At 56.3% G+C, this 57,671-nt stretch carries 41 protein-coding genes, 6 tRNA genes, 6 rRNA genes, 1 other RNA gene and 1 riboswitch (1 of these 55 only partly in view); of the genes, 16 read left to right on the top strand and 38 right to left on the bottom strand.

What is annotated here, in order from left to right:
- Positions 1-98: 98 nt before the first annotated feature.
- From acs to actP, 3 genes are all read left to right on the top strand, one after another.
- Complete coding sequence (gene acs, locus V8N38_RS01315) at positions 99-2,057, top strand: acetate--CoA ligase (RefSeq protein ID WP_084826977.1); 1,959 nt, start codon at positions 99-101, stop codon at positions 2,055-2,057.
- 91 nt (positions 2,058-2,148) lie between these two features.
- Positions 2,149-2,460, top strand: coding sequence for a DUF485 domain-containing protein (locus tag V8N38_RS01310; RefSeq protein ID WP_004930047.1), 312 nt, complete (start codon positions 2,149-2,151; stop codon positions 2,458-2,460).
- Entirely contained in the window at positions 2,457-4,109 is a 1,653-nt protein-coding gene (gene actP, locus V8N38_RS01305) for a cation/acetate symporter ActP (RefSeq protein ID WP_087762880.1), read from the top strand. The genes V8N38_RS01310 and actP overlap by 4 nt, the downstream gene beginning before the upstream one ends.
- A gap of 177 nt (positions 4,110-4,286) precedes the next feature.
- On the opposite strand, the gene rrf (V8N38_RS01300) is transcribed toward actP, so the two are convergent.
- The 4 genes from rrf (V8N38_RS01300) to V8N38_RS01285 form a co-directional block, all read right to left on the bottom strand.
- Positions 4,287-4,402, bottom strand: a 5S ribosomal RNA gene (rrf, locus tag V8N38_RS01300).
- Positions 4,403-4,507: 105 nt separating this feature from the next.
- A 23S ribosomal RNA gene (locus tag V8N38_RS01295) occupies positions 4,508-7,414 on the bottom strand.
- A 234-nt stretch (positions 7,415-7,648) separates the two neighbouring features.
- A tRNA-Glu gene (locus V8N38_RS01290) sits at positions 7,649-7,724 on the bottom strand.
- Positions 7,725-7,864: 140 nt separating this feature from the next.
- Positions 7,865-9,406: ribosomal RNA gene (locus V8N38_RS01285) — 16S ribosomal RNA — on the bottom strand.
- Together the 16S, 23S and 5S rRNA genes with 1 tRNA gene alongside form the textbook arrangement of a ribosomal RNA operon.
- Before the next feature lie 635 nt (positions 9,407-10,041).
- Here V8N38_RS01285 and purH point away from each other — a divergent pair.
- The gene (purH, locus tag V8N38_RS01280; RefSeq protein WP_087762900.1) at positions 10,042-11,631 is read left to right on the top strand and encodes a bifunctional phosphoribosylaminoimidazolecarboxamide formyltransferase/IMP cyclohydrolase; all 1,590 of its coding nucleotides are present in this window, start codon (positions 10,042-10,044) and stop codon (positions 11,629-11,631) included.
- A gap of 48 nt (positions 11,632-11,679) precedes the next feature.
- Positions 11,680-12,963, top strand: coding sequence for a phosphoribosylamine--glycine ligase (purD, locus tag V8N38_RS01275; RefSeq protein ID WP_147840458.1), 1,284 nt, complete (start codon positions 11,680-11,682; stop codon positions 12,961-12,963).
- Between the two features lie 49 nt (positions 12,964-13,012).
- Here the strand turns inward: purD and V8N38_RS01270 are convergent, their stop codons facing one another.
- The 6 genes from V8N38_RS01270 to nudC form a co-directional block, all read right to left on the bottom strand.
- On the bottom strand, positions 13,013-13,684 hold the full coding sequence (locus tag V8N38_RS01270) for a DUF1481 domain-containing protein (RefSeq protein WP_084826978.1): 672 nt from the start codon (positions 13,682-13,684) through the stop codon (positions 13,013-13,015).
- Between the two features lie 36 nt (positions 13,685-13,720).
- Positions 13,721-13,993 carry a nucleoid-associated protein HU-alpha gene (hupA, locus tag V8N38_RS01265; protein ID WP_004929874.1) on the bottom strand — a complete coding sequence of 91 codons (273 nt, stop codon included), beginning with the start codon at positions 13,991-13,993 and terminating at the stop codon, positions 13,721-13,723.
- Between the two features lie 189 nt (positions 13,994-14,182).
- Entirely contained in the window at positions 14,183-14,773 is a 591-nt protein-coding gene (locus V8N38_RS01260; RefSeq protein ID WP_147840459.1) for a YjaG family protein, read from the bottom strand.
- Between the two features lie 48 nt (positions 14,774-14,821).
- Complete coding sequence (gene nfi / locus V8N38_RS01255) at positions 14,822-15,508, bottom strand: deoxyribonuclease V (RefSeq protein ID WP_038872943.1); 687 nt, start codon at positions 15,506-15,508, stop codon at positions 14,822-14,824.
- A 9-nt stretch (positions 15,509-15,517) separates the two neighbouring features.
- A complete protein-coding gene (gene hemE, locus V8N38_RS01250; RefSeq protein WP_033636735.1) occupies positions 15,518-16,582 on the bottom strand; it encodes a uroporphyrinogen decarboxylase in 1,065 nt (354 codons plus the stop codon).
- Positions 16,583-16,620: 38 nt separating this feature from the next.
- Positions 16,621-17,388, bottom strand: coding sequence for an NAD(+) diphosphatase (gene nudC, locus V8N38_RS01245; RefSeq protein ID WP_060425367.1), 768 nt, complete (start codon positions 17,386-17,388; stop codon positions 16,621-16,623).
- A 101-nt stretch (positions 17,389-17,489) separates the two neighbouring features.
- Here nudC and V8N38_RS01240 point away from each other — a divergent pair, with 101 nt between their 5' ends.
- The 8 genes from V8N38_RS01240 (at position 17,490) to V8N38_RS01205 (ending at position 25,222) form a co-directional block, all read left to right on the top strand.
- Complete coding sequence (locus V8N38_RS01240; protein WP_048232444.1) at positions 17,490-17,993, top strand: Rsd/AlgQ family anti-sigma factor; 504 nt, start codon at positions 17,490-17,492, stop codon at positions 17,991-17,993.
- Between the two features lie 39 nt (positions 17,994-18,032).
- A riboswitch (TPP riboswitch) is annotated at positions 18,033-18,157 on the top strand.
- Between the two features lie 114 nt (positions 18,158-18,271).
- The gene (gene thiC, locus V8N38_RS01235; protein WP_147840460.1) at positions 18,272-20,215 is read left to right on the top strand and encodes a phosphomethylpyrimidine synthase ThiC; all 1,944 of its coding nucleotides are present in this window, start codon (positions 18,272-18,274) and stop codon (positions 20,213-20,215) included.
- On the top strand, positions 20,208-20,858 hold the full coding sequence (gene thiE, locus V8N38_RS01230) for a thiamine phosphate synthase (RefSeq protein ID WP_049273209.1): 651 nt from the start codon (positions 20,208-20,210) through the stop codon (positions 20,856-20,858). Before thiC ends, thiE begins: the two co-directional genes overlap by 8 nt.
- Positions 20,851-21,600: a HesA/MoeB/ThiF family protein gene (locus tag V8N38_RS01225; RefSeq protein WP_049202137.1), complete on the top strand. Its 750-nt coding sequence runs from the start codon at positions 20,851-20,853 to the stop codon at positions 21,598-21,600. The genes thiE and V8N38_RS01225 overlap by 8 nt, the downstream gene beginning before the upstream one ends.
- Positions 21,597-21,797, top strand: coding sequence for a sulfur carrier protein ThiS (gene thiS, locus V8N38_RS01220; protein ID WP_016929423.1), 201 nt, complete (start codon positions 21,597-21,599; stop codon positions 21,795-21,797). Before V8N38_RS01225 ends, thiS begins: the two co-directional genes overlap by 4 nt.
- A gap of 1 nt (position 21,798) precedes the next feature.
- A complete protein-coding gene (locus V8N38_RS01215; RefSeq protein ID WP_060442885.1) occupies positions 21,799-22,578 on the top strand; it encodes a thiazole synthase in 780 nt (259 codons plus the stop codon).
- Positions 22,578-23,711, top strand: a complete 1,134-nt coding sequence (gene thiH / locus V8N38_RS01210; protein ID WP_147840461.1) for a 2-iminoacetate synthase ThiH — start codon at positions 22,578-22,580, stop codon at positions 23,709-23,711. The genes V8N38_RS01215 and thiH overlap by 1 nt, the downstream gene beginning before the upstream one ends.
- 815 nt (positions 23,712-24,526) lie before the next feature.
- Complete coding sequence (locus V8N38_RS01205) at positions 24,527-25,222, top strand: response regulator (protein WP_060441480.1); 696 nt, start codon at positions 24,527-24,529, stop codon at positions 25,220-25,222.
- Here V8N38_RS01205 and V8N38_RS01200 read toward each other — a convergent pair.
- The 17 genes from V8N38_RS01200 to V8N38_RS01120 all read right to left on the bottom strand — a co-directional run bounded on the left by V8N38_RS01200 (position 25,208) and on the right by V8N38_RS01120 (position 41,857).
- A complete protein-coding gene (locus tag V8N38_RS01200; protein WP_089186687.1) occupies positions 25,208-26,482 on the bottom strand; it encodes a sensor histidine kinase in 1,275 nt (424 codons plus the stop codon). The genes V8N38_RS01205 and V8N38_RS01200 overlap by 15 nt on opposite strands.
- A gap of 1 nt (position 26,483) precedes the next feature.
- A complete protein-coding gene (locus V8N38_RS01195; protein WP_147840462.1) occupies positions 26,484-26,948 on the bottom strand; it encodes an oxidoreductase in 465 nt (154 codons plus the stop codon).
- Positions 26,948-27,394: a GNAT family N-acetyltransferase gene (locus V8N38_RS01190; protein ID WP_049195592.1), complete on the bottom strand. Its 447-nt coding sequence runs from the start codon at positions 27,392-27,394 to the stop codon at positions 26,948-26,950. Before V8N38_RS01190 ends, V8N38_RS01195 begins: the two co-directional genes overlap by 1 nt.
- Positions 27,395-27,561: 167 nt before the next feature.
- The gene (gene rpoC, locus V8N38_RS01185) at positions 27,562-31,785 is read right to left on the bottom strand and encodes a DNA-directed RNA polymerase subunit beta' (protein ID WP_047729347.1); all 4,224 of its coding nucleotides are present in this window, start codon (positions 31,783-31,785) and stop codon (positions 27,562-27,564) included.
- Between the two features lie 118 nt (positions 31,786-31,903).
- Entirely contained in the window at positions 31,904-35,932 is a 4,029-nt protein-coding gene (rpoB, locus tag V8N38_RS01180; RefSeq protein WP_004929900.1) for a DNA-directed RNA polymerase subunit beta, read from the bottom strand.
- Positions 35,933-36,264: 332 nt separating this feature from the next.
- Positions 36,265-36,630 carry a 50S ribosomal protein L7/L12 gene (gene rplL / locus V8N38_RS01175; protein ID WP_004929903.1) on the bottom strand — a complete coding sequence of 122 codons (366 nt, stop codon included), beginning with the start codon at positions 36,628-36,630 and terminating at the stop codon, positions 36,265-36,267.
- Between the two features lie 63 nt (positions 36,631-36,693).
- Positions 36,694-37,191, bottom strand: a complete 498-nt coding sequence (gene rplJ, locus V8N38_RS01170; RefSeq protein WP_004929905.1) for a 50S ribosomal protein L10 — start codon at positions 37,189-37,191, stop codon at positions 36,694-36,696.
- Positions 37,192-37,529: 338 nt separating this feature from the next.
- Positions 37,530-38,234, bottom strand: coding sequence for a 50S ribosomal protein L1 (gene rplA, locus V8N38_RS01165; protein ID WP_019456443.1), 705 nt, complete (start codon positions 38,232-38,234; stop codon positions 37,530-37,532).
- A gap of 3 nt (positions 38,235-38,237) precedes the next feature.
- Complete coding sequence (rplK, locus tag V8N38_RS01160) at positions 38,238-38,666, bottom strand: 50S ribosomal protein L11 (protein WP_015376316.1); 429 nt, start codon at positions 38,664-38,666, stop codon at positions 38,238-38,240.
- Between the two features lie 165 nt (positions 38,667-38,831).
- Positions 38,832-39,377 (bottom strand): transcription termination/antitermination protein NusG, encoded by a 546-nt coding sequence (nusG, locus tag V8N38_RS01155; RefSeq protein ID WP_004929914.1) that lies wholly within the window; start codon positions 39,375-39,377, stop codon positions 38,832-38,834.
- A 1-nt stretch (position 39,378) separates the two neighbouring features.
- On the bottom strand, positions 39,379-39,762 hold the full coding sequence (gene secE, locus V8N38_RS01150) for a preprotein translocase subunit SecE (RefSeq protein WP_004929916.1): 384 nt from the start codon (positions 39,760-39,762) through the stop codon (positions 39,379-39,381).
- A 260-nt stretch (positions 39,763-40,022) separates the two neighbouring features.
- The gene (gene tuf, locus V8N38_RS01145; RefSeq protein WP_015376315.1) at positions 40,023-41,207 is read right to left on the bottom strand and encodes an elongation factor Tu; all 1,185 of its coding nucleotides are present in this window, start codon (positions 41,205-41,207) and stop codon (positions 40,023-40,025) included.
- A 109-nt stretch (positions 41,208-41,316) separates the two neighbouring features.
- Positions 41,317-41,392 (bottom strand) — tRNA-Thr (locus V8N38_RS01140).
- 6 nt (positions 41,393-41,398) lie between these two features.
- Positions 41,399-41,473: transfer RNA gene (locus tag V8N38_RS01135), tRNA-Gly, on the bottom strand.
- A gap of 36 nt (positions 41,474-41,509) precedes the next feature.
- Positions 41,510-41,625: non-coding RNA, RtT sRNA (locus V8N38_RS01130), on the bottom strand.
- Positions 41,626-41,671: 46 nt separating this feature from the next.
- Positions 41,672-41,756: transfer RNA gene (locus V8N38_RS01125), tRNA-Tyr, on the bottom strand.
- Positions 41,757-41,781: 25 nt separating this feature from the next.
- A tRNA-Thr gene (locus V8N38_RS01120) sits at positions 41,782-41,857 on the bottom strand.
- A 396-nt stretch (positions 41,858-42,253) separates the two neighbouring features.
- Between V8N38_RS01120 and V8N38_RS01115 the strand changes: the two genes are divergently transcribed.
- Entirely contained in the window at positions 42,254-42,802 is a 549-nt protein-coding gene (locus V8N38_RS01115; RefSeq protein ID WP_060441478.1) for a GNAT family N-acetyltransferase, read from the top strand.
- Between the two features lie 219 nt (positions 42,803-43,021).
- Positions 43,022-43,972, top strand: a complete 951-nt coding sequence (coaA, locus tag V8N38_RS01110; protein WP_033636718.1) for a type I pantothenate kinase — start codon at positions 43,022-43,024, stop codon at positions 43,970-43,972.
- Between the two features lie 45 nt (positions 43,973-44,017).
- Here coaA and birA read toward each other — a convergent pair whose 3' ends face one another.
- From birA to V8N38_RS01055, 11 genes are all read right to left on the bottom strand, one after another.
- Entirely contained in the window at positions 44,018-44,980 is a 963-nt protein-coding gene (birA, locus tag V8N38_RS01105) for a bifunctional biotin--[acetyl-CoA-carboxylase] ligase/biotin operon repressor BirA (RefSeq protein ID WP_033636716.1), read from the bottom strand.
- Positions 44,977-46,014: a UDP-N-acetylmuramate dehydrogenase gene (gene murB, locus V8N38_RS01100; protein WP_084826986.1), complete on the bottom strand. Its 1,038-nt coding sequence runs from the start codon at positions 46,012-46,014 to the stop codon at positions 44,977-44,979. The genes birA and murB overlap by 4 nt, the downstream gene beginning before the upstream one ends.
- A gap of 376 nt (positions 46,015-46,390) precedes the next feature.
- Positions 46,391-46,506 (bottom strand): 5S ribosomal RNA (gene rrf / locus V8N38_RS01095).
- A 106-nt stretch (positions 46,507-46,612) separates the two neighbouring features.
- Positions 46,613-49,519, bottom strand: a 23S ribosomal RNA gene (locus tag V8N38_RS01090).
- 234 nt (positions 49,520-49,753) lie between these two features.
- Positions 49,754-49,829, bottom strand: a tRNA-Glu gene (locus V8N38_RS01085).
- Between the two features lie 140 nt (positions 49,830-49,969).
- Positions 49,970-51,511, bottom strand: a 16S ribosomal RNA gene (locus V8N38_RS01080).
- A 391-nt stretch (positions 51,512-51,902) separates the two neighbouring features.
- The gene (gene hemG, locus V8N38_RS01075) at positions 51,903-52,436 is read right to left on the bottom strand and encodes a menaquinone-dependent protoporphyrinogen IX dehydrogenase (RefSeq protein WP_147840565.1); all 534 of its coding nucleotides are present in this window, start codon (positions 52,434-52,436) and stop codon (positions 51,903-51,905) included.
- 21 nt (positions 52,437-52,457) lie between these two features.
- A complete protein-coding gene (gene trkH, locus V8N38_RS01070) occupies positions 52,458-53,909 on the bottom strand; it encodes a Trk system potassium transporter TrkH (protein ID WP_004934492.1) in 1,452 nt (483 codons plus the stop codon).
- A 35-nt stretch (positions 53,910-53,944) separates the two neighbouring features.
- A complete protein-coding gene (locus tag V8N38_RS01065; protein ID WP_084826254.1) occupies positions 53,945-54,559 on the bottom strand; it encodes an IMPACT family protein in 615 nt (204 codons plus the stop codon).
- Complete coding sequence (gene pepQ, locus V8N38_RS01060; protein ID WP_070915666.1) at positions 54,559-55,890, bottom strand: Xaa-Pro dipeptidase; 1,332 nt, start codon at positions 55,888-55,890, stop codon at positions 54,559-54,561. The genes V8N38_RS01065 and pepQ overlap by 1 nt, the downstream gene beginning before the upstream one ends.
- Positions 55,891-56,002: 112 nt before the next feature.
- Positions 56,003-57,199, bottom strand: coding sequence for an MFS transporter (locus tag V8N38_RS01055; RefSeq protein ID WP_180548014.1), 1,197 nt, complete (start codon positions 57,197-57,199; stop codon positions 56,003-56,005).
- A gap of 233 nt (positions 57,200-57,432) precedes the next feature.
- On the opposite strand from V8N38_RS01055, the gene fadB reads away from it, so the two are divergent.
- A protein-coding gene (fadB, locus tag V8N38_RS01050) for a fatty acid oxidation complex subunit alpha FadB (RefSeq protein ID WP_147840564.1) crosses the window boundary here: on the top strand, positions 57,433-57,671 show its 5' portion. The gene runs 1,951 nt beyond the window's last position; the window shows 239 of its 2,190 coding nt (coding positions 1-239); its start codon is at positions 57,433-57,435; its stop codon lies off the right edge, out of view.

The following is a 57,671-nucleotide window of genomic DNA, read 5'->3' as shown; positions in this document are numbered from 1 at the left end:
GTTGCGTGATCTGCCGCGCAAAAAAGAAACAAAGAATCGTAGCAAACTATACTTAACCTTCAGTTGACATATCATTAACAACTTCAAGGAGAAAAGCTATGAGCCAACTGCATAAACACGCTATTCCTTCTGCAATTGCAGAGCGCGCCCTGATTAATCCGGCACAATACCAACAGTATTATCAACAGTCGGTTCAAGACCCAGAGGCTTTCTGGGGTGAGCATGGCAAAATCCTGGACTGGATCAAACCCTATACCAAAGTTAAAAACACGTCGTTCGATCCCGGCCACGTCAGCATTCGTTGGTTTGAAGACGGCACGCTGAACCTGTCTGCCAACTGTCTGGACCGCCATCTGGCTGAGCGCGGCGACCAGACCGCCATTATCTGGGAAGGCGATGACCCAACCCAATCCAAGAACGTGACTTACAAACAGCTGCACCATGACGTCTGCCAGTTCGCCAACGTGCTGAAAAAGCTCGGCGTGAAAAAAGGCGACGTGGTGGCTATCTATATGCCGATGGTGCCGGAAGCGGCGGTCGCGATGCTGGCCTGTGCGCGCATCGGCGCCGTACATTCGGTGATCTTCGGCGGCTTCTCGCCGGAAGCGGTCGCCGGACGCATTATCGACTCCAACGCCAAACTGGTCATTACCGCCGATGAAGGCCTGCGCGCCGGCCGCGCCGTGCCGCTGAAAAAGAACGTCGACGATGCGCTGAAAAATCCCGGCGTGGTCAGCGTGGCCAACGTGGTGGTATTCCAACGCACCGGCAAACCGGGTTACTGGCAGGAAGGGCGCGATCTGTGGTGGCATGAACTGACTCAGGGCGTCTCCGCCGACTGCCCGCCGGAAGAAGTGAACGCCGAGGACCCGCTGTTTATCCTGTATACCTCCGGCTCGACCGGCAAGCCGAAAGGCGTGCTGCACACCACCGGCGGCTACCTGGTGTACGCTGCGATGACCTTTAAGTATGTGTTCGACTACCACGACGGCGACATTTATTGGTGCACCGCCGACGTGGGCTGGGTCACCGGCCACAGCTATCTGCTGTACGGCCCGCTGGCCTGCGGCGCCACCACGCTGATGTTCGAAGGCGTGCCTAACTATCCGGGCGTCAATCGCCTGTCGCAGGTGATCGACAAACACCAGGTCAACATTCTGTATACCGCGCCGACCGCCATTCGCGCCCTGATGGCCGAAGGCGACAAGGCAATCGAGGGCACCCGACGCGATTCGCTGCGCATCATGGGCTCGGTCGGCGAGCCGATCAACCCGGAAGCCTGGGAGTGGTATTACAACAAGATAGGCAACGCAAAGTGCCCGATCGTCGATACCTGGTGGCAAACCGAAACCGGCGGCTTCATGATTACCCCGCTGCCGGGCGCCACCGAGCTGAAGGCCGGTTCCGCCACGCGGCCTTTCTTCGGCGTACAGCCGGCGCTGGTCGATAACGTCGGCACACCGCAGGAAGGCGCCTGCGAAGGCAACCTGGTGATCGTCGACTCCTGGCCGGGCCAGGCGCGTACCCTGTTTGGCGATCATGACCGCTTCGAGCAAACCTACTTCTCGACCTTCAAAGGCATGTACTTCAGCGGTGACGGCGCCCGCCGCGACGAGGACGGTTACTACTGGATCACCGGCCGCGTCGACGACGTGCTGAACGTCTCCGGCCACCGTCTGGGCACCGCCGAGATCGAGTCTGCGCTGGTATCGCACCCGAAAATCGCCGAAGCGGCGGTGGTCGGCATTCCTCACAACATCAAAGGCCAGGCGATCTACGCCTACATCACGCTGAATCACGGCGAAGAACCGACGCCGGAGCTCTATACCGAAGTGCGCAACTGGGTGCGTAAAGAGATAGGGCCGATCGCCACGCCGGACGTGCTGCACTGGACAGATTCGCTGCCCAAAACGCGTTCCGGCAAGATCATGCGGCGTATCCTGCGCAAAATTGCCGCCGGCGACACCAGCAACCTGGGGGATACCTCCACGCTGGCGGATCCGGCCGTAGTCGACAAGCTGTTGGAAGAAAAACAATCAATGAAAGTGCCGTCATAATTTACGCCGCTTCAGGCCGCTCATTCGGATAACGCGCCGTTGAGCGGCCCTGGCGCGGCGTACTCTATCAATACCTACTGGAGACACTCTGATGAATGACACCATTTATCAAGGGATTGAAGAAAACCCGCGCTTTAAAGAGCTGGTGAGAAAACGCGGCCGGTTCGCCTGGCTGCTTTCGCTGATTACGCTGGCGCTGTACGTCGGCTTTATTCTGTTGATCGCCTTCGATCCGCAATGGCTCGGCACGCCGATCGCCGCCGGATCGACCATCACCCGCGGGATCCCGGTCGGCGTCGGGCTGATCGTGATCTCTTTCGTCTTGACCGGGATCTACGTGTTTCGCGCCAACGGCGAGTTCGATCGCCTCACCGCAGAAATCCTGCGTGAGGTGAAACAATGAAGCGTTTATTGTCCGCCGCTGCACTGCTGTTGCTGCCCGGTCTGGCCTGCGCCGACGCCATTGGCGGCGAGGTGCATCGTCAGCCGCTGAACATCCAGGCTATCGTGATGTTTATCCTGTTTGTCGGCGCCACCCTGTACATCACCTACTGGGCGTCCAAACGCACCCGTTCCCGCCAGGACTACTACACCGCGGGTGGACGCATCACCGGCCTGCAAAACGGCCTGGCGATCGCCGGCGACTTCATGTCCGCCGCCTCGTTCCTCGGCATCTCCGCCCTGGTTTACACCTCGGGTTATGATGGCCTGATCTATTCCATCGGCTTCCTCATCGGCTGGCCGATCATTCTGTTCCTGATCGCGGAGCGCCTGCGCAACCTCGGCCGTTATACCTTTGCCGATGTCGCCTCTTACCGTCTGCAGCAGAAACCGATCCGCACCCTGTCGGCCTGCGGCTCATTGGTGGTAGTCGCGCTGTATCTGATCGCGCAGATGGTCGGCGCCGGCAAGCTGATCCAGCTACTGTTCGGGCTCAACTACCACGTGGCGGTGATCCTGGTCGGTATCCTGATGGTGTTGTACGTGCTGTTCGGCGGCATGCTGGCCACCACCTGGGTGCAAATCATCAAGGCGGTGCTGCTGCTGGCCGGCGCCAGCTTTATGGCGCTGATGGTGATGAAGTCGGTCAATTTCGACTTCAATACCCTGTTCGCCGAAGCGGTGAAGGTGCATCCGAAAGGCATCGCCATCATGAGCCCCGGCGGCCTGGTCTCCGATCCGATTTCCGCGCTGTCGCTCGGCCTGGCGCTGATGTTCGGCACCGCCGGTCTGCCGCACATCCTGATGCGCTTCTTCACCGTGAGTGACGCCAAAGAAGCGCGCAAGAGCGTGTTCTACGCCACCGGTTTTATCGGTTACTTCTATATCCTGACCTTTATCATCGGCTTCGGCGCCATCTTGCTGGTCAGCGCCAATCCGGCGTTCAAAGACGCCACCGGCGCGCTGCTGGGCGGCACCAACATGGCGGCGGTGCACCTGGCCAATGCCGTTGGCGGCAACTTCTTCCTCGGCTTTATCTCGGCGGTGGCCTTCGCCACCATTCTGGCGGTCGTTGCAGGCCTGACGCTGGCCGGCGCATCGGCCGTTTCCCACGATCTGTACGCCAGCGTGATGAAAAACGGCAAGGCGACCGAACGCGATGAGCTGAAGGTCTCCAAAATCACCGTCGTGGTGCTCGGCCTGGTCGCTATCGCGCTGGGGATTTTGTTCGAGAAGCAGAACATTGCCTTTATGGTCGGGTTGGCGTTCTCGATCGCCGCCAGCTGTAACTTCCCTATCATCATCCTGTCGATGTACTGGTCGCGTTTGACCACTCGCGGCGCGATGATTGGCGGCTGGCTGGGCCTGCTGACGGCGGTGATTCTGATGATCCTCGGCCCGACGATCTGGGTGCAGATCCTCGGCCATGAAAAGCCGATTTACCCGTATGAATATCCGGCGCTGTTCTCGATGATCGTCGCCTTTGTCGGTACCTGGCTGTTCTCGATCACCGACGGCTCGCTGGCCGGGCAGCAGGAGCGGGAACGCTTCCGGGCTCAGTTTGTCCGTTCGCAAACCGGGCTGGGCATCTCTCAAGGCAGCTCGCATTAACCGAATAATAAGTGAAAAAAGCAAACACACCCTAATCAAAGGCCCTTCGGGGCCTTTTCTCTGGCTGTTTATCGGAGAGAAGCAGGGAAAAGCAGCGCAGCGTAGCTGCGCTTTTTTGCATTTTACGCATAGCAAAAAGCCCTGAACTGATGTTCAGGGCTTTCGGCTTTGTTTGATGCCTGGCAGTGTCCTACTCTCGCATGGGGAGACCCCACACTACCATCGGCGCTACGGCGTTTCACTTCTGAGTTCGGCATGGGGTCAGGTGGGACCACCGCGCTATTGCCGCCAGGCAAATTCGTTTTATTCCAACCGCGCCACTCTCGTGTCGCCATCAGAACCAATCTGTAAACAAGCTGAATATTGTCTCGGTCTCACCAAAACACCTTCGGTGTTGTAAGGTTAAGCCTCACGGATCATTAGTACTGGTTAGCTCAATGCATCGCTGCACTTACACACCCAGCCTATCAACGTCTTAGTCTTAAACGTTCCTTCAGGGGCCTTAAAGGCCCAGGGAAGACTCATCTTGAGGCAAGTTTCGCGCTTAGATGCTTTCAGCGCTTATCTTTTCCGCACTTAGCTACCGGGCAATGCCATTGGCATGACAACCCGAACACCAGTGGTGCGTTCACTCCGGTCCTCTCGTACTAGGAGCAACCCCTCTCAATCTTCCAACGCCCACGGCAGATAGGGACCGAACTGTCTCACGACGTTCTAAACCCAGCTCGCGTACCACTTTAAATGGCGAACAGCCATACCCTTGGGACCTACTTCAGCCCCAGGATGTGATGAGCCGACATCGAGGTGCCAAACACCGCCGTCGATATGAACTCTTGGGCGGTATCAGCCTGTTATCCCCGGAGTACCTTTTATCCGTTGAGCGATGGCCCTTCCATTCAGAACCACCGGATCACTAAGACCTACTTTCGTACCTGCTCGAGCCGTCACTCTCGCAGTCAAGCTAGCTTATGCCTTTGCACTAACCTCACGATGTCCGACCGTGATTAGCTAACCTTCGTGCTCCTCCGTTACTCTTTGGGAGGAGACCGCCCCAGTCAAACTACCCACCAGACACTGTCCTCACCCCAGATTATGGGGCCGAGTTAGAACATCAAACATTAAAGGGTGGTATTTCAAGGATGGCTCCACGCAGACTGGCGTCCACGCTTCAAAGCCTCCCACCTATCCTACACATCAAGGCTCAATGTTCAGTGTCAAGCTATAGTAAAGGTTCACGGGGTCTTTCCGTCTTGCCGCGGGTACACTGCATCTTCACAGCGAGTTCAATTTCACTGAGTCTCGGGTGGAGACAGCCTGGCCATCATTACGCCATTCGTGCAGGTCGGAACTTACCCGACAAGGAATTTCGCTACCTTAGGACCGTTATAGTTACGGCCGCCGTTTACTGGGGCTTCGATCAAGAGCTTCGCCTTGCGGCTGACCCCATCAATTAACCTTCCAGCACCGGGCAGGCGTCACACCGTATACGTCCACTTTCGTGTTTGCACAGTGCTGTGTTTTTATTAAACAGTTGCAGCCAGCTGGTATCTTCGACTGGCTTCAGCTCCATCCGCGAAGGACTTCACCTACATGCCAGCGTGCCTTCTCCCGAAGTTACGGCACCATTTTGCCTAGTTCCTTCACCCGAGTTCTCTCAAGCGCCTTGGTATTCTCTACCTGACCACCTGTGTCGGTTTGGGGTACGATTTAATGTTACCTAGAGCTTAGAGGCTTTTCCTGGAAGCAGGGCATCAACTACTTCTGCACCGTAGTGCATCGTCATCACGCCTCAGGGTTAGTATGCAACCGGATTTACCAGGTCACACCCCCTACACGCTTAAACCGGGACAACCGTCGCCCGGCTAGCCTAGCCTTCTCCGTCCCCCCTTCGCAGTAACACCAAGTACAGGAATATTAACCTGTTTCCCATCGACTACGCTTTTCAGCCTCGCCTTAGGGGTCGACTCACCCTGCCCCGATTAACGTTGGACAGGAACCCTTGGTCTTCCGGCGAGCGGGCTTTTCACCCGCTTTATCGTTACTTATGTCAGCATTCGCACTTCTGATACCTCCAGCAACCCTCACAGGCCACCTTCAACGGCTTACAGAACGCTCCCCTACCCAACAACGCTAAGCGTCGCTGCCGCAGCTTCGGTGCATGGTTTAGCCCCGTTACATCTTCCGCGCAGGCCGACTCGACCAGTGAGCTATTACGCTTTCTTTAAATGATGGCTGCTTCTAAGCCAACATCCTGGCTGTCTATGCCTTCCCACATCGTTTCCCACTTAACCATGACTTTGGGACCTTAGCTGGCGGTCTGGGTTGTTTCCCTCTTCACGACGGACGTTAGCACCCGCCGTGTGTCTCCCGTGATAACATTCTTCGGTATTCGGAGTTTGCATCGGTTTGGTAAGCCGGGATGGCCCCCTAGCCGAAACAGTGCTCTACCCCCGAAGATGAGTTCACGAGGCGCTACCTAAATAGCTTTCGGGGAGAACCAGCTATCTCCCGGTTTGATTGGCCTTTCACCCCCAGCCACAAGTCATCCGCTAATTTTTCAACATTAGTCGGTTCGGTCCTCCAGTTAGTGTTACCCAACCTTCAACCTGCCCATGGCTAGATCACCGGGTTTCGGGTCTATACCTTGCAACTAATCGCCCAGTTAAGACTCGGTTTCCCTACGGCTCCCCTATACGGTTAACCTTGCTACAAAATATAAGTCGCTGACCCATTATACAAAAGGTACGCAGTCACACCACGAAGGTGCTCCCACTGCTTGTACGTACACGGTTTCAGGTTCTATTTCACTCCCCTCGCCGGGGTTCTTTTCGCCTTTCCCTCACGGTACTGGTTCACTATCGGTCAGTCAGGAGTATTTAGCCTTGGAGGATGGTCCCCCCATATTCAGACAGGATGTCACGTGTCCCGCCCTACTCATCGAACTCACGACCTGTGCATTTTAGTGTACGGGGCTATCACCCTTTGCTGCGCGACTTTCCAGACGCTTCCACTAACACACAAGCCGATTCAGGTTCTGGGCTCCTCCCCGTTCGCTCGCCGCTACTGGGGGAATCTCGGTTGATTTCTTTTCCTCGGGGTACTTAGATGTTTCAGTTCCCCCGGTTCGCCTCATGCCACTATGTATTCATGACATGATAGTGTGTCGAAACACACTGGGTTTCCCCATTCGGGTATCGCCGGTTATAACGGTTCATATCACCTTACCGACGCTTTTCGCAGATTAGCACGCCCTTCATCGCCTCTGACTGCCTAGGCATCCACCGTGTACGCTTAGTCACTTAACCTCACAACCCGAAGATGTTTCCATCGTTCTTGCTGCAAACATTTGAGAGACTCTATGACAGGTTACTCTTTATCCCAGTACATCTACGGAGGGATAAATTTCAGCCGTCATGTTTCAATTTTCAGCTTGTTCCAGATTGTTAAAGAGCAATATCTTAAACATGACTCGCAAGTCATCTTTAAGATTTTTTCGGTTATCGCTAACCGGTGATAATGTCTTTCACTCATTATCGGAATGGCGTCCCCAAGGGGATTCGAACCCCTGTTACAGCCGTGAAAGGGCAGTGTCCTAGGCCTCTAGACGATGGGGACACGAAAATCCGATTAAACTGAATAACTTAATCGGTTCGTATCAGCATGAATAACTCATGGCATCAACAGGTAGCGCTTTGCTCGTTACTTTTTCATCAGACAATCTGTGTGAGCACGCCACTCGAACTAATATCTTTAGGTAAGGAGGTGATCCAACCGCAGGTTCCCCTACGGTTACCTTGTTACGACTTCACCCCAGTCATGAATCACAAAGTGGTAAGCGCCCTCCCGAAGGTTAAGCTACCTACTTCTTTTGCAACCCACTCCCATGGTGTGACGGGCGGTGTGTACAAGGCCCGGGAACGTATTCACCGTAGCATTCTGATCTACGATTACTAGCGATTCCGACTTCATGGAGTCGAGTTGCAGACTCCAATCCGGACTACGACATACTTTATGAGGTCCGCTTGCTCTCGCGAGGTCGCTTCTCTTTGTATATGCCATTGTAGCACGTGTGTAGCCCTACTCGTAAGGGCCATGATGACTTGACGTCATCCCCACCTTCCTCCAGTTTATCACTGGCAGTCTCCTTTGAGTTCCCGGCCGAACCGCTGGCAACAAAGGATAAGGGTTGCGCTCGTTGCGGGACTTAACCCAACATTTCACAACACGAGCTGACGACAGCCATGCAGCACCTGTCTCAGAGTTCCCGAAGGCACCAATCCATCTCTGGAAAGTTCTCTGGATGTCAAGAGTAGGTAAGGTTCTTCGCGTTGCATCGAATTAAACCACATGCTCCACCGCTTGTGCGGGCCCCCGTCAATTCATTTGAGTTTTAACCTTGCGGCCGTACTCCCCAGGCGGTCGATTTAACGCGTTAGCTCCGGAAGCCACGCCTCAAGGGCACAACCTCCAAATCGACATCGTTTACAGCGTGGACTACCAGGGTATCTAATCCTGTTTGCTCCCCACGCTTTCGCACCTGAGCGTCAGTCTTCGTCCAGGGGGCCGCCTTCGCCACCGGTATTCCTCCAGATCTCTACGCATTTCACCGCTACACCTGGAATTCTACCCCCCTCTACGAGACTCTAGCTTGCCAGTTTCAAATGCAGTTCCCAGGTTGAGCCCGGGGATTTCACATCTGACTTAACAAACCGCCTGCGTGCGCTTTACGCCCAGTAATTCCGATTAACGCTTGCACCCTCCGTATTACCGCGGCTGCTGGCACGGAGTTAGCCGGTGCTTCTTCTGCGAGTAACGTCAATTGATGAGCGTATTAAGCTCACCACCTTCCTCCTCGCTGAAAGTGCTTTACAACCCGAAGGCCTTCTTCACACACGCGGCATGGCTGCATCAGGCTTGCGCCCATTGTGCAATATTCCCCACTGCTGCCTCCCGTAGGAGTCTGGACCGTGTCTCAGTTCCAGTGTGGCTGGTCATCCTCTCAGACCAGCTAGGGATCGTCGCCTAGGTGAGCCATTACCCCACCTACTAGCTAATCCCATCTGGGCACATCTGATGGCAAGAGGCCCGAAGGTCCCCCTCTTTGGTCTTGCGACGTTATGCGGTATTAGCTACCGTTTCCAGTAGTTATCCCCCTCCATCAGGCAGTTTCCCAGACATTACTCACCCGTCCGCCGCTCGTCACCCAGGGAGCAAGCTCCCTTGTGCTACCGCTCGACTTGCATGTGTTAAGCCTGCCGCCAGCGTTCAATCTGAGCCATGATCAAACTCTTCAATTAAAAGCTTGATTTGCTTCCACTCGAGAAGCGATGCTCAAAGATTTACTGCATGAATTTTACTTCAGTTAGTCACTCTTCAAGACTTGATATTTTTTTGCATCCGAAGATGCTGGATATCGTCTTGTGGAGTGCCCACACAGATTGTCTGATAAATTGTTAAAGAGCAGTGAGTTAGGCGCTTTCGCTTGCTAACTCGAGGTGGCGTATATTACGCCTTCCTCTTTCAGAGTCAACCCTAATTTTCAGGATTTTTTCTCTTTCTTCCCGGCCGCTGTGTGAAGTGAATCACTTGCGCCGTGTCGATGGAGGCGCATTATAGGGAGTTCTTCGCAGGCCGCAACAGGTATTTTCAGCAAAAACGATCGTTCGCTGCATTCCACAGCAAAACCCCGCCTTATACCCACTTGCACACAGTGTTATCCACAGATGCGATTTGCACGGAAAATTTACGAGCGCCACGCAAACGTTTTCGCTACAATTCCCCGCGACGAAACGATCCCCCTTTTTATGGGGGCGTTACCTGAATATGTGCCTGACCCTCCCTTTATAAGGCAAAAAACCTTCTTTATAGAGAGAACGAGGTGGACATTCACGTAACGCTCTTTAATTGCGACTCAAAGCCAAGGGATAAAACCATGCAACAACCTCGTCCAATCCGCCGGGCCCTGCTCAGCGTGTCTGACAAAGCCGGTATCGTTGAATTCGCCGAAGCGCTTTCCCAGCGCGGCGTTGAACTGCTCTCCACCGGCGGTACCGCCCGCCTGCTGGCAGACGCCGGTCTGCCCGTTACCGAAGTATCCGACTACACCGGCTTCCCGGAAATGATGGACGGACGAGTTAAGACCCTGCACCCGAAAGTTCACGGCGGTATCCTCGGCCGCCGCGGCCAGGACGACGCCGTCATGAATCAGCATGACATCAAGCCTATCGACATGGTGGTCGTCAATCTGTATCCGTTCGCCCAAACCGTGGCGCGCCCGGATTGCTCGCTGGAAGACGCGGTCGAGAATATCGATATCGGTGGCCCGACCATGGTGCGCTCCGCCGCCAAGAACCATAAAGACGTTGCCATCGTAGTGAAGAGCAGCGACTACGCCGCCATCATTACCGAGATGGACAACAATGACGGCTCGCTGCGCTATGCCACCCGCTTCGATCTCGCCATCAAGGCCTTCGAGCACACCGCCGCCTACGACAGCATGATCGCCAACTACTTCGGCACGCTGGTGCCGGCGTACCACGGCGAGACCGAACAGCCGTCCGGCCGCTTCCCGCGTACCCTGAATCTCAACTACATCAAGAAGCAGGATATGCGCTACGGTGAGAACAGCCACCAGCAGGCCGCCTTCTATATAGAAGAAGAGGTAAAGGAAGCGTCCGTCGCGACCGCCGAGCAGCTGCAGGGCAAGGCGCTGTCTTATAACAACATCGCCGATACCGACGCCGCGCTGGAATGCGTGAAAGAGTTCGCCGAGCCGGCCTGCGTGATCGTCAAACACGCTAACCCTTGCGGCGTAGCGATCGGCGACGACATTCTGGCCGCCTACGAGCGCGCTTACCAAACCGACCCGACCTCCGCCTTTGGCGGCATCATCGCCTTTAACCGCGAGCTGGATGCCGCCACCGCGCAGGCGATCATCAGCCGCCAGTTCGTGGAAGTGATCATCGCGCCAAACGTCACCCAGGAAGCGCGCTCCCTGCTGGCCGCCAAGCAGAACGTGCGCGTGCTGGCCTGCGGCCAGTGGCAGCAACGCGTGGCGGGGCTGGACTTCAAGCGCGTCAACGGCGGCCTGCTGGTGCAGGATCGCGATCTGGGCATGGTGACCGCCGCCGATCTGCGTGTGGTATCCGAGCGCCAGCCGACCGAACAGGAACTGCGTGACGCGCTGTTCTGCTGGAAAGTGGCCAAGTTCGTAAAATCCAACGCCATCGTTTATGCACGTGACAACATGACCATCGGCATAGGCGCCGGCCAGATGAGCCGCGTTTACTCCGCCAAGATCGCCGGCATCAAAGCGGGCGATGAAGGGCTGGAAGTGAAAGGGTCCGCCATGGCCTCCGACGCCTTCTTCCCGTTCCGCGACGGCATCGACGCCGCGGCGGCGGTCGGCATTACCTGCGTGATCCAGCCGGGCGGCTCTATCCGCGACGATGAAGTGATCGCCGCCGCCAACGAACACGGCATCGCCATGATCTTTACCGACATGCGTCACTTCCGCCATTAATTCCTTTTGCCGCGTGCGCTCCGGCGCACGCCATTCGTGGAGCCCCTGATGAACATTTTGATTATCGGCAATGGCGGGCGCGAGCACGCGCTGGCCTGGAAAGCCGCCCAGTCTCCGCTGGCGGACAAAGTCTACGTTGCGCCTGGCAATGCCGGCACCGCGCTGGAAGCCAATCTGGAAAACGTGGCGATCGCCGCCACCGACATCTCTGCTCTGGTCGCTTTCGCCCAGAGCCATGACATCGGTCTGACCATCGTCGGGCCGGAGGCGCCGCTGGTGATCGGCGTGGTCGACGCCTTCCAGGCCGCCGGCCTGAAAATCTTCGGCCCGTCGCAGGCCGCCGCGCAGCTCGAAGGCTCCAAAGCCTTCACCAAGGATTTCCTGGCGCGCCACCGCATCCCGACCGCCGAATATGAAAACTTCACCGAGGTGGAGCCGGCACTGGCCTATGTGCGCCGCAAAGGCGCACCGATCGTCATCAAAGCCGATGGCCTGGCGGCCGGTAAAGGCGTAATCGTCGCGATGACGCTGCAGGAAGCGGAAGAAGCCGTGCGTGACATGCTGGCCGGCAACGCCTTCGGCGACGCCGGTCATCGCATCGTGGTGGAAGAGTTCCTCGACGGCGAAGAAGCCAGCTTCATCGTGATGGTCGACGGCGAGAACGTGGTGCCGATGGCCACCAGCCAGGACCACAAACGCGTCGGCGACGGCGATACCGGCCCGAACACCGGCGGCATGGGGGCCTACTCCCCGGCGCCGGTCGTGACCGACGAAATCCACCGGCGCGCCATGGACCAGGTGATCTGGCCGACGGTGCGCGGCATGGCGGCGGAAGGCAACACCTACGTCGGCTTCCTGTACGCCGGCCTGATGATCGCCGCCGATGGCCAACCGAAAGTGATCGAGTTCAACTGTCGTTTTGGCGATCCCGAAACCCAGCCCATCATGCTGCGCCTGCGTTCCGATCTGGTGGAACTGTGCCTGGCGGGCGCGGAAGGCCGCCTGAACGAGAAAAGCTCCGACTGGGACGAACGCCCTGCGCTCGGCGTAGTGCTGGCGGCCGGCGGTTATCCGGGCGACTATCGCAACGGCGAAGTTATCCAGGGATTGCCGCAGCAGGAAAGCGCCGACGGTAAGGTCTTCCATGCCGGCACACGCCTGCAGGGCAATGACGTCGTCACCAGCGGCGGCCGCGTGCTGTGCGTAACCGCGCTGGGCGACACCGTGGCGCAGGCGCAGCAACGTGCCTACCAGCTGGCCGAAGGCATTGAGTGGCCGGGCAGCTTCTGCCGCAAAGACATCGGTTATCGCGCGATTGCGCGCGGCAAGTGATTTGACCGTATAAGGTCATGACGAGAGGCTCCGCAGCGCGGGGCCTTTTTTATAGCTGGTCTTCTTTCGGTTCCCAGCTGCAGAAGTCGTCGTTCGCCACCAGCAGCAGTTCGCTGCCTTCGGGCGCTTCCAGCCAGGCAACGCTCACCGGCCGGCTGCTGCTGCGGGCACGCTTCTCGATCCAGACGATGGAGGCGGCATCCAGCCCCGGTTTCATGCGTTGGCCGTCGCAGGTTTGCACCTCGCCCTGCATCCAATGCCCCTGCAGCAATTTCACCTTGCCGGCGCGCAGCGCATTGCTCACTTCGAGGATCCGCCGCGCCTGATATTGGTACAGGGCGATTTCATCGCGGGTCAGCGGTTCGCGGCGTGTCGCCAGCTGGCGCTGCATAAAGCTCACCGTGCCGTCGTCGGCAAAGCGCAGTTGAATAGAGTCGCGATCGCCATCGGCGTCGTTACGTTTGATTTGGCGCAGCACGTCGCCCTGATAGGTGTATAGCGTGGTGATGGTACCCGGACCGCGGTAAGGGCTGTAGACACTGACCAACACCTGCGGACGATGTTGCTCATCGTCTTTACGCCACAGGCGTATCACGCCCTGATCGGCCACAAAGCCGCTGGCGGTAAAGCTGGGAATATCGGAATGGGAACTGCAAGCGCTCAGGCCGACGGCGATGCCAACGGCCATGAGCGCCCGACGAGTAAACAAAAGGGGCGCCATCGCCCCTCTGTTTAATCTTTTCACCGAGGCGCGGTCTTATTTAACAGCGTCTTTCAGTGCTTTGCCAGAAACGAACGCAGGCACGTTGGCTGCTGCGATTTTGATTTCTTTGCCAGTCTGCGGGTTGCGGCCAGTGCGCTCGCTACGATGGTTTACTTTGAAAGTACCGAAGCCAACCAATTGTACTGCATCACCTTCTTTCAGAGACTCAGTAATAGCAGCCAGGGTGGATTCCAGAGCCAGTTTAGCTTGTGCTTTGGAAAGGTCAGCCTTGTCCGCGATTACATCAATCAGTTGAGTCTTGTTCATAAGTTATCCTTACAGTGTGTTTATCGTTTGCAAAGCATCGAGTGCGACGGATATGCCGATTGACAGCACTCTCCTGCATACACGCACCGATAGCCACTTTTTTTACGCCCCCCAAATGTAGACCAGACAGGGTGCGGATGTGAAGCCTTAAGGCATGACAAATCAGGCGTTAAATCACGTTTTGTTGCCTTATTGCGCTAAATTTATCCCGATGTTGCTGACACCCGCCTCTCGCAGGTCGGATCGCAGCCCCTTGATCAGGTCTATATTGCGCTCTTCACAGGCGTCCAACAGGCGGAAAATTTCCCATTGAATGTCCCATTCTTCCTCTACCGCAGGCAAACTTTCCAACTCTTCGTCGGTCATTTCCTTACCGGCTTGGGTCATTTCCAACATCGCCACGGTGCGAATCGATGTTTCGCTGATGGCGATGGCGTGCTCCAGCGTCTCCCCGCCGAGCCGCGAATGGATCAGTTCCCCTAATGCGATACAGGCATCAATTGCCGGGTAAACGCCGTAAAGATCGTAATCTTCCGCCGACGGAATCGCCTCTTCCAACTTCTCGAGCTGGCTGTCGAAGTTGACCTTGGCATCCTTCACTACCAGCGTTTCCCACACCAAATCCAGAATGCGGCGATAAACCGCCGGATCGCCGAACTCGGTCTGTTTGCAGAACATCTGGTAATTCGGGTACATACGCTCGCACAAACTGGCCATAAAGGTCAAATGTTGCCAGGCCTCGAGCCGTTCCAGGCGTAAATGAATCGGGTTACGTAGCATGCTTTACTCTCTTACGCGTTATCTGCGGCGCAGTGTACCCGAAATCGCTCATGGCGACACCTCCGGATGCTGCTGCAACCACCGCTGAAACGCCGGACGACGCGATGCGATGGCGTCGGCCCAACGGGTCGGCTCCGGTAAACGGTAGCCCGCCATACAGCGTTGCACCCACGCCAGCGCGCTGTCGGCGCCCACGCGATGCCCGGTAGAGATGAACAGCGGGTTGCAACGCGCCTTGCTGCGCCACACCCAGCCCAGCTGTTCACCCTTATCTTCCAACGGCGCCAGCGCGCCGACGGCGGCGTCCAGCGGCGCAAATTTGCCGCACAGGCGCTTCTTGGCCACGCCGATGGTCGGCACATCGACCAGCAGACCGAAATGGCTGGCGACGCCGAGACGCCGCGGATGCGAAATGCCATGCCCATCGACGAAGATCAGCCCCGGTTTCTGCTGCAGCTGCCCCCAGGCGGCCAACAGCGCCGGATATTCGCGAAACGACAGGAAGCCCGGGATGTAGGGCATGACGGTGGCGATGCGCGCCACCTGATACTCCACCAGCTCCAGCGACGGATAGCGCAGGATGGCGATGGCAGCGCGTGTCACCGCCCCCTCTTGTTCGAAGCCCACGTCGGCACCGGCGATGAAGGCCGGCGGTTCGGCCGGCAGATCGTCGTAGCGAATGACTTCAGCCGCGCGCCGCAGCTGTTCGGCGCGCAGGGCCGCCATATCGGTCACATCGGATCCTTAACGGTGGTATTTCGCCGAGTGCGCGTGTACCGCCTCGACGAAGGCGCCGGCGTGCTCCGGCGGCACATCCTGATGGATGCCGTGGCCCAGGTTGAACACATGGCCGTTGCCGTGGCCGAAACCGGCCAGAATGGTCTCCACTTCTTCCGCGATGCGCGCCGGGGAGGCATACAGCATCGACGGATCCATATTGCCCTGCAGCGCCACTTTGTCGCCCACGCGCCGACGCGCGTCGGCGATGTCGGTGGTCCAATCCAGCCCCAGCGCATCGCAGCCGGTGGCGGCCATCGCCTCCAGCCACTGCCCGCCGCCTTTGGTGAACAGCGTCACCGGCACGCGGCGACCGTCGTTTTCACGCAGCAGCCCGTCGACGATCTTGTGCATGTAGTGCAAAGAGAACTCGCGATAATCGCGCCCGGTCAGTACGCCGCCCCAGGTGTCGAACACCATCACCGACTGCGCGCCGGCTTTAATCTGGGCATTGAGGTACAGGATCACGCTGTCCGCCAGCTTGTCCAGCAACAGGTGCAGCGTAGCCGGTTCGGCATACATCATCTTCTTCAGCTTGGTGAAGGCTTTGCTGCTGCCGCCTTCGACCATATAAGTCGCCAGCGTCCACGGGCTGCCGGAGAAGCCGATCAGCGGCACTTCGCCCTTCAGCTCGCGGCGAATGGTGCGCACCGCGTTCATCACATAGCCCAACTCCACTTCCGGATCGAACACCGGCAGCTTGTCGACGTCGGCGCGGCAGGTCACGGGGGAGCTGAAACGCGGGCCTTCGCCGGCTTCAAAGTACAGGCCGAGCCCCATGGCGTCGGGAATGGTGAGAATGTCGGAGAACAGGATGGCGGCGTCCAGCGCATAGCGGCGCAGCGGCTGCAGCGTGACCTCGCAGGCCAGCTCCGCGTTCTTGCACAGCGACATGAAATCACCGGCCTGGGCGCGGGTCGCCTTGTACTCCGGTAAATAACGACCGGCCTGGCGCATCATCCATACGGGGGTCACATCCACCGGCTGGCGCAACAGCGCTCGCAGGTAGCGATCGTTCTTCAACTCAGTCATTTATGGGGCTCCCTTAATAATCTGCCGGCCATTGTACATTATTCTGCCCGGCACAGCGCCACGGTGTCCTCAATCAACCGGCGCGCCACGGTGCCGGGTGGCGGCAACAGCGGCAGCTGGTCGTAGCGATACCAGCCGGCGTTGAGCAGCTCCTTGGGATCGTGGCGAATGTCACCCTGATGGTAATCGGCCATAAAGGCCATCATCAGCGAGTGTGGGAACGGCCAGGGTTGTGAAGTGACGTAGCGCAGGTTCTTGATTTCAATATTGCTCTCTTCCATCACTTCGCGCGCCACCGCCTGCTCCAGCGTTTCGCCCACTTCGACGAAGCCGGCCAGCACCGTGTGGATACCACCGCGATGGCGCACGTGTTGCGCCAGCAGGATCTGATCGTCGCGCCGAATGGCGACGATCACGCAGGGTGCAATCTGCGGGTAGTATCGCTCTTTGCAATGGCCGCACAGACAGGCGCTTTCGGTGCGGCTGAGGTGCATTTCATGGCCGCAATAGCCGCAGTAGCGATGAGAGCGGTAGAAATCCGCCAGCTGCACGCCGCGCCCGGCAAGCTGGAACAGACCGCGATCCTGATCCAACAGCTGACGCACCGATCCCATCTCCCGCGGCATCGCCTGGCGCACCAGCCAGACCGGCGCGCCCTCCCATTCACCGATGGTGCGCGCCATGTGGCCCCGCAGCCCAAGAGCGGCGGCCGTCCCCGACGGCAATTCACCGTTCGGTAACCAAAGTTTGCTTTCATGGCTGACAATCCACCAGCCGTTTTCATTGCCCGTTAATGCAAGTTCCATATCGTTGTTGCACAACCTCAGCTTCACTGGCACTCTACAAATCGGCTTTGTTACATTTTAATAACTTACCGGTTACTTTTATTACTTACACGGAGTCAAACATGCTCAACCGTTTGGAAAGGCTGACTCAGCGCGTTGGCGGTAGTAATGAATTAGTTGATCAATGGCTTCAGGCCCGCAAACAGTTGCTGGTCGCCTACTGCACGCTGGTAGGCCTCAAACCGAATAAAGAAAAGCATACGCCGCTGAATGAAAAAGCGCTGGAGAACTTTTGCCACAACCTGGTGGATTACCTCTCCGCAGGGCATTTTCATATCTATGACAGAATTATCAAACAAGTGGAAGGCGCAGCCAGTCCGAAAATGTCGCTGGCGGTGAACATCTACCCCAAGCTGTGGGCCAATACCGAACAGATCATGGCGTTCCACGATCGCTATACCGAAGTGGATATCGATCAGGAGGTTTGTCTGGAATTCCACCAGGCCTTGTCGGATATCGGCGAAACGCTGGCGGCGCGCTTTGCGCTGGAAGATAAGCTGATCCAGCTGGAAGCGGAGGCCGCGCAGCAACCGCTGCCGGACCAGGCGCTGGATCCCGCACGTTAAAATTTTATAGTTTTTTTTCTTATCCCTCCTATACTGGGGGGCATCTTGTCGGAGTGCCTAGCGCCTGATTTGTTCATCGAATCAGCCAGGCTGAGACCGTTAATTCGGGATCCGCGGAACCTGATCGGGTTAATACCCGCGAAGGGAACAAGAGTAATCTATCGCCACAGGCACGGCCTTCCCCTTGCGGGCGCCCTGCCTTATCGGCCACCATCATTACTCCCTCCGAGCTCCAGACAAGCAACTTTCCCAACCCAACACACTGGTAGGAACTTGCTATGTCTAACGTTAATCCACCGCGCGCCCGTAAAGCGCAACGCGAAGCCGCCCAGCAGTTTATCGACACCCTGCAAGGCATGGCTTTCCCGAACTCACGCCGCATCTATCTCCAGGGCTCGCGCAGCGATATCCAGGTGCCGATGCGCGAAATTCAGCTCAGCCCGACCCTGCTCGGCGGCAGCAAAGACAACCCACAGTATGAACCCAACGAGGCGATCCCGGTGTATGACACCGCCGGCCCCTACGGCGATCCGCAGGCCGAGCTCGACGTGCACGCCGGCCTGGCCAAGCTGCGCGCCGGCTGGATCGACGCGCGCGGCGATACCGCCACCCTAAGCGGCGCCAGTTCCGGCTTTACCCAACAGCGGCTGGCGGACGAGGGGCTGGATCACCTGCGCTTCGAACATCTGCCGCTGCCGCGCAGGGCGCTGCCGGGCAAATGCGTGACCCAGCTGCACTATGCCCGCGCCGGTATCGTCACCCCAGAGATGGAGTTCATCGCCATCCGTGAAAACATGGGGCGCGAGCGCATTCGCGGCGAGGTGCTGCGCCACCAGCATCCGGGCCAAAGCTGGGGCGCCAACCTGCCGGACAACATCACGCCGGAGTTCGTGCGTCGGGAAGTGGCCGCCGGCCGCGCCATCATTCCCGCCAACATCAACCATCCGGAGGCGGAGCCGATGATCATCGGCCGCAATTTCCTGGTGAAGGTGAACGCCAATATCGGCAACTCGGCGGTCACGTCGTCGATCGAAGAAGAAGTGGAGAAGCTGGTGTGGTCCACCCGCTGGGGCGCGGACACCGTGATGGATCTCTCTACCGGCCGCTATATTCACGAAACCCGCGAGTGGATCCTGCGCAACAGCCCGGTGCCCATCGGCACCGTGCCGATCTACCAGGCGCTGGAGAAGGTCAACGGCGTGGCGGAAAACCTCACCTGGGCGATGTTCCGCGATACGCTGCTGGAACAGGCGGAGCAAGGGGTCGACTACTTCACCATCCACGCCGGCGTGCTGCTGCGCTACGTACCGATGACCGCCAAACGCCTGACCGGCATCGTGTCGCGCGGTGGCTCAATCATGGCCAAATGGTGTCTGTCGCACCATCAGGAAAACTTCCTCTATCAGCATTTCCGTGAAATCTGCGAGATCTGCGCCGCCTACGACGTTTCGCTGTCACTCGGCGACGGCCTGCGCCCCGGCTCGATTCAGGACGCCAACGACGAAGCCCAGTTCGCCGAGCTGCATACGCTGGGCGAGCTGACCAAAATCGCCTGGGAATACGACGTGCAGGTGATGATCGAAGGCCCGGGCCACGTGCCGATGCAGATGATCCGCCGCAACATGACCGAAGAGCTGGAACACTGCCACGAAGCGCCGTTCTACACCCTCGGCCCGCTGACCACCGATATCGCCCCGGGCTATGACCATTTCACCTCCGGCATCGGCGCGGCAATGATCGGCTGGTTCGGCTGCGCCATGCTGTGTTACGTCACGCCGAAAGAGCACCTCGGCCTGCCGAACAAAGAAGACGTCAAGCAGGGCCTGATCACCTACAAGATCGCCGCTCACGCCGCCGATCTGGCCAAAGGCCATCCGGGCGCGCAGATCCGTGATAACGCCATGTCCAAGGCACGTTTCGAATTCCGCTGGGAAGATCAGTTCAATCTGGCGCTCGATCCGGCCACCGCGCGCGCCTATCACGACGAAACCCTGCCGCAGGAATCCGGCAAGGTCGCCCACTTCTGCTCGATGTGCGGGCCGAAATTCTGCTCGATGAAGATTTCGCAGGAGGTGCGCGACTACGCCGCCGCCCAGGAAGCCGCCAAGCCGATCGAAGTGCAGCTGACCGGCATGGAGAAAATGTCCGCCGAGTTCCGCGCCCGCGGCAGCGAGCTGTATCACAGCGCCGGCACCCTGCAAGAGGAGACAAACAATGACTGATATCACGACCCCCTTCCCGGCTACGCCCCACAAACTGGGGCTTTACCCGGTCGTCGACAGCGTGGAATGGATCGCTCGTCTGCTGGAGGCCGGCGTCACCACGATCCAGCTGCGCATCAAGGATCTGCCGGATGAGCAGGTCGAAGAGGATATCGCTGCCGCCATCGCGCTGGGCCAGCGTTATCAGGCGCGGCTGTTCATCAACGACTATTGGCGGCTGGCGATCAAGCACGGCGCCTACGGCGTACATCTGGGCCAGGAAGATCTCGATACCACCGATCTGGCGGCCATTCACCGCGCCGGGCTGCGGCTGGGCGTGTCCACCCATGACGACGCGGAGCTGGCGCGCGCGCTGGCGGTGAAACCGTCCTACATCGCGCTGGGGCACATCTTCCCCACCCAAACCAAAGACATGCCTTCGGCGCCGCAGGGGCTGACGGAGTTGAAACGCCACATCGCCGGCCTGGCGGATTACCCGACGGTGGCGATCGGCGGGATCAGCATCGATCGCGTACCGGCGGTGCTGGCGTGCGGCGTCGGCAGCGTGGCGGTGGTCAGCGCCATCACCCAGGCGCCGGACTGGCGTGCGGCGACGGCCGAGCTGCTGCGGCTGATCGAAGGCGAGGATCCGAACGATGCTTAACGATCAGGAATTCCTGCGCTACAGCCGCCAGCTGCTGCTGGAGGACGTCGGCCCGGAAGGCCAGGAGAGGCTCAAGCGCGCCACGGTGCTGATCGTCGGTTTGGGCGGGCTCGGTTCCCCGGCTTCGCTGTATCTGGCCGCCGCCGGCGTCGGCACGCTGCTGTTGGCCGACGACGACCAGCTGCACATCACCAACCTGCAGCGGCAGATCCTCTACCGCAGCGCCGATACCGCCACCGGCAAGGCGGCGCTGGCGCAACGCCATCTGCAGGCGCTGAACCCGTTGGTGGAATCTATCCCGCTGGCGCAGCGGCTGCAGGGGCAAGCGCTGCGCGACGCGGTCGCCCGCGCCGATCTGGTGCTGGACTGCTGCGACAATATGGCGACCCGTCATGAGGTCAATGCCGCCTGCATCGCTGCCGCCAAGCCGCTGATCAGCGGCAGCGCGGTCGGTTTCAGCGGCCAGCTGCTGGTGCTCGAGCCGCCCTATGCGCACGGCTGCTACGCCTGCCTGTACCCGGATCAGGAAGAGCCGCAGCGCAACTGCCGCACCGCCGGGGTGCTCGGCCCGGTGGTGGGCGTGATCGGTACTCTGCAAGCGCTGGAGGCCATCAAAATGTTGGCCGGCATGCCTTCCTCCCTCAGCGGTAAACTGCGGCTGTTCGACGGCAAGCAGCAGAGCTGGAGCACGCTGCAACTGAGCCAGGCCCGCGCCTGCCCGGTATGCGGAGGCGCGGCATGAAGATCCGTCTGAACGACCAACCGCTGGAGCTGGCGCAGCCGCTCAGCGTCGCCGCCCTGCTGACCCAGTTGGAACGCCACCAGCCGGGCACCGCGCTGGCGATCAATCAAACCATCATCCCGCGCGCCGACTGGGCCGACCATCAGGTGCAGGACGGTGACGACATTTTGCTGTTTCAAGCGATCGCCGGAGGCTGACATGCTGAAAATCGCCGATACCACTTTTACCTCGCGCCTGTTCACCGGCACCGGCAAGTTCGCCACCCCGGCGTTAATGCTGGAGGCGCTGGCGGCCTCCGGCTCACAGCTGGTGACCATGGCCATGAAGCGCGTCGATCTGCGCGGCGGCAACGACGCCATTTTGGCGCCGCTGCAGCAGTTGGGCGCCCGGCTGCTGCCCAACACCTCCGGCGCCAAAACCGCCGCCGAAGCGGTGTTCGCCGCCCGGCTGGCGCGTGAAGCGCTCGGCACCCACTGGGTGAAGCTGGAGATCCATCCCGATGTGAAATACCTGCTGCCGGATCCGATAGAAACGCTTAAGGCGGCGGAAACGCTGGTGAAAGACGGTTTTGTGGTGCTGCCCTACTGCGGCGCCGATCCGGTGCTGTGCAAACGGCTGGAAGAGGTGGGTTGCGCGGCGGTGATGCCGCTCGGCGCCCCTATCGGCTCCAACCGCGGTCTGCGCACCCGTGACTTCCTCGAGATCATCATCGAGCAGGCCAAGGTGCCGGTGGTGGTCGACGCCGGCATCGGCGCGCCGAGCCACGCGCTGGAAGCGATGGAACTGGGCGCCGACGCGGTGCTGGTGAATACCGCCATCGCCGTGGCGCGCGACCCAGTGCAAATGGCGCGGGCGTTTCGCCTGGCGCTGGAGGCCGGCGAGCTGGCGCGCAGCGCCGGATTGGGCGCTAGCCAGCGCGGTGCAGCCGCCTCCAGCCCGCTGACCGCCTTCCTCAGCCAGCCAGAGGAGGCACAGTGATGGGCGACGATTTCAGTAGCCGCTGGCAACAGCTGGATTGGGACGACATTACGCTGCGCATCAACGGCAAAACCGCACGCGACGTGGAACGCGCGTTGAACGCCGACAAACTGACGCGTGACGACTTTATGGCGCTGATCTCCCCAGCCGCCGCGCCGTATCTGGAACCGCTGGCGCAGCGCGCGCAGCAGCTGACCCGTCAGCGCTTCGGCAACGTCGTCAGCTTCTATGTGCCGCTGTACCTCTCTAACCTGTGTGCCAACGACTGTACCTATTGCGGTTTTTCGATGAGCAACCGCATCAAGCGCAAAACGCTCGATGCGGCGGAGATCGCACGCGAGTGCGAAGCCATCAAGGCGCTGGGGTTCGAACACCTGTTGCTGGTCACCGGCGAGCATCAGACCAAGGTCGGCATGGACTATTTCCGTCAGCACATCCCGGCAATCCGCCGCCACTTCAGCTCGCTGATGATGGAAGTGCAGCCGCTGGCGCAGGACGAGTACGCCGAACTGAAAACGCTGGGCCTGGACGGCGTGCTGGTCTATCAGGAAACCTACCATCCGGCCACCTATCTGCAGCACCATTTGCGCGGCCAGAAGCAGGATTTCCATTGGCGTCTGGCCACGCCGGATCGCCTGGGGCGCGCCGGGATCGACAAGATCGGCCTCGGCGCGTTGATCGGCCTATCCAACAGTTGGCGCACCGACTGCTACCTGCTGGCGGAACATCTGTTCTACCTGCAGCAAGCCTACTGGCAGAGCCGCTACTCGATCTCGTTCCCGCGTCTGCGCCCCTGCGCCGGCGGCATTGAGCCGGCGTCGATCATGAGCGAGCCTCAGCTGGTGCAGCTGATCTGCGCCTTCCGGCTGTTCGCGCCGGACGTTGAGCTGTCGCTGTCTACGCGTGAGTCGCCGTACTTCCGCGATCATATGATCCCGGTGGCGATCAACAGCGTCAGCGCCGGATCCAAGACGCAGCCCGGCGGCTATGCCGACGACGTACCGCCGGAATTGGAACAGTTCGAGCCGCACGACGGCCGCACGCCGCAGCAGGTCGCCGAGGCTATCAGCAATGCCGGGCTGCAGCCGGTGTGGAAAGACTGGGACGATTATCTGGGACGCAGCGCGCAATAAGCGGCAACGTTTACCGCCGCGTGAAGAAAACGCTGGAACGGCCGCGCAATGCCGAACGGTGGCGCTGGTGCCGGCAGACCCGCCGGCTATAGTGACCTTGCCGACCGCCAAACCCGGCGCCGGCCGGGGCCGTCTCCCTCTCGATGGCCCCGCCTTATCCCATCCCGGATCGCGCCGGAGATTCTCTTGCGCGACGCCGGGCCCTCGCCTGCGGCAACGCGCATATGGCGTATCGCGGCCTGTAAGGGCGTACGGACAGGTTGTCTTGTCGGCTAAAGGACTGTGGCCTAGCGGTGCTCGGCACTCACTCAGCGGTGAGACTCATAGGACGCTGTTGCGGCAGAAAAGTGGGGAAAGAGGAAAAAAGAAGGTACAGCGACGAAGAGAGGTTCGAGTCGTCATCCCCGGTGCTGCCAATGGCCCTGGTGTTGGCCGCGGATCTTTTTGCCGCCTGCTCCCTGCTTACGGACAAGAGCAGGCGGTTTATTTTGTGAGACTGGCACCCCCCCAGGACGCGAATCACACAGTATGTGCGCTAATTAACCACATAAACGGTTAAATGTGAATGTCTTTTGAGTGTTTTTTTATTTAGTATCGAGTGTGTTCTGAGTTTGCCAAGGAAAATCAAACTGATATCGCCGCAAGCTCCGGGGCATCATCTATAATCCAGCACGGGTTCTTGCGCAGGTTTTTCAGCGCTTGCGGTCAACATCAAAAAAGCCAAGGTTGTCATGAAGAAAACGCCAAATTACATCGATGCAATCAGCGCGTTGCTCACTCTGAAAGGAGTTGGCGACAGAAAGCATGCCTCCACGATGGCCAACATACTGAACCTTCAGTACAACAGCGCCAAACAGAAACTGGATGGCAAAAGAGGTATCACCCTCGATGAAGTCAAAAAGGTTTTCCAGTACTTCAACGAGCCCTTTGCCGGCCAAAGGACGCATAACGGCGTCTTTATCATGAACAGCATTCACAAGCGCTGCAACATAGAGGTCGACGAGTGCCCGGTCACGCAAGCGGACAGCGACGAAACCTACGCCTACAAAAAAGACGATCTTTTCATCATCAGCACCAATCGGGAACATGCCGCCGATGCTCCGCTGTACAAAGTCAACAAGATAGACTTTCTGCCGGCCCCGCGTATCGCGATCCTGGATAATGACGGCGATATTCTCGAACTGTTGAAGAAGATCGCCAGCCGATACGGCATCGAGACTGAGACCTTTCAGACGGCGGACGCCATGCTGGCCGCGCTGGAACAGCAGTCCTTTGAGGCGTTTATTCTGGACTGGCTGTTGGACTTCGGCGAGACCTCCGAACGCGTCGTGAAAAAAATTAAAGACGTTCTCGATCCGCACGCCCGCATTATTATTCTGACCGGCCAGCTGAATCACTACGAGAAAAACATCGGCGATATGATCCTGCACTATGACGTACACCTGGTGGAAAAACCGACCAAGCCGCTGATTATCTCCTCGCTGCTGCTGTCCAACCTATTCTTTAATTAGTTTGACCGGGATGCGGATCAAAAACGATGAGCCCACTCCTTCGACGGATTTGGCTTTAATGGTGCCTTTCATCGTCGTGACGTAATTTTTGATAATGGTCAGCCCCAGCCCCAACCCCTGCCGCGTTTCCCTTTCCACCCCCTGATTGAATGCCTTATATAACCGATCCAGGTTATCGACGTTAAACCCGATGCCGGTATCTTTCACCCGCAAATACAGATTGCCGTGGCACAGCTTCACATTGAGGGTAACCACGCCCCGATGGGTAAATTTGTCCGCGTTGCTGAGCAGGTTGGCCAATATTCGGTAGAGCTTGTATTTATCAGAAGCAATCAGGCCGGCATAAGACGAACGGTGAATCACGAGGCGATTGCCGCGCCCGGCGCCGATGCCGGTTACGGCATCGTCCACCACCTCATTCAACCGGAAGGTGGAAATATTGATTTTAACTTCTCCCATCTCAAGCCGAGAATAATCCATTACCTCGCGCGTTTGTTCGGCGATCTTATTACCGTGATAGGAGATCAGGCGGGCTTCTTTTTTCAACTCTTCCTGCGCCAGCTCGTGTTCCATGATATCTGCGGCAATGACGATGGCCTGGGTCGAGCCGGCGATCTCGTGGTAGATGGAAGAAATGAAGATGTTCTTGTTCTTGATGATCTCTTTCAACGAGAAGGCATTCCTCAGCACCAGAAACATCATCAGGAACACCAAAATCAGCGAAAAGATGGCGAACATCTCGGCTTTACTCGAATTGTCCTGAATGATGCCTTTCACTTCGGTAAAGTTTTTAATCTGTATCCGATAAATAATCTCCTGGATATCGACCAGCGTACCCTCGATATCATCCATATAAGAGAGAATGTCCGCCTTGTTTTTCTGCCCCACCAGCAAGCCGGCGGAGAGATCGTCCAACGTGCGGTACTGCTGCTTCAGCAGCGCAACATTCTTGATGAACTCGTCGTCGTAATAAAAAGAGTCGCTGAAGGTCGAACGGCTCTCCAGGATCTGAATCTTCGAGTAGAAGATTTTCTTTTTGATCTGGAAGGCGTCGTAGTCGTTGTTTTCACTGAGCAGCAGCGCGGTTTTGGTCCTTTCAAACGCCAGAAAAAGGATCTCGGCCACCGAGTAGTTGTCCAGATTGGGCTCGATTTGCTTGTAGCGCTCTTTTACGCCGCCGAAGTTAATGGCAATCAACAAAATCAATAAGGAGAAGATGGCAACCAACGCGATAAGAGTACCGATCAGTTTTTTGCTCATCTTATTTCAGCTCCAGCCGTTTAACTTGCCAGACGGTTTTCGCATTCACATCCAGGTTATTCAGCTCGGCGTAGCCATCGCGTGGATAAATAATGGCGAACGGCCCCAGCTCCCCAACGTCGATCGGCTTGCCACCGCGCTGATAGGCGACGATCACGCGGTATTTAATCATCTCGTCAATCGGCATCGAGTAGGAGTAATCGTCCCAGGCGAAAGCGCGCACCGACTGACCTTTCAGGTGATAGGCTTTCACCAGCTCGGCAAACTCAACGCCGGTGAACGTATCTTCCGGGGTGAAATTGGTCGAGGTTTTAATCGTGTACGCCGGCATCGCCTCCAGCATCTGCCGGGTTATCTTGATCTTCTCGCCGTCGAGCGGTTTCAGGTAAAAATAGTCAACGGCCGCATACAGCGGTGCGCTGAACAGCGAAAGCAGCAGTAACGTCATCAATCCTTTGATTGTCATTATTCACCCTCTTTACGTTTCACCAGTTCGGCCTGGCCGAACTCATCCTGCCCGACCACGGCCCAGCCGTGATGTTGATAAAAGCCTTCGGCTTTGGAGCCAGGATCGGTGGTTAAGTGGATCGCTTCGGCGCCGTGCTCAAACATCCAGTGAGTGATCCGGGCCAGCAAGGCGGAGCCGATCCCCTTCGACTGGTATTCCGGCTTCACGAACAGACCGCCGATCAGCGGTTCAGGGATGAATAGCCCGAAGCCAACGCCGGCATAGTCGTCGCCATGCTTGCAGATCCAGCCGCCGCCCTGGTTGATGTCCTCCAGCGCCTGTTTGCGCTGCAGGTACTGGATCTGATGCGGGTGCAGCAGGTTTTCTTCAACGGAAAAGCGGATCTCATACAGGTAAGGCAGGTGTTGCGCCGTCAATTTTTCGAAGGTAATGAGGCTGTCCATGTTCGCACTGTCCTTGGTTGTCTGGTAAAAATCGCCGGTCAATTTCTGCTGTAACCATAGTAGCAAAGTTTGCTCGGCCCCGGCATGAGGCGAAAAAAAACCGCCCCCAAAGGAGCGGTTTATCTGGCGATGGGCCCGGCATACCGGGCCCGCGGCGCGGATGACGATTACTCGTCGTCGCTGCCGCCCAGGCCTGCGTTGAGCAGCTCGGCCAGGTTAGCCGTCGCTTCTTCCGCGCTGACTTGCGGAACAACCGGCGCTTCACCCTGAGCACGACGACGCATGCGATCCTGATGATAAGCGTAACCGGTACCGGCTGGAATCAGACGGCCCACGATGACGTTCTCTTTCAGGCCACGCAGTTCATCACGCTTGCCGGCTACGGCAGCTTCGGTCAGAACGCGCGTCGTTTCCTGGAACGATGCAGCGGAGATGAAGGACTCGGTCGCCAAGGAAGCCTTGGTGATACCCAGCAGATCGCGCGAGAAGGTTGCCGCGATTTTACCTTCAGCTTCCAGCTGACGGTTGGCAATCTTGACGCGAGACACTTCAGCCTGCTCGCCTTCCAGGAACTCGGAGCCACCAGCGCTAACGATGGTGCCTTTACGCAGCATCTGACGAACGATAACTTCGATGTGCTTATCGTTAATCTTAACGCCTTGCAGACGGTAAACTTCCTGCACTTCGTTGGTGATGTAGCGGGTAACCGCATGCACACCACGCAGACGCAGAATGTCGTGCGGAGACTCTGGGCCGTCGGAAACGACGTCACCACGTTCCACCACTTCGCCTTCGAACACGTTGAGCTGACGCCATTTCGGAATCATCTCTTCGTAAGCGTCGCTGCCGTCCAGCGGAGAGATCACCAGGCGACGTTTGCCTTTGGTCTCTTTACCGAACGAGATAATCCCGCTGATTTCAGCCAGGATTGCCGGCTCTTTCGGACGGCGTGCTTCGAACAGGTCGGCAACGCGCGGCAGACCACCGGTAATATCCTTGGTACCGCCGGATTCCTGAGGAATACGTGCCAGGGTATCACCCGCACCGATCTGAATGCCGTCTTCCAGCTGAACGATCGCTTTGCCCGGCAGGAAGTATTGAGCAGGCATATCGGTGCCTGGGATCAATACGTCTTCGCCCTGAGCGTCAACGATTTTCAGTGCCGGACGCAGGTCTTTACCGCTACCGGTACGCTCTGCGCTGTCCAGAACGACCAGAGAAGACAAACCGGTCAGTTCGTCGGTCTGGCGAGTAATGGTCTGGCCGTCAACCATGTCCGCGAAGCGAATGAAGCCGCTGACTTCACTGATGACCGGCATGGTGTGCGGATCCCAGTTAGCAACGGTTTCGCCGCCGTTAACTTCTTCACCGTCGCCTTTGCCCATCACGGCACCGTAAGGCACCTTGTAGCTTTCTTTGGTACGGCCGAATTCGTCGATCAGTTTCAGTTCGGTGTTACGCGAGGTGATCACCAGCTTGCCTGCGGCGTTCATAACGAACTTCGCGTTGCTCAGCTTGAGGCTACCCTTGTTTTTCACCTGGATGCTGGATTCAGCAGCCGCACGAGATGCCGCACCACCGATGTGGAACGTACGCATCGTCAGCTGTGTACCCGGCTCACCGATGGACTGTGCCGCGATAACGCCGATGGCTTCACCTTTGTTGATGATGTGGCCACGTGCCAGGTCGCGACCGTAGCAGTTTGCACACACACCAAAGTCGGTTTCACAGCTCACCACGGAACGGACTTTAACGCTGTCGACAGAGTTCTCTTCCAACAGGTCACACGCCTTCTCGTTCAGCAGGGTGTTGCGTGGCACCAGAATGTCCGCCGTACCCGGCTTGAGGACGTCTTCTGCCGTCACACGGCCCAGAACGCGTTCACGCAGCGGCTCTTTCACGTCGCCACCTTCGATAACCGGAGTCATCAGGATGCCGTCGTGGGTGCCACAGTCGTCTTCGGTCACAACCAGATCCTGCGCCACGTCAACCAGACGACGGGTCAGATAACCGGAGTTCGCGGTTTTCAGTGCGGTATCCGCCAGACCTTTACGAGCACCGTGGGTGGAGATGAAGTACTGGAGTACGTTCAGACCTTCACGGAAGTTCGCGGTGATTGGCGTTTCGATGATGGAGCCGTCCGGCTTCGCCATCAGACCACGCATACCGGCCAGCTGACGAATCTGAGCGGCGGAACCACGCGCACCGGAGTCGGCCATCATAAAGATGCTGTTGAAGGAAACTTGCTGTTCCACTTCGCCGTCACGGTTAACCACGTCTTCTACCGACAGGTTTTCCATCATCGCTTTCGCAACGCGTTCGTTCGCTGCAGCCCAGATATCGATCACTTTGTTGTAGCGTTCGCCGGCGGTAACCAGACCAGACTGGAACTGCTCCTGGATCTCGGCAACTTCGGTTTCCGCTTCTTCGATGATCTCCGCTTTCTTGGCCGGGATAACCATGTCGTCGATACCTACGGAAGCGCCGGAACGGGCTGCGTAAGCAAAACCGGTGTACATGATCTGGTCAGCAAAGATAACGGTCGGCTTCAGGCCCAGGATGCGGTAACAGGTGTTCAGCATCTTGGAGATCGCTTTCTTGCCCAAAGGCTGGTTAACGATCGAGTACGGCAGACCTTTCGGTACGATCATCCACAGGATGGCGCGGCCGATGGTGGTGTCGATGATGCTGGTCTGAGAAGTCCATTCGCCTTCGGCGTTTTTGACGTCTTCGGTGATACGCACTTTAACGCGCGCATGCAGAGACGCCAGGCCGGCGCGGTAAACACGCTCAGCTTCTTTGGAACCGTTCAGCACCATGCCTTCGCCCTTGGCGTTAACACAGTCGCGGGTCATGTAGTACAGACCCAGTACAACGTCCTGAGAAGGAACGATGATTGGCTCGCCGTTCGCTGGGGACAGGATGTTGTTGGTGGACATCATCAGCGCACGCGCTTCCAGCTGGGCTTCCAGCGTCAGCGGTACGTGAACAGCCATCTGGTCACCATCGAAGTCGGCGTTATAGGCCGCACAAACCAGCGGGTGCAGCTGGATCGCTTTACCTTCGATCAGAACCGGTTCAAACGCCTGGATACCCAAACGGTGCAGGGTTGGTGCACGGTTCAGCAGTACCGGGTGTTCGCGGATCACTTCGTCCAGGATATCCCAAACGACGGCTTCTTCACGCTCAACCATTTTCTTGGCGGCTTTGATGGTGGTGGCCAGGCCACGCAGCTCCAACTTGCCGTAGATGAACGGTTTGAACAGCTCCAGCGCCATCTTCTTAGGCAGACCGCACTGATGCAGACGCAGGTATGGACCTACGGTGATTACGGAACGGCCGGAGTAGTCAACGCGTTTACCGAGCAGGTTCTGACGGAAACGACCCTGCTTACCTTTGATCATGTCGGCCAAAGATTTCAGAGGACGTTTGTTGGAACCGGTGATGGCACGACCGCGACGGCCGTTATCCAGCAGGGCGTCTACCGCTTCTTGCAGCATACGCTTTTCGTTGCGCACGATGATGTCAGGCGCAGCCAGATCCAGCAGGCGTTTCAGACGGTTGTTACGGTTGATCACGCGGCGATACAGATCGTTCAGATCCGAGGTCGCGAAACGACCGCCATCCAGCGGAACCAGCGGGCGCAGATCCGGCGGCAGTACCGGCAGCACGGTCAGGATCATCCACTCCGGCTTGTTGCCAGACTGTACGAACGCTTCCAGCAGCTTGATACGCTTGGTCAGCTTCTTGCGCTTGGTTTCGGAGTTGGTTTCGTTCAGCTCTTCACGCAGCTGCTCGCACTCGGCTTCCAGATCCATGTTTTTCAACAGGGCCTGAATAGCTTCCGCACCCATCTTGGCGTCGAATTCGTCACCGAACTCTTCCAGCGCGTCCAGATACTGCTCTTCGGTCAGGATCTGACGGCGCTCGAGGTTGGTCATACCGCCTTCGACCACCACATAGGATTCGAAGTACAGTACGCGTTCGATGTCACGCAGCGGCATATCCAGCAGCAAACCGATGCGGGATGGCAGCGATTTCAGGAACCAGATGTGCGCGGTCGGCGAAGCCAGCTCGATGTGGCCCATGCGCTCACGACGCACTTTGGTCTGGGTCACTTCAACGCCGCACTTCTCACAGATCACGCCGCGGTGTTTCAAGCGCTTGTACTTACCGCACAGGCACTCGTAATCTTTTACCGGCCCGAAGATACGGGCGCAGAAAAGGCCGTCACGCTCTGGTTTGAACGTACGGTAGTTAATGGTTTCCGGCTTCTTAACTTCACCGAACGACCACGAACGGATCATGTCTGGCGAGGCCAGAGCAATCTTGATCGCATCAAACTCTTCGGTCTTAGTTTGCGCTTTCAGAAACTTCAATAAGTCTTTCACGGATTGGCTCCTGTCGGAGTTAAACCTGTTGGGTACCCACAACCGCAGTAGGTACCCGTGTGACCTGAACAACCACCCTCAGGCTCCCTTAGGCGGGGAGCCTGAGCCGGAGTGACGATTACTCGTCTTCCAGTTCGATGTTGATGCCGAGCGAGCGGATTTCTTTCAACAGTACGTTGAAGGATTCCGGCATGCCTGGCTCCATCCGGTGGTCGCCATCCACGATGTTTTTGTACATCTTGGTACGGCCGTTAACGTCATCCGACTTAACGGTGAGCATTTCCTGCAGGGTATAAGCCGCGCCGTATGCTTCCAGTGCCCACACTTCCATCTCACCGAAGCGTTGACCACCGAACTGCGCTTTACCACCCAGAGGTTGCTGAGTAACCAAGCTGTAAGAACCGGTTGAACGGGCGTGCATTTTATCGTCAACCAAGTGGTTCAGTTTCAGCATGTACATATAGCCGACAGTAACCTGGCGCTCGAATTGCTCACCGGTACGGCCATCGAACAGCGTGATCTGACCGGAGGTCGGGATACCGCCCATTTCCAGCAGCTTCTTGATTTCAGTCTCTTTCGCACCGTCAAACACCGGCGTTGCGATCGGCATACCTTTTTTCAGGTTCTCTGCCAGACGCAGCACTTCGTCGTCGCTGAAGGTGTTCAGGTCAACTTTCTGGCAAACGTCGTCGCCCAGATCGTAGGCCTTCTGGATGAACTCACGCAGCTTGGCCACTTCCTGCTGCTGCTTCAGCATCTGGTTGATTTTCTCACCGATGCCTTTCGCAGCCATACCCAGGTGGGTTTCCAGGATCTGACCGATGTTCATACGTGATGGTACGCCCAGCGGGTTCAGTACGATGTCTACCGGCGTGCCGTTTTCATCGTAAGGCATATCTTCGATCGGGTTGATCTTGGAGATAACACCCTTGTTACCGTGGCGGCCCGCCATCTTGTCACCCGGTTGGATCTGACGCTTAACGGCCAGATAAACCTTGACGATTTTCAGCACGCCCGGCGCCAGATCGTCGCCCTGAGTGATCTTACGACGCTTGGCTTCCAGCTTCTTCTCGAAGTCAGATTTCAGTTCGTCGTACTGCTCAGCCAGCTGCTCCAGCTGGTTTTGCTTCTCTTCGTCGGTCAGGCCCAGTTCCAGCCAGCGATCGCGCGGCAGCTTGCTCAGCTTGTCGGCTTCGATGCCACCGGCAACCAGCACCGCGTGGATACGTGCAAACAGGCCGGCTTCCAGGATCTGCAGTTCTTCCGTCAGGTCTTTCTTCGCCTGCTTCAGCTGCATCTCTTCGATTTCCAACGCACGCTTGTCTTTTTCCACGCCATCGCGGGTGAAGACCTGCACGTCGATAACCGTACCGGAAACGCCGTTCGGTACACGCAGAGAAGAGTCTTTAACGTCAGACGCTTTCTCACCGAAGATCGCACGCAGCAGCTTCTCTTCCGGCGTCAGTTGGGTTTCGCCTTTAGGCGTTACCTTACCGACCAGAATGTCACCGCCGGTCACTTCAGCACCGATATACACGATACCGGATTCATCCAGCTTGGAGAGCGCAGCTTCACCCACGTTAGGGATGTCGGCGGTGATCTCTTCAGGCCCCAGCTTGGTGTCGCGAGACACGCACGCCAGTTCCTGAATGTGGATGGTGGTGAAGCGATCTTCCTGCACCACGCGCTCGGAGACCAAGATGGAGTCTTCGAAGTTGTAGCCGTTCCAAGGCATGAACGCTACGCGCATGTTCTGGCCCAGTGCCAGTTCGCCCAGGTCTGTCGATGGGCCATCCGCCAGCACGTCGCCGCGCTCGATTGGCTCACCCAGATTCACACACGGCATCTGGTTGATGCAGGTGTTCTGGTTAGAACGGGTGTACTTGGTCAGGTTGTAAATATCGATACCTGCTTCGCCCGGGTACATCTCGTCTTCGTTAACTTTGATAACGATACGGGAAGCATCCACGTACTGGATCACACCGCCGCGTTTGGCAACGGCGGTTACGCCGGAGTCAACCGCTACAGCGCGTTCCATACCGGTACCGACCAGCGGCTTGTCAGCGCGCAGGGTTGGTACGGCCTGACGTTGCATGTTCGCACCCATCAATGCACGGTTGGCGTCATCGTGTTCCAGGAATGGAATCAGTGAAGCACCAACGGAAACAACCTGTTGGGTGGATACGTCCATGTAGTCAACCTGGTCGCGGCTGAACAGGCTTGATTCGCCTTTGCTACGACAGGTGACCAGGTCTTCTACGAAGCGGCCTTCTTCATCCAGGTTGGAGTTCGCCTGGGCGATAACGAAGTTGCCTTCTTCAATAGCAGACAGGTAGTTGATTTCATCGGTCACCACGCCGTCACGCACGCGGCGGTACGGGGTTTCCAGGAAGCCATACTCGTTAGTCTGTGCGTACACGGACAGGGAGTTGATCAGACCGATGTTTGGACCTTCCGGCGTTTCGATTGGGCACACGCGACCGTAGTGGGTCGGGTGTACGTCTCGAACTTCAAAGCCGGCGCGCTCACGGGTCAGACCACCCGGGCCCAGTGCGGAGATACGACGCTTGTGCGTGATCTCGGACAGCGGGTTGTTCTGGTCCATGAACTGGGACAGCTGGCTGGAACCGAAGAACTCTTTCACCGCCGCCGAAATCGGCTTGGCGTTGATCATGTCTTGAGGCATCAGGGTATCCAGATCGCCCAGAGACAGACGCTCTTTCACCGCACGCTCAACACGCACCAGACCTACGCGGAACTGGTTCTCGGCCATTTCGCCGACGGAGCGGATACGACGGTTGCCCAAGTGGTCGATATCGTCCACTTCGCCCTTGCCGTTACGGATATCGATGAGCTTCTTCATCACTTCGATGATGTCGTCTTTGCTCAAGATGCCCGAACCTTCGATCTCGTCGCGCAGCAGAGAACGGTTGAACTTCATGCGACCCACCGCGGACAGATCGTAGCGGTCTTCGGAGAAGAACAGGTTCTCGAACAGGCTTTCGGCAGCTTCGCGCGTTGGCGGCTCACCAGGGCGCATCATGCGGTAGATTTCTACCAGCGAGCTCAGACGATCGTTGGTCGGATCGACACGCAGCGTTTCAGAGATGTACGCGCCGTGATCCAGATCGTTGGTGAACAGCGTTTCGATGCGCTTGTGGCCGGACTGGCTCAGCTTGGCCAGCAGATCCAGCGACAGCTCCATGTTGGCTGCGCAGATCAGTTCGCCGGTATTGGTATCGATATAGTCTTTCGCGACCACTTTGCCCGCGATGTACTCTACCGGTACTTCAATGCTCTGAATGTCGTCTTTTTCCAGCTGACGGATATGACGAGCGGTGATGCGACGGCCTTTCTCTACGTAGATCTTGCCGTTGGCTTCGATGTCGAACGAAGCGGTCTCACCACGCAGGCGCTCTGGCACCAGCTCCATCTGCAGCTTGTTGTCGCGGATTTCGAAGACGATCTTGTCAAAGAACAGGTCGAGGATCTGTTCAGTGGTGTAGTTCAGCGCGCGCAGAATGATGGTCGCAGGCAGTTTGCGGCGACGGTCGATACGCACGAACAGGTTGTCTTTCGGATCGAACTCGAAGTCCAACCATGAACCGCGGTAAGGGATGATGCGTGCGTTGTACAGCACTTTACCCGAGGAGTGGGTTTTACCCTTATCGCTGTCGAAGAATACGCCAGGACTACGGTGCAACTGAGATACGATAACCCTCTCAGTACCGTTGATCACAAAGGTGCCGTTTTCGGTCATGAGCGGAATTTCGCCCATGTAGACTTCTTGTTCCTTGATGTCTTTGACCGTACCTTCAGGCGCTTCGCGCTCATAGATAACCAGGCGCAGTTTTACGCGCAGCGGTGCAGAGAACGTCACACCACGGATCTGGCACTCTTTGACGTCGAAGACCGGCTCACCAAGACGGTAGCTAACGTATTGCAGCTCCGAATTGCCACTGTAGCTCTGGATAGGGAAAACAGAACGGAATGCGGCTTCAAGGCCGTACTGCCCTTCTGGATCTTGCTCGATAAACTTCTGGAACGAGTCAAGCTGGATAGAAAGGAGATATGGTATGTCCAGCACTTGTGGACGTTTACCAAAATCCTTACGAATACGTTTTTTCTCGGTATAGGAGTAAACCATAGGGTTCCTCAGCTCGCTGATCAGTGACCCAATCTGTCCGTCCGATTAGGGACAGTTCATGCAACACCGTTTTGTCGACCGGAAAGCGGGAACACTTTCCGCAATGTCTCTTGCTATCACGCTTAAACCATTTCATCGCGTCTTCCCCCAGAACTCCTGGTAGTGCAAAGACCGCGGTATATTAAGTCGTCAATAGAAACAAACATTGGGAGGCGAAACCAGCAGCCAAACAGTGTGAAACGCTACTGGCGCCCTACAGCGCAAAAAGGCTGGTGACTAAAAAGTCACCAGCCATCAGCCTAAAAGACTAGGCTGCAACCGGAAAGGTTGGCTTATTTAACTTCAACTTCTGCGCCAGCTTCTTCCAGAGATTTTTTCAGAGCTTCTGCGTCATCTTTGCTCACGCCTTCTTTCAGAGCGGCTGGAGCAGATTCAACCAGGTCTTTAGCTTCTTTCAGACCCAGGCCGGTAGCGCCACGTACTGCTTTGATAACAGCAACTTTGTTAGCGCCTGCAGCTTTCAGGATAACGTCGAATTCAGTTTTCTCTTCAGCAGCTTCAGCTGGGCCAGCAGCAACAGCTACAGCAGCAGCAGCAGAAACGCCGAATTTTTCTTCCATAGCGGAAACCAGTTCAACAACGTCCATTACGGACATAGCGGCAACTGCTTCCAGGATTTGGTCTTTAGTGATAGACATAACAATTGTTCCTAAAATTCAGAAATAGTTTAAATACGTTAGCAAAGGCTAAGAAAGAGTGGCTTACGCCGCTTCTTTCTGATCGCGTACTGCAGCCAGAGTGCGAACCAGTTTGCCGGCAGCGGCTTCTTTCATGGTTGCCATCAGGCGTGCGATCGCTTCTTCGTAAGTTGGCAGCGTCGCCAGGCGGTCGATTTGCGCCGCTGGGATCAGCTCACCTTCAAAGGCCGCAGCTTTAACCTCGAATTTTGCATTCGCTTTCGCGAACTCTTTGAACAGACGAGCAGCAGCGCCCGGGTGTTCGTGAGAGAATGCAATCAAGGTTGGACCGACAAACGTGTCTTTCAGGCATTCGAATGGAGTGCCTTCAACTACGCGACGCATCAGGGTGTTGCGAACAACACGCATGTAAACGCCAGCTTCACGACCTGCTTTACGCAGTTCAGTCATTTTATCTACGGTAACGCCGCGGGAATCCGCAACAACCGCAGACAGCGCGCCTTTGGCTACTTCGCTGACTTCAGCAACAATCGCTTGTTTGTCTTGAAGATTTAATGCCATTAGCTTTTTGCTCCTGGATTAGCCGGGGAAAATCCCCCGGAACTCACTTCACTCGGCGCTTTGTAAAACGCCACGCCGAGCGGCTTAACACGGTGAGCAGAATCCAGCAAAGACATTCTTTTATAAAAAAGAAAAATTTTCTTAGGCTCTGTCACCGTCTACGCAGGAAGGATTAAGTATCTTGCGATACACCTGCGGTCTTGGACGGAGGCCTGGATAGGCCAGGCTCCAACCGAAAAATCTTTGTTTTGCCTACGGCATAGCCAATAGCAAAACCTTGGGGCATAAGATTCTAGACAAATCTTGGCCCCAAGTCAAAGCGATAATCGCAAATGCGATTAGTTCGCTGCAGCAGACAGACCGCTCTGATCGATAGCAACGCCAGCACCCATGGTGGTGGAGAGGCTAACTTTCTTGATGTACATGCCTTTCGCCTGAGAAGGTTTTGCTTTTTTCAGCGCAACCAGCAGGGCTTCCAGGTTTTCTTTCAGTTTGTCTGCGTCGAAATCAACCTTACCGATAGTGGTATGGATGATGCCGTTTTTGTCGTTACGGTAGCGAACCTGACCTGCTTTAGCGTTTTTCACTGCTTCAGCAACGTTCGGAGTAACGGTACCCACTTTCGGGTTTGGCATCAGGCCGCGTGGACCCAGGATCTGGCCCAGTTGACCAACAACGCGCATTGCATCCGGGGAAGCAATAACAACGTCGAAGTTCATTTCGCCTTTCTTGATCTGGTCAGCCAGATCGTCCATACCTACCAGCTCTGCGCCGGCAGCTTTCGCTGCTTCAGCGTTAGCGCCTTGGGCAAATACGGCAACGCGAACGGAACGACCGGTGCCGTGTGGCAGAACGGTAGCGCCACGAACGTTTTGGTCAGATTTACGAGCGTCGATGCCGAGGTTAACGGCAACGTCAACGCTTTCTACGAATTTAGCGGTGGCCAGCTCTTTCAGCAGAGCAACAGCTTCAGTGATGTCATACTGTTTAGTAGCATCAACTTTGTCACGGATCACGCGCATGCGCTTGGTCAGCTTAGCCATCTCTTAATCCTCCACTACCAGGCCCATGGAACGAGCGGTACCTTCGATGGAGCGAGTCATCGCTTCAACGTCAGAACCAGTCATGTCCGCAGCTTTGGTTTCTGCGATTTCACGTACCTGAGCACGGGTCACTTTACCTACTTTGTCTTTGTTCGGCTTACCGGAACCAGACTTGATACCAGCCGCTTTTTTCAGCAGAACTGCTGCTGGCGGGGTTTTGGTAACGAAAGTGAAGGAGCGATCAGAATAAACGGTGATAACAACCGGAATCGGCAGACCTTTTTCAACGCTGTCAGTCTTAGCGTTGAATGCCTTACAGAATTCCATGATGTTAACGCCCTGCTGACCCAGAGCTGGACCCACTGGTGGGCTCGGGTTCGCCATACCAGCTGCAACTTGCAGCTTGACGTAGGCTTGTACTTTCTTAGCCATTTAAATTTCCTCGGTTTGGGTAGTATCGCCTCGTAAGAGGCTCCCCGTGTTTCACCCCGCCCAACATGCATCAGGCAAGGCATCTAAAAACAAAAGGCGCGAAATTGTAGTTCAATTTCGCGCCTTTGACAAGCGGCAACGCGCCACTCATTGCTGATTATTCGATCAGCCTTTCTCAACCTGGCTGAAGTCCAGTTCCACCGGCGTTGCACGGCCAAAGATGGAAACGGAAACTTTCAGGCGGCTCTTCTCGTAATCGACTTCTTCGACCACACCGTTGAAATCGGCAAACGGGCCGTCGTTGACGCGCACCAGCTCGCCCGGTTCGAACAGCGTTTTCGGACGCGGCTTGTCACCAACCTGCTGCAGGCGGTTCATGATCGCATCAACTTCTTTATCGCTGATTGGCGCAGGACGGTCAGACGTCCCGCCGATGAACCCCATGACGCGCGGTACGCTGCGCACCAGGTGCCAGCTGGCGTCATTCATCACCATCTGCACCAGCACGTAGCCAGGGAAGAACTTACGCTCGCTCTTGCGACGCTGGCCGCCACGGATTTCAACCACTTCCTCCGTAGGCACCATCACTTCGCCGAACAGCTCTTCCATATCGTGCAGTTTGATGTGTTCACGCAGCGATTGTGCTACGCGACCTTCAAAACCGGAAAACGCCTGAACGACGTACCAACGTTTTTTTGGAGCTTCAGACATTTTAGAACCTCAGGCCAGTAATAAACGACACCAGACGGACCAGAATACCATCCAGCCCCCACAGAATCAGTGACATCACGGCGGTTACCGCGGCAACGATCAACGTGGTGTGTAGCGTTTCCTGACGAGTTGGCCAAATCACTTTACGTACTTCGGTACGCGCTTCGCGGGCAAACGCAACGGTGGCTTTGCCTTTGGTGGTCATCAGAGCCACTGCACCTGCAACGGCGATGATCAGCACAACTGCCAGCGCGCGCAATGGCAGGCTTAAATCACGGTAGTAATAGTTACCGACAATAGCCACAACCAACAGAACGGCGACGATCAGCCACTTTGCCGCTTCCAGGCCGCGTCCGCTCCCTTGAGCCTCGGTATTCGCACTCATAAACCAACCTGTCACAATGATGATTCAGAACAAACAACTTTGCCTCGCATTGCGAGGCAAACCAAACCGATCGGATACCGCTTCAGCGCTATCCCGGTGTTTTACGCTATGACGTATTTCAGTCAATACGGTTTAAGAGCCCATCTCACCAATGATTATGACTGCAAAATCGCTGATGAGATAGGTTCTAGTTCACAGCGTAGAAAAAGGGCATCAAATGATGCCCTTTTACCGCGTGTCGCGTCAAACTTTATCAGCGATTAAGCGATAACTTTAGCAACAACACCTGCGCCAACGGTACGGCCGCCTTCACGGATTGCGAAACGCAGACCGTCGTCCATCGCGATTGGGTGAATCAGGGTGACAACCATGTTCACGTTGTCGCCAGGCATTACCATCTCTACGCCTTCTGGCAGTTCGATGGTACCGGTCACGTCAGTGGTACGGAAGTAGAACTGTGGACGGTAGCCTTTGAAGAATGGCGTGTGACGACCACCTTCATCTTTGCTCAGGATGTACACTTCAGATTCGAACTGGGTGTGCGGCTTGATAGAGCCTGGCTTCGCCAGTACCTGACCACGTTCGATTTCTTCACGTTTGATACCACGCAGCAGAACACCTACGTTCTCACCAGCACGGCCTTCGTCCAGCAGTTTGCGGAACATTTCAACGCCAGTACAGGTAGACTTAACGGTGTCTTTGATACCAACGATTTCAACTTCTTCGCCAACTTTGATGATACCGCGCTCAACACGACCGGTAACAACGGTACCACGACCGGAGATGGAGAATACGTCTTCGATTGGCAGCAGGAACGGCTTGTCGATAGCACGCTCTGGCTCTGGGATGTAGCTGTCCAGGGCTTCAGCCAGTTCGATGATTTTCGCTTCCCACTCAGCTTCGCCTTCCAGCGCTTTCAGCGCGGAACCGCGGATTACTGGCAGGTCGTCGCCTGGGAAGTCGTACGCGGACAGCAGTTCGCGAACTTCCATTTCTACCAGTTCCAGCAGCTCTTCATCATCAACCATGTCGCATTTGTTCATGAATACGATGATGAAAGGAACGCCAACCTGACGACCCAGCAGGATGTGCTCACGGGTCTGAGGCATTGGGCCGTCAGTCGCAGCTACTACCAAGATCGCGCCGTCCATCTGAGCAGCACCGGTGATCATGTTTTTCACGTAGTCGGCGTGCCCTGGGCAGTCAACGTGCGCGTAGTGACGAGTCGGGGTGTCATACTCAACGTGAGAGGTGTTGATGGTGATACCACGAGCTTTTTCTTCTGGCGCGTTATCGATCTGGTCGAAAGCACGTGCAGAACCGCCGTAGGTTTTAGCCAGTACGGTAGTGATCGCTGCAGTCAGGGTAGTTTTACCGTGGTCAACGTGGCCGATAGTACCGACGTTAACGTGCGGTTTTGTACGTTCAAACTTTTCTTTAGACATCGATTGTCCCTCTAAGACACGGATAAATCGGTGGTATCACCACATCAACCAAGCATTTGCTCGTTGAATCCAGAACAGAAAGAAAATCAGGGGGCGAGAAATTAAGAAGTGGTGCTGATAGGCAGATTCGAACTGCCGACCTCACCCTTACCAAGGGTGCGCTCTACCAACTGAGCTATATCAGCACATCTTGGAGCGGGCAGTGGGAATCGAACCCACATCATCAGCTTGGAAGGCTGAGGTAATAGCCATTATACGATGCCCGCATCCTGGAACTCGGCTACCTGATTTTTCTGTAGAATTTTGGGATGGAGCAGGATTGTTCATCACTCGGCTCGCATCCTTCGGGCCGGCTGCGCCTTGCGCTGCACAGCTCGAACCTTGCCGAAGGCTTTCGCCCTCTCCTCCCGCCATCAACCGTTGCGGTATCTATCGCATCTCAGTTAATCGCCGAAGGCAAGATTTGGTGGTGGGGGAAGGATTCGAACCTTCGAAGTCTGTGACGGCAGATTTACAGTCTGCTCCCTTTGGCCGCTCGGGAACCCCACCAGATTTTAACTACTTGTGACTTGAATGGTGCCGGCTACCGGAATCGAACTGGTGACCTACTGATTACAAGTCAGTTGCTCTACCTACTGAGCTAAGCCGGCATCAAGTGCAGCGCATTCTAGGTAGAGCGGGCGACCTATGCAACAAAAAAATTGCTTTACGCGCACTTTCGCTCATAAATCAGTCAATTTTGCATGCTGTCATGCAATTCGCAGCCTGCGGCGTGCAAACATTCATCACTCGCGGCAATCATTCTCTACAATTTTATCCACTTTTTGCAAGCCTTGAGCGCCGCTTTCTCCGTGTCGGGCTTCTCAAAACACTTAACCCGCGCAGGTAAACTGTGAGCGGGATCGATGCACCAAAAAGGGGATACCTGCCCCGAACTGCGGCGTGGGCTACACTGATCCCTCGCCCTTTTGCCGTCGCCATGCCTTTCGCCGCTGTGGCTCATTTATTGCTTCTCTTCATTACCCCCATCCCAGGAGGAATGACCGATGAAAATAGTGCCTATCAACGCCGCTACGCTGCCGATTTACCGCGATGAATTGGCCCGCCTGTTGACCGATGCCGTCACGCACGGCGCTTCTGTCGGTTACGACACCTTAATCCCTCACGAAGACGCCGAAAGCTACTTCCACAGTCTGCGGCCGGCCTTGGCCAAAGGTGAACTGCTGCTGTGGATTGCCCGTGACGAGCGCGGCGTCGTTGGCACCGTGCAACTCGAGCTCTGCCAGAAGCCGAACGGCCGTAATCGTGCGGAGGTAGTGAAGCTGTTGGTGCATAGCCGCGCTCGCCGAAACGGCGTAGGTCAGGCGCTGATGAAGTCACTGGAGCACGCGGCACTGCAACAGCAGCGCGGGCTATTGTACCTGGATACGCAGGCCGGTTCGGCAGCAGAAGCGCTTTATCGCAGCCTGGGTTATCGCTGTTTGGGCGAGCTACCGGATTATGCGGCAGGGCCCGATGGGCATTACCATCCAACCGTTATTTATTACAAACGCCTGTTCGCCGTGAACCAACCTTCGCGCGCCATCGCCAGCTAGCCTTCAGGCGGTATCCGGCCCCGATGATACCGCCTTGCAACCCCGCTTTATCAACTGCGCGCCGCTTCGCACAATTGACATAAACTGCTGCCTATCGACAACTTTTGCGAAAAAAGTCTACGCCAAAAACGAAGCTGTCTATAATATGCAGCTTGTTTATTCTCTGGAGCTGGCGTCCGGCGCCTTTCCCAACCTGCGTTAACAGGCAGAATTTGGCTTATGATAAAAAGAGATCAATCTTTAGCAACGCCCTACCTACAGTTCGATCGTACCCAATGGGCTGCGTTGAGAGATTCGGTGCCGCTGACGTTGTCGGAAGAAGAGATCGTTAAACTGAAAGGGATTAACGAAGATCTCTCGTTGGAAGAAGTTGCGCAGATTTATCTGCCGCTGTCACGACTGTTGAACTTCTATATCAGCTCCAACCTGCGGCGGCAGGCGGTACTGGAGCAATTCCTCGGCACCGACGGGCAAAAAATTCCCTATGTCATCGGCATCGCCGGCAGCGTAGCCGTCGGTAAGAGCACAACAGCGCGCTTGTTGCAGGCACTGCTGAGCCGCTGGCCGGAACACCGCAGCGTTGAGCTGATCACGACCGACGGTTTCTTGCATCCAAATAAGGTGCTGAACGAACGCGGCCTGATGAAGAAAAAAGGCTTCCCGCAGTCTTACGATATGCATAGCCTGGTGAAATTCGTGTCGGAAGTGAAATCCGGCGCCAAACGCGTCACCGCCCCGGTTTATTCCCATTTGATCTATGACGTTGTGCCCGAGGGCAATAAAGTCATCGAGCAGCCGGATATTCTGATCCTGGAAGGGCTTAACGTATTGCAAAGCGGTATGGATTACCCCCACGATCCGCATCGCGTATTCGTTTCCGATTTTGTCGACTTCTCTATATATGTTGATGCCCCGGAGACGCTATTGCAAAGCTGGTATATCAATCGCTTCCTGAAATTCCGTCAGGGCGCATTTTCCAATCCCGATTCTTATTTCCATCACTATTCAAAATTGCCGGAACCGGAAGCGATTAATATCGCCACGCAATTGTGGAATGAAATTAACGGATTGAATTTGCAGCAGAATATACTGCCTACGCGCGAGAGAGCCAGCCTGATCATGACCAAAAGCGCTAACCACGCCGTTGAAAGCGTGCGTTTAAGAAAGTAAGCCTACCGATCGATTCAGGGGACGTTGCCGTCCCCCTTTCTCTAACTATTCCGCACTGCGCAGTGATATCTCCCCGCCGATGAAGGGTTTTATCTCTCCGTCTTGTTCCAGTAGTAGCGCCCCCTGCGAATCGATACCTCGGGCGATGCCCACAATCTGCCGCTCGCCAATCAGGAGCTTGACCGGTCTGTCGATAAAGTTATCCAGGGTACGCCAGCGACCGATAAATGGCGCCAGTCCGTCTATCTCAAACTGTTTCAACGACTGACGCAGCTCATTGAGCAGGGTTGCAGCCAGCTCATTGCGATCGATCTGAATTCCCGCTTCCTGCAGGTTAATCCAGCCCTGGGTAATGGCGCTGGCGTTGGTATCCCGCATCGCCAGGTTAATGCCGGCACCGATGACCAGTTGAGCCGCATCGCCGGTTTTTCCCGTCAGTTCGACCAGGATCCCCGCCAGTTTACGATCGTTCAGATAAAGATCGTTAGGCCACTTAACGCGCACGTCTGCCGCACCGAGACGCTGCAGAACTTCCGCCATCACCATCCCGATCACCAGGCTAAGCCCCATTGCCGCCGCCGGGCCTTGCTCCAAGCGCCAGAACATCGACAGGTATAAATTAGCGCCGAATGGCGAGATCCACTGCCGCCCGCGGCGCCCACGCCCCGCCTGTTGGTATTCAGCGACGCAGGCGTCACCGGAGTGCAATTCGGCGATGCGGTCCAGCAAGTATTGGTTGGTGGAATCGACCACCGGCAACACGCTTACACGCTTGTCTTCCAGCAGGCTGAGGATACGCTCAGCTTCCAACAGCTGGATGGCACCAGGCAGGCTGTAACCTTTGCCAGGCACGGTAAAAACATCCAGCCCCCACTCGCGAATGGTTTGAATATGCTTATTGATCGCAGCACGGCTCATGCCGAGTGACTCACCGAGGTGTTCCCCGGAATGGAATTCGCCGTCGGCCAGCAGCGCGATCAGTTTTAACGGAACCTTGGTATCTTTCATGACAGCACCGCCACGGCATTCAGCTCACCGGTCGCGCCAATAAAACGCACCTCAGGCTCCAGCCAGACGCCAAATTTATCGGCCACCGTCTTGCGTACATGGCGCGCCAGCGCCACCACATCCTGGCTGTGGGCGTTGTCGATGTTCACCAGCACCAGCGCCTGCTGGCGGTGTACCGCAGCACCACCGAGACGATATCCTTTCAGCTCGCATTGGTCGATAAGCCAGCCGGCGGCCAGCTTCACCTGGCCATCCTGCTGCGGATAATGCGGTATGCCAGGATATTTGGCGATGAGTTCTGCGGCTTTCTCTGCGTTCACCAGCGGATTCTTGAAGAAGCTGCCGGCATTGCCGGTTTCACGCGGATCGGGCAGCTTGCTGCGGCGCATGGCGCATACGGATTCAAATACCTGAAGCGGCGTCACCGTAGCGGGATCCAGCTTAGCAAGATCGCCGTAGCTCAATTTGGGTTGCCACTGTTTGTTGAGGCGTAAACCCAGCCCGACAATGACATGTCCGGTTTGGAAACGGTGTTTGAAAATACTTTCCCGGTAGCCGAAACCACATTCGGCAGCCGGAATGCGATCGATAGCGCCGGTAGAGAAATCCAGCAGGTCGACATACTCGCAAACGTCTTTCAATTCGACGCCGTAGGCGCCGATGTTCTGAATAGGCGCGGAGCCAGCCAATCCAGGAATCAACGCCAGGTTCTCCAGACCGCAGATCCCGGCCTGCAGCGTATATTGCACCAGATCATGCCAATTCTCACCGGAGCTGACGTGGAGATGCCAGGCATCGTTATCTTCCCGGACGTCGATACCCTTTAGCTGATTGACCATGACCGTGCCCGAAAAATCCTCCAGGAACAGCACGTTGCTACCTTCACCGAGAATCAGCAGCGGCTCCTGACGCTTGCGCGTTTGTTGCCAAACCTTGAGCATCTGCTCAATTCTATCGGCTATGATCAGGTGCGCTGCGTTGACCGGGAGCGCAAACGTATTGTGGTTTTTTAAAGACGCGCTTTCAGTAGACATAACGTTCAGTACCTATACGGAAATAATCTTTCGCCTAGTCTACTCGATTCGAGGCGTCTGGCTAATATTTGTTTTAATTAACGTGAAATTTATCGAATAATACACTGGAGAATTAAGATTTATCTTTGATATAACCGGATAATTCTCATCAACATCTTAATAAATAGGCATTTTTATTATTTAAATAATAATCTAAAGCTATCAATTATATATTGATCTGGCTATTTCCCCGACAAAAAACATTATGCTTCCTTATAAGACTAAGCTACATATGCCAAAAAGGTATTTTTCAAAGTAATAGATACAGTCAGGATATTTATTTCACGCATAGCAAAAAGCCCTGAACTGATGTTCAGGGCTTTCGGCTTTGTTTGATGCCTGGCAGTGTCCTACTCTCGCATGGGGAGACCCCACACTACCATCGGCGCTACGGCGTTTCACTTCTGAGTTCGGCATGGGGTCAGGTGGGACCACCGCGCTATTGCCGCCAGGCAAATTCTGTTTCATTCCAACCGCGCCACTCTCGTGTCGCCATCAGAACCAATCTGTAAACAAGCTGAATATTGTCTTGGTCTCACCAAAACACCTTCGGTGTTGTAAGGTTAAGCCTCACGGATCATTAGTACTGGTTAGCTCAATGCATCGCTGCACTTACACACCCAGCCTATCAACGTCTTAGTCTTAAACGTTCCTTCAGGGGCCTTAAAGGCCCAGGGAAGACTCATCTTGAGGCAAGTTTCGCGCTTAGATGCTTTCAGCGCTTATCTTTTCCGCACTTAGCTACCGGGCAATGCCATTGGCATGACAACCCGAACACCAGTGGTGCGTTCACTCCGGTCCTCTCGTACTAGGAGCAACCCCTCTCAATCTTCCAACGCCCACGGCAGATAGGGACCGAACTGTCTCACGACGTTCTAAACCCAGCTCGCGTACCACTTTAAATGGCGAACAGCCATACCCTTGGGACCTACTTCAGCCCCAGGATGTGATGAGCCGACATCGAGGTGCCAAACACCGCCGTCGATATGAACTCTTGGGCGGTATCAGCCTGTTATCCCCGGAGTACCTTTTATCCGTTGAGCGATGGCCCTTCCATTCAGAACCACCGGATCACTAAGACCTACTTTCGTACCTGCTCGAGCCGTCACTCTCGCAGTCAAGCTAGCTTATGCCTTTGCACTAACCTCACGATGTCCGACCGTGATTAGCTAACCTTCGTGCTCCTCCGTTACTCTTTGGGAGGAGACCGCCCCAGTCAAACTACCCACCAGACACTGTCCTCACCCCAGATTATGGGGCCGAGTTAGAACATCAAACATTAAAGGGTGGTATTTCAAGGATGGCTCCACGCAGACTGGCGTCCACGCTTCAAAGCCTCCCACCTATCCTACACATCAAGGCTCAATGTTCAGTGTCAAGCTATAGTAAAGGTTCACGGGGTCTTTCCGTCTTGCCGCGGGTACACTGCATCTTCACAGCGAGTTCAATTTCACTGAGTCTCGGGTGGAGACAGCCTGGCCATCATTACGCCATTCGTGCAGGTCGGAACTTACCCGACAAGGAATTTCGCTACCTTAGGACCGTTATAGTTACGGCCGCCGTTTACTGGGGCTTCGATCAAGAGCTTCGCCTTGCGGCTGACCCCATCAATTAACCTTCCAGCACCGGGCAGGCGTCACACCGTATACGTCCACTTTCGTGTTTGCACAGTGCTGTGTTTTTATTAAACAGTTGCAGCCAGCTGGTATCTTCGACTGGCTTCAGCTCCATCCGCGAAGGACTTCACCTACATGCCAGCGTGCCTTCTCCCGAAGTTACGGCACCATTTTGCCTAGTTCCTTCACCCGAGTTCTCTCAAGCGCCTTGGTATTCTCTACCTGACCACCTGTGTCGGTTTGGGGTACGATTTAATGTTACCTAGAGCTTAGAGGCTTTTCCTGGAAGCAGGGCATCAACTACTTCTGCACCGTAGTGCATCGTCATCACGCCTCAGGGTTAGTATGCAACCGGATTTACCAGGTCACACCCCCTACACGCTTAAACCGGGACAACCGTCGCCCGGCTAGCCTAGCCTTCTCCGTCCCCCCTTCGCAGTAACACCAAGTACAGGAATATTAACCTGTTTCCCATCGACTACGCTTTTCAGCCTCGCCTTAGGGGTCGACTCACCCTGCCCCGATTAACGTTGGACAGGAACCCTTGGTCTTCCGGCGAGCGGGCTTTTCACCCGCTTTATCGTTACTTATGTCAGCATTCGCACTTCTGATACCTCCAGCAACCCTCACAGGCCACCTTCAACGGCTTACAGAACGCTCCCCTACCCAACAACGCTAAGCGTCGCTGCCGCAGCTTCGGTGCATGGTTTAGCCCCGTTACATCTTCCGCGCAGGCCGACTCGACCAGTGAGCTATTACGCTTTCTTTAAATGATGGCTGCTTCTAAGCCAACATCCTGGCTGTCTATGCCTTCCCACATCGTTTCCCACTTAACCATGACTTTGGGACCTTAGCTGGCGGTCTGGGTTGTTTCCCTCTTCACGACGGACGTTAGCACCCGCCGTGTGTCTCCCGTGATAACATTCTTCGGTATTCGGAGTTTGCATCGGTTTGGTAAGCCGGGATGGCCCCCTAGCCGAAACAGTGCTCTACCCCCGAAGATGAGTTCACGAGGCGCTACCTAAATAGCTTTCGGGGAGAACCAGCTATCTCCCGGTTTGATTGGCCTTTCACCCCCAGCCACAAGTCATCCGCTAATTTTTCAACATTAGTCGGTTCGGTCCTCCAGTTAGTGTTACCCAACCTTCAACCTGCCCATGGCTAGATCACCGGGTTTCGGGTCTATACCTTGCAACTAATCGCCCAGTTAAGACTCGGTTTCCCTACGGCTCCCCTATACGGTTAACCTTGCTACAAAATATAAGTCGCTGACCCATTATACAAAAGGTACGCAGTCACACCACGAAGGTGCTCCCACTGCTTGTACGTACACGGTTTCAGGTTCTATTTCACTCCCCTCGCCGGGGTTCTTTTCGCCTTTCCCTCACGGTACTGGTTCACTATCGGTCAGTCAGGAGTATTTAGCCTTGGAGGATGGTCCCCCCATATTCAGACAGGATGTCACGTGTCCCGCCCTACTCATCGAACTCACGACCTGTGCATTTTAGTGTACGGGGCTATCACCCTTTGCTGCGCGACTTTCCAGACGCTTCCACTAACACACAAGCCGATTCAGGTTCTGGGCTCCTCCCCGTTCGCTCGCCGCTACTGGGGGAATCTCGGTTGATTTCTTTTCCTCGGGGTACTTAGATGTTTCAGTTCCCCCGGTTCGCCTCATGCCACTATGTATTCATGACATGATAGTGTGTCGAAACACACTGGGTTTCCCCATTCGGGTATCGCCGGTTATAACGGTTCATATCACCTTACCGACGCTTTTCGCAGATTAGCACGCCCTTCATCGCCTCTGACTGCCTAGGCATCCACCGTGTACGCTTAGTCACTTAACCTCACAACCCGAAGATGTTTCCATCGTTCTTGCTGCAAACATTTGAGAGACTCTATGACAGGTTACTCTTTATCCCAGTACATCTACGGAGGGATAAATTTCAGCCGTCATGTTTCAATTTTCAGCTTGTTCCAGATTGTTAAAGAGCAATATCTTAAACATGACTCGCAAGTCATCTTTAAGATTTTTTCGGTTATCGCTAACCGGTGATAATGTCTTTCACTCATTATCGGAATGGCGTCCCCAAGGGGATTCGAACCCCTGTTACAGCCGTGAAAGGGCAGTGTCCTAGGCCTCTAGACGATGGGGACACGAAAATCCGATTAAACTGAATAACTTAATCGGTTCGTATCAGCATGAATAACTCATGGCATCAACAGGTAGCGCTTTGCTCGTTACTTTTTCATCAGACAATCTGTGTGAGCACGCCACTCGAACTAATATCTTTAGGTAAGGAGGTGATCCAACCGCAGGTTCCCCTACGGTTACCTTGTTACGACTTCACCCCAGTCATGAATCACAAAGTGGTAAGCGCCCTCCCGAAGGTTAAGCTACCTACTTCTTTTGCAACCCACTCCCATGGTGTGACGGGCGGTGTGTACAAGGCCCGGGAACGTATTCACCGTAGCATTCTGATCTACGATTACTAGCGATTCCGACTTCATGGAGTCGAGTTGCAGACTCCAATCCGGACTACGACATACTTTATGAGGTCCGCTTGCTCTCGCGAGGTCGCTTCTCTTTGTATATGCCATTGTAGCACGTGTGTAGCCCTACTCGTAAGGGCCATGATGACTTGACGTCATCCCCACCTTCCTCCAGTTTATCACTGGCAGTCTCCTTTGAGTTCCCGGCCGAACCGCTGGCAACAAAGGATAAGGGTTGCGCTCGTTGCGGGACTTAACCCAACATTTCACAACACGAGCTGACGACAGCCATGCAGCACCTGTCTCAGAGTTCCCGAAGGCACCAATCCATCTCTGGAAAGTTCTCTGGATGTCAAGAGTAGGTAAGGTTCTTCGCGTTGCATCGAATTAAACCACATGCTCCACCGCTTGTGCGGGCCCCCGTCAATTCATTTGAGTTTTAACCTTGCGGCCGTACTCCCCAGGCGGTCGATTTAACGCGTTAGCTCCGGAAGCCACGCCTCAAGGGCACAACCTCCAAATCGACATCGTTTACAGCGTGGACTACCAGGGTATCTAATCCTGTTTGCTCCCCACGCTTTCGCACCTGAGCGTCAGTCTTCGTCCAGGGGGCCGCCTTCGCCACCGGTATTCCTCCAGATCTCTACGCATTTCACCGCTACACCTGGAATTCTACCCCCCTCTACGAGACTCTAGCTTGCCAGTTTCAAATGCAGTTCCCAGGTTGAGCCCGGGGATTTCACATCTGACTTAACAAACCGCCTGCGTGCGCTTTACGCCCAGTAATTCCGATTAACGCTTGCACCCTCCGTATTACCGCGGCTGCTGGCACGGAGTTAGCCGGTGCTTCTTCTGCGAGTAACGTCAATTGATGAACGTATTAAGCTCACCACCTTCCTCCTCGCTGAAAGTGCTTTACAACCCGAAGGCCTTCTTCACACACGCGGCATGGCTGCATCAGGCTTGCGCCCATTGTGCAATATTCCCCACTGCTGCCTCCCGTAGGAGTCTGGACCGTGTCTCAGTTCCAGTGTGGCTGGTCATCCTCTCAGACCAGCTAGGGATCGTCGCCTAGGTGAGCCATTACCCCACCTACTAGCTAATCCCATCTGGGCACATCTGATGGCAAGAGGCCCGAAGGTCCCCCTCTTTGGTCTTGCGACGTTATGCGGTATTAGCTACCGTTTCCAGTAGTTATCCCCCTCCATCAGGCAGTTTCCCAGACATTACTCACCCGTCCGCCGCTCGTCACCCAGAGAGCAAGCTCTCTTGTGCTACCGCTCGACTTGCATGTGTTAAGCCTGCCGCCAGCGTTCAATCTGAGCCATGATCAAACTCTTCAATTAAAAGCTTGATTTGCTTCCACTCGAGAAGCGATGCTCAAAGATTTACTGCATGAATTTTACTTCAGTTAGTCACTCTTCAAGACTTGATATTTTTTTGCATCCGAAGATGCTGGATATCGTCTTGTGGAGTGCCCACACAGATTGTCTGATAAATTGTTAAAGAGCAGTGCCGAGAAACTCATCGGCGCGGGCTGCGTATATTACGCTTTTCACCCGGAGAGTCAAGCGTTTATTTCGCTTTCTTCTCGCTGACCCGGCGGCTTGTCAGTCGTTGTTCCCGGTCAGTGGAGGCGCATTATAGGGAGTTCTCGGCGGGCCGCAACCCCTAATTGCAAAAAACTTTTCAAGCGCGGGTTTTTTCGGCAAAACGCTGGCCAAACCCGCATTTTTGTCACTTTTCGTACTGGATCTGGCTAAATTCCTGGGCGAAACGGTCGACCTGCTGCCAATCGGTGTACTCCACTTCCTTACTGGTATCCGTTTCACCGCCCGTCATACGCATAATAAATTGAATCATGATGCGGTCGAACCAGCGATAGCGCGGATAACGCAATGCGCCGGCAAACACCGCGCACTGTTTTGGCTGCCACGGCGAGGCCAGCAGGAACTTGCGGGTATAAGCGTTGGTTTGCGGCGAGCGCTTTTCCGGTTTACGCGCGGTCAGGTTCACGGCAAAGAACGCGCTCGGCATTCGATTCAGTTGCTCGGCATGACGCTTGACGAATTTATCCAGCGCCGGATTAAAGTGCCCGTAACGGATAGAAGCGCCGATCATCACCTGCTGATACTGGCTAAGATCGACCTGTTGCGCCTGCAGCAGATCGAGCACCTCACAACGCAGCGTGTCCTGCAGCTTGCTTGCTATATAAGAAGCGATAGCGCGTGTTTGCCCGTCACGGCTCGAATAAAGTATCAATGCCTTCATGGCGTACTCCTTATATCAGGCTCACTCACGCCAGAAGGTTGGCGTGAACAGCACCAGCAATGTGAACACTTCCAGGCGCCCGAACAGCATCGTCACCACCAGGATCCACTTGGCCGCCGCCGGCATCGTGGTGAAGTTATCCGCCACTACGCCCAAGCCGGGGCCGAGGTTATTGAGCGTTGCCGTCACTGCGGCGAACGCGGAAAAGTCGTCAACACCGGTGGCAATGATCGCCAGCATGCTGACGATAAACACCAGCGCATAGGCAGAGAAGAATCCCCATACCGCCTCCAGGATGCGTTCCGGCAGCGCGCGGTTGCCCAATTTGATGGTATAGACCGCGTTGGGGTGCACCAACCTTTTCAACTCGCGCGATCCCTGCAGGTACAGAAGCAGGATACGGATCACCTTCAGGCCACCGCCGGTCGAGCCGGCGCAACCGCCGATGAACGCCGAGCACAGCAACAACATAGGCAGAAACAGCGGCCACTTGGCGATGCTGTCGGTCGTAAAACCGGCCGTGGTCGCCATCGATACCACCTGGAAGAACGCCTGATTGAGCGTTTCCATACCGCTCTTATAGACGCCATGCCCCCAGAGCACCAACGTGCATACCACCACCAGCGTCAACTGGACGAAGATGAACATGCGGAATTCAGGATCGCGCCCATACACCTTCAGACTGCGACCGCTTAGCAAAGCGAAGTGCAAGCCGTAGTTACAGCCTGAAATCAGCAGGAACACGGCGATGATGGTGTTGATGGTCGGACTGGCGTAATAACCGATACTGGCGTCGTGGGTAGAAAAACCGCCGATGGCAATGGTCGAGAAACTGTGGCCGATGGCGTCGAACACCGACATCCCAGCCCCCCAGAGCGCCAGCGCACAGGCGACGGTCAGCAATACATAGATTAGCCACAGGGTTTTGGCGGTTTCGGCGATGCGTGGACGCATCTTGTTGTCTTTCAGCGGCCCGGGCATTTCCGCCCGATACAGCTGCATGCCGCCGACGCCGAGTATCGGCAGTATCGCCACCGCCAATACGATGATCCCCATGCCGCCCATCCATTGCAGCATCTGGCGATAGAACAGAATGGCCTTCGGCAGCGAGTCCAATCCCACCAGCGTCGTCGCACCGGTGGTCGTCAATCCCGAGAAGGATTCAAAGAAGGCGTCGGTCAGCGACAGGTTAGGCCGTTCCGAAAACAGGAACGGCAATGCCCCCACGCTGCCCAGCACGGTCCAGAACAGCACGACGATCAGAAAGCCTTCTCGGGGCTTCAGCTCGTGTTTCTGTTTGCGGTTCGGCCACCACAGCATCAGACCGATGGTCAGCGCCACGAAGAAGGTTTGGCTGAACGCACGCCCCGCCCCATCGCGGTAAATCAATGCCACCAGGCCGGGAATAAACATCGTCCCGGAGAACAGGATGACCAGCAGACCAACGATACGGGTTATGGCGCGAAAATGCATTTCAGCACGATCCTTAGCAATTCAATTGGGAGGAATTATTGCGAAATGGGGGTTAATTGCAAATTACCGCGACTGAGATCACGCAATTTATTTCCAAACAGCTCGACCTCGGTGGCCGGCAAGGCCAGATGCAGCACGACGGCGGCGCCGTATTCGCCCTGCAGGATCCGACCTGCGGTTTGCTGCAGCAAGTTCTCCACCAGCGCCAACTGCGCATAGTCGCACTGCAAGATATATTCTGCTTCCGGCACCTTTTGTGCCAACGCCAACTGCTTCAACGCCTGTTGAACACCGTTGCCATAGGCTTTCACCAGCCCGCCGGTGCCCAGCTTGACGCCGCCATAGTAACGAACGACCACGGCGGTCACTTCGCCGATACCGCTGCCCATCAGCTGCGCGAGGATCGGTTTGCCGGCGGTGCCCGACGGTTCTCCGTCGTCGGAGAATCCCAGCTGCTGCGAGTCATCGGGGCTGCCGGCGACGAATGCCCAACAATGGTGCCGCGCCGTTGGGTGCTCATCCCGCACCTGCTGAATAAACGCCTTTGCCGCCTCTACCCCGCTGGTCGGCGCCAGCAGGGTGATAAAACGGCTCTTCTTTATTTCTTCGGTAAAGCAGGTTGCTTCCGCCGGTATCGGGTACGGCCGCATCAGGCCAGGTTCAGATCGCGCGTCATGTTCTCGATGCGCTTTTCGTGGATCACGATGTTGTCTTCGATGCGGATGCCGCCGTATGGCTTCAGCGCATCGATGCGATCCCAGGCGAAGTGCTGCTTGAACTCACCGCTGCGCCACGGCGCCAACAGAGAGTCGATGAAGTACAGACCCGGCTCGATGGTCAACACCATGCCCGGCTGCAACACGCGAGTGCAGCGCAGGAACGGATACTTGGACGGCGCCGCCAGATGGGTGCCTTGCTCGTCCTGCATAAAGCCGGCGGCGTCGTGCACCTGCAGGCCCAGCGGGTGGCCCAGCCCGTGCGGCAGGAACGGCGTAGTGATACCCGTTTCAACCATCGCCTCTTCGCTGAGGCCGTTCACCAACTTGTGATTCTTGAGCAGCTTGGCGATGCGCTGGTGCATCTGCACATGGTAGTCGGTATAACGCACGCCGGTTTTGATGGTGTCGATCAACGCCAGCTGCTCACCGTTGAGATCTTTCACCAGGTGGGCGAACTCGCTGCCGCTTTGCGCCGCGTAGGTGCGGGTCAGATCGGCGGCGTAGCCGTTATATTCCGCGCCGGCGTCGATCAGAAAACTCAGGGATTCGGCCGGCGGCTGATGATCCAGCTTGGTGTAGTGCAGTACCGAAGCGTGTTCGTTCAGCGCCACGATGTTGTCGTAAGGCACGTCGGTATCGCGGTGGCCGGTCGCCGTCAGGTAGGCCAGGTTGATGTCGAACTCGCTCATGCCGGAGAGGAAGGCCTCATGCGCCGCACGATGGCCGGTTACCGCCGTCTTCTGCGCTTCGCGCATGCAGGCCAGCTCATAGCCGGTTTTGATCGAACGGTGGAAATCCAGGTAGTTCAACACCGCTTTCGGGTTGATGTTCTCGGAAGGGATGCCGAGATCGCGGGCGCGCTGTTGCGCATAACCGATATAGCCCACGCGCTCGCGCTGCGGCGGAAGCTGCTGGGCGATGGCGTCGGCGTTGGCCAGCGGCATCAATTCAAGGGATTTGGTCCAGAAACTCTCCGGCAGCGGCTCTACGCTGTGCCAGTAGTCAACCGGGGAGTAGAACCACAGCTTCGGCTTGTTGACACCGTCGATCCACAACCAGCAGTTCGGCACCGACGTCACCGGCACCCAGGCTTTGAAATGCGCGTTCACTTTGAACGGATAGCTATGGTCGTCCAAAAATACCTTTTGCAGTTCTCCGGAGTGAATCAGCAGCGCATCCAACTTGTTGCGCTCCAGCACTTCGCGCGCGCGTTTTTGCAGCTCTGCCAGGTGGTCGTTATACAAAGAAGCCAGCGTTTCCATCACAGTACCCTTATGCCTTAGCACGAAAGAAGCCATCTTAACACAGCGCTCCGACGCACCAACCTCATCGCGTTGGGCATGCGGAGCAGCTCGCAATTCCCTGCAAATGCCGTTACATCCGCAGTTTAACCATTAGCCAACCGGCCAGGCCGAGCACCGCTATCGCCAGCGCCCACAGGCCATGGTGCTCCAACAACACCGCGCCGGCCGCGGCGACGCCCGCCAGACACTGCTGCAGAAAGCCACACAGTGCCATCGCATAGGCACCGTACTCTTTGGCGTCGCTGACCGCCATCGCCATGCTGTTGGGAAACAACACCGCCTGGCCAAAAATAGTCAGGCAATACAGCGCGATGAACAGCGCCATACCGGAAAGGCCGGCCAGAATGCCGCTCCACCACAATATCAGGATCGCCACCGTCGCCAGGGCCACGATGCCGCTGCCGGTTTGCATCAGTTTTTTCCCGCCGACGCGCGCCACCGTACGGTTCACCGTCAACGCGCCGCTAAAGTAGGCGATGCCGATCACCAAGCCCAGCGCGCCGAACGCCGTGACGTTGAGACCAAAACCCTGTTGCATGACGAACGGGCTCACCTCCTGCAACGTCACCGTGGTGGCGAAACCCAGCCCGCCGACGCAGGCCGGCCAAAAAAATCCCGGCCGCTGCAGGATGGCGAAGTAGGTAGCCGTCATCGCCGGGCGAGGCCCGCGATCGCGGCCCGCCTCCAGTGGCAGCGTCGCCATCAGCGCCAGAATGGCCAAACCGGTGGCACCCATCAAGACGAAGCCCATCTGCCAGTGCGAATATTGGCTGAGCAGGCCGCCGACGAACTGACCGCCGCCCAGCGCGGTGATAAAAGCGATAGAGAGCACCGACAGCCGCCGCGCCAACTCGTCACCGCTCCAGTTATCCCGCACGATGATGCGTGCAATGATCGCCGCGCCACCGGCGCCCACACCCTGCAGCGCGCGCAGCACCAGCAGCTGGGCGCCGTTGCTACACAGCGCCAACAGCCCGCTGCAGCCAATGAAAAGCAGCAGGGAAAGCGTCAGCGGCGCTCGGCGGCCAAAGCGATCGGCAGCCGCGCCCCAGAACAGCACCGGCAAGGCAGCGCCGATGACGAAGATCGAAATGGACAGCTCGGTGGCGCGCCGGCTCATTGCCAACTCGCGCATCACCGTCGGCAGCGAAGGCAGGTACACGGTCGTCGCCATCTGCGCCATAAATACCAACAGACACGCCAGCGTCATGGTTCTGGCGGGAATACTCCATAAGCCGCTGCGTTTGACACAAGCCGCCTTAGTCATGCCTTACCTCGTCTGAATGCTAAATCGCTGCAGGCAAGTGTATGAGGGCCGACAGACTCCAGCAAATGCCGATAGCACATAAAATATAACTTCGTTTTAAATCAAAAAACTAACTTGGCGAGATGTGATCCGACCAGCAAATATGCAATCTCTCATTTGCATATTTTTAACATAAAAACCACACTCCTCATCATCTGGTCATACCAGATCATACGCTGATTCAGGAGATAGACATGCTCTACCAAGGCGAAACATTACAACTGCACTGGCTCGATAACGGCATCGCCGAGCTGGTGTTCAACGCACCGGGCTCGGTCAACAAGCTGGACACCCGCACCGTCGCCAGCCTGGGCGAAGCGCTCACCGTGCTGGAAAACCAGCCTGAGCTGAAGGGGCTGCTGCTGCGCTCCTCCAAAGCCGCGTTTATCGTCGGCGCCGATATCACCGAATTCCTTTCTCTGTTCGCCGCACC

The organism is Serratia nevei (assembly GCF_037948395.1).
Classification (GTDB): domain Bacteria; phylum Pseudomonadota; class Gammaproteobacteria; order Enterobacterales; family Enterobacteriaceae; genus Serratia; species Serratia nevei.
The sequence above is the reverse complement of the archived record's forward strand: the minus strand, read 5'-3'. Positions and strand labels throughout refer to the sequence as shown.

Excerpts from the sequence above, each read along its gene's own strand:
- acs (WP_084826977.1), top strand. The coding sequence starts at position 99 with ATGAGCCAACTGCATAAACACGCTATTCCTTCTGCAATTGCAGAGCGC.
- V8N38_RS01310 (WP_004930047.1), top strand. The coding sequence starts at position 2,149 with ATGAATGACACCATTTATCAAGGGATTGAAGAAAACCCGCGCTTTAAA.
- actP (WP_087762880.1), top strand. The coding sequence starts at position 2,457 with ATGAAGCGTTTATTGTCCGCCGCTGCACTGCTGTTGCTGCCCGGTCTG.
- purH (WP_087762900.1), top strand. The coding sequence starts at position 10,042 with ATGCAACAACCTCGTCCAATCCGCCGGGCCCTGCTCAGCGTGTCTGAC.
- purD (WP_147840458.1), top strand. The coding sequence starts at position 11,680 with ATGAACATTTTGATTATCGGCAATGGCGGGCGCGAGCACGCGCTGGCC.
- V8N38_RS01270 (WP_084826978.1), bottom strand. The coding sequence starts at position 13,684 with ATGGCGCCCCTTTTGTTTACTCGTCGGGCGCTCATGGCCGTTGGCATC.
- hupA (WP_004929874.1), bottom strand. The coding sequence starts at position 13,993 with ATGAACAAGACTCAACTGATTGATGTAATCGCGGACAAGGCTGACCTT.
- V8N38_RS01260 (WP_147840459.1), bottom strand. The coding sequence starts at position 14,773 with ATGCTACGTAACCCGATTCATTTACGCCTGGAACGGCTCGAGGCCTGG.
- hemE (WP_033636735.1), bottom strand. The coding sequence starts at position 16,582 with ATGACTGAGTTGAAGAACGATCGCTACCTGCGAGCGCTGTTGCGCCAG.
- nudC (WP_060425367.1), bottom strand. The coding sequence starts at position 17,388 with ATGGAACTTGCATTAACGGGCAATGAAAACGGCTGGTGGATTGTCAGC.
- V8N38_RS01240 (WP_048232444.1), top strand. The coding sequence starts at position 17,490 with ATGCTCAACCGTTTGGAAAGGCTGACTCAGCGCGTTGGCGGTAGTAAT.
- thiC (WP_147840460.1), top strand. The coding sequence starts at position 18,272 with ATGTCTAACGTTAATCCACCGCGCGCCCGTAAAGCGCAACGCGAAGCC.
- thiE (WP_049273209.1), top strand. The coding sequence starts at position 20,208 with ATGACTGATATCACGACCCCCTTCCCGGCTACGCCCCACAAACTGGGG.
- V8N38_RS01225 (WP_049202137.1), top strand. The coding sequence starts at position 20,851 with ATGCTTAACGATCAGGAATTCCTGCGCTACAGCCGCCAGCTGCTGCTG.
- thiS (WP_016929423.1), top strand. The coding sequence starts at position 21,597 with ATGAAGATCCGTCTGAACGACCAACCGCTGGAGCTGGCGCAGCCGCTC.
- V8N38_RS01215 (WP_060442885.1), top strand. The coding sequence starts at position 21,799 with ATGCTGAAAATCGCCGATACCACTTTTACCTCGCGCCTGTTCACCGGC.
- thiH (WP_147840461.1), top strand. The coding sequence starts at position 22,578 with ATGGGCGACGATTTCAGTAGCCGCTGGCAACAGCTGGATTGGGACGAC.
- V8N38_RS01205 (WP_060441480.1), top strand. The coding sequence starts at position 24,527 with ATGGCCAACATACTGAACCTTCAGTACAACAGCGCCAAACAGAAACTG.
- V8N38_RS01200 (WP_089186687.1), bottom strand. The coding sequence starts at position 26,482 with ATGAGCAAAAAACTGATCGGTACTCTTATCGCGTTGGTTGCCATCTTC.
- V8N38_RS01195 (WP_147840462.1), bottom strand. The coding sequence starts at position 26,948 with ATGACAATCAAAGGATTGATGACGTTACTGCTGCTTTCGCTGTTCAGC.
- V8N38_RS01190 (WP_049195592.1), bottom strand. The coding sequence starts at position 27,394 with ATGGACAGCCTCATTACCTTCGAAAAATTGACGGCGCAACACCTGCCT.
- rpoB (WP_004929900.1), bottom strand. The coding sequence starts at position 35,932 with ATGGTTTACTCCTATACCGAGAAAAAACGTATTCGTAAGGATTTTGGT.
- rplL (WP_004929903.1), bottom strand. The coding sequence starts at position 36,630 with ATGTCTATCACTAAAGACCAAATCCTGGAAGCAGTTGCCGCTATGTCC.
- rplJ (WP_004929905.1), bottom strand. The coding sequence starts at position 37,191 with ATGGCATTAAATCTTCAAGACAAACAAGCGATTGTTGCTGAAGTCAGC.
- rplA (WP_019456443.1), bottom strand. The coding sequence starts at position 38,234 with ATGGCTAAGCTGACCAAGCGCATGCGCGTGATCCGTGACAAAGTTGAT.
- rplK (WP_015376316.1), bottom strand. The coding sequence starts at position 38,666 with ATGGCTAAGAAAGTACAAGCCTACGTCAAGCTGCAAGTTGCAGCTGGT.
- nusG (WP_004929914.1), bottom strand. The coding sequence starts at position 39,377 with ATGTCTGAAGCTCCAAAAAAACGTTGGTACGTCGTTCAGGCGTTTTCC.
- secE (WP_004929916.1), bottom strand. The coding sequence starts at position 39,762 with ATGAGTGCGAATACCGAGGCTCAAGGGAGCGGACGCGGCCTGGAAGCG.
- tuf (WP_015376315.1), bottom strand. The coding sequence starts at position 41,207 with ATGTCTAAAGAAAAGTTTGAACGTACAAAACCGCACGTTAACGTCGGT.
- V8N38_RS01115 (WP_060441478.1), top strand. The coding sequence starts at position 42,254 with ATGAAAATAGTGCCTATCAACGCCGCTACGCTGCCGATTTACCGCGAT.
- coaA (WP_033636718.1), top strand. The coding sequence starts at position 43,022 with ATGATAAAAAGAGATCAATCTTTAGCAACGCCCTACCTACAGTTCGAT.
- birA (WP_033636716.1), bottom strand. The coding sequence starts at position 44,980 with ATGAAAGATACCAAGGTTCCGTTAAAACTGATCGCGCTGCTGGCCGAC.
- murB (WP_084826986.1), bottom strand. The coding sequence starts at position 46,014 with ATGTCTACTGAAAGCGCGTCTTTAAAAAACCACAATACGTTTGCGCTC.
- hemG (WP_147840565.1), bottom strand. The coding sequence starts at position 52,436 with ATGAAGGCATTGATACTTTATTCGAGCCGTGACGGGCAAACACGCGCT.
- trkH (WP_004934492.1), bottom strand. The coding sequence starts at position 53,909 with ATGCATTTTCGCGCCATAACCCGTATCGTTGGTCTGCTGGTCATCCTG.
- V8N38_RS01065 (WP_084826254.1), bottom strand. The coding sequence starts at position 54,559 with ATGCGGCCGTACCCGATACCGGCGGAAGCAACCTGCTTTACCGAAGAA.
- pepQ (WP_070915666.1), bottom strand. The coding sequence starts at position 55,890 with ATGGAAACGCTGGCTTCTTTGTATAACGACCACCTGGCAGAGCTGCAA.
- V8N38_RS01055 (WP_180548014.1), bottom strand. The coding sequence starts at position 57,199 with ATGACTAAGGCGGCTTGTGTCAAACGCAGCGGCTTATGGAGTATTCCC.